The sequence below is a fragment of the Sphingomonas glacialis genome (assembly GCF_006439055.1).
GTDB lineage: Bacteria > Pseudomonadota > Alphaproteobacteria > Sphingomonadales > Sphingomonadaceae > Sphingomonas > Sphingomonas glacialis_A.
Window position 1 is genome coordinate 1 of the sequence record NZ_RCZC01000008.1, and the last position, 56,701, is coordinate 56,701.

Consider the following 56,701-nt stretch of genomic DNA (forward strand, 5'->3'; position numbering starts at 1 on the left):
AAAGATGGTGTATCGCGGCGGCTGCATTTCGACAGCGATGAGATTGCAGCCCCTTCACATACGATGCCTGGATCGGGGTCGAGCCTGACCTCGTGCATCGAGGGAAGGAGTGAGAGCGATGACGCATTTTGTAGGTCTGGACGTCTCGGTGAAGGAGACGTCGGTGTGCGTGGTGGACGATGCCGGCAAGGTGGTGTGCGAGCGTAAGGTGCCGACCGAGCCGGATGACATTGCTGTGCTGCTGACATCGGTCGCTGGCGATTACGTAAGGGTCGGGATCGAGGCCGGACCGCTGTCGCAGTGGCTGGTGAACGGCCTGATCGAGGCGGGTCTGCCGGTGATCTGCGTCGAGACACGGCACATGAAGGCCCTGTTGCAGGCGCAGCAGATCAACAAGTCGGACCGCAACGACGCCCGCGGGATCGCCCAGATGATGCGGGTCGGCCTGTTCAAGCCGGTGCACGTGAAGACGCTGGCCGCGCAGGAACAGCGCATGCTGCTGACCAGCCGCAAGCTCGTCCAGCGCAAGCTGATCGACATCGAGTCCGACATGCGCGGCACGCTGCGCAACTTTGGCCTCAAGGTCGGTGTCGTCAGCACAATCGGTTACGAGGCCCGGATTCGTCATCTGGTCGAGGGCTTTCCGAGACTGGCGGCGATCGTCGAGCCGTTGCTGACGGTGCGGCGGGTGATGCGCCAGCAGCTCGCCACACTTCACAAGATGCTGCTCGACACGGTCCGGCATGATCCGGTCTGCAAACGGTTGATGACCGCGCCCGGCGTCGGCCCGGTGGTTGCGCTCACCTATCGGGCCTCGATCGACCAGCCCCAGCGCTTCGTCCACTCCAGAGCGGTCGGCGCGCATGTCGGGCTGACACCCCGCCGCCATCAGTCGGGTGAGATCGACTATGACGGCGGCATCTCCAAGTCCGGCGACACCATGCTGCGAACAATGCTGTACGAGGCGGCGCAGATCCTGATGACCCAGAGCCGCCACTGGTCTTGGCTCAAGGCCTGGGGGATGGAGGTCGCACAGCGCCGGGGCATGCGGCGCGCCATCGTCGCCGTCGCGCGTCGCCTGGCCGTCGTTCTCCACCGCATGTGGACGGACGGCACCGACTTCCGCTGGGGCAGCGAACCCGGCACCGCGGTCGCGGCCGCCTGATACAGGCTCAGACAGGAGTTTTCACGGTTCTGCCTCGGCAGGAAGAGGTCCTCACGGGGACGAAGGTGGTGTGAGATCGTAATGGCGGCAGCCCTGTTCTTACGAACAAAGGCGTCCAAAAGATTGATCCACGCCGCTTTCTCTTACCCCATCATGGGGCGGCTACGTGCCGACCCCGGAGAGAAGCACGAACCCCGTGTGACGATCTCAAGCTCGGCAGAAAACAGTATTTGAACTTCGTTGCCTACCAATTCGTCAGACCGGCGCACTCGCGGCGGCGGAAAGTGGCCTGCGCCTGTTGACTCAGGCCGCGATAGAGAAGCCGCCNCTGCCTCGGCAGGAAGAGGTCCTCACGGGGACGAAGGTGGTGTGAGATCGTAATGGCGGCAGCCCTGTTCTTACGAACAAAGGCGTCCAAAAGATTGATCCACGCCGCTTTCTCTTACCCCATCATGGGGCGGCTACGTGCCGACCCCGGAGAGAAGCACGAACCCCGTGTGACGATCTCAAGCTCGGCAGAAAACAGTATTTGAACTTCGTTGCCTACCAATTCGTCAGACCGGCGCACTCGCGGCGGCGGAAAGTGGCCTGCGCCTGTTGACTCAGGCCGCGATAGAGAAGCCGCCATTCCGCTTCCCACCGATTGTCGCCGTCCCGCCCTCGGTTGCGAACGCGGGTCGTCTGAAATCGGACTGGCGGCTTTCGCGCGCAAAAGCGGTCGGGCAACGGTCGGCCAAATTTAGCCATTGCCTCGGCAGTCGCCTCGGCGGAAGCCATGGCCTCTGGATGGCCTGGCGGGCGGCGCGACACCAGGGGGGAGGCCCCGGCCTTCGCCGGGGCGACGGTTATGCGTTAGTGCCGTTAACAACCAAATGTCGCCGTTCAGCCCTTGCGTTCGCAGACCCCGTTTTATGGGTTAACGGCCGAACACCGCAGCTCAGCGCAGGCGTTCGATCGCCTGCGCCAGCGCCACGTACAATTTGCCCATGTCCGACGAGAGCAGCGTCACGCCAAGCGGAGAGCCGTCACGTTGCGACAGGATCGTCCGCAGCATCGCCTCGAAGTCGTGGATGTAGCGATTGACCTGATCGCGGAACGCCGGGTCCTCGTCGTGCAGCCGCGCGATCTCGCGCGCTTCGCCGGCATCGATCAGCCGCACGGCACGGCGCGTGAAGACGCCGCGATCGCCCTTGAGATAGGCCGACCAGGCACTGTCCGACACATCCACAGAGAACGCCTTGGCGATGTCGATCGACGCCGAGTTGAGCGATTCGATCAGCAACGAGACGCGGCGCGTCAGCGTATCCTGATCGGCCTTGTCACGCTCCTGTCGTGCCTCGACCAGCCGGGTCTCGACGATTGCGGTCGAGTCGGCGATCGTCCGCATCTGCTGCGTCAGCCGCTCGGCGACGCGTTCGGCGGCGTCGGCGGCGGCTTCGGCGGCGGTGCCGATGCTGGCGATCTGGCGATCGAGCGCAATGGCGGTCGCGCGTTCCATCGCGGCGGTGCTTTGTTCTTCGAGCGCTTGCGCCGCGGCGGGGATGACGCTGGCGAGCGTATCGCGGGCACGGTCGGCAGCGCTGCTCGCAGTGTCGCGCACGCGCAGCAGGGCCTCGACCAACCGCGGCGCCGCCTCTTCGGCGAAGCGGTGGGTGCGATCGATCGTGTCATCGACCATCTGGCCGAGCGCATCGGCGCGCAGCTCGCCGTCGCTGAGCGTGTCGAGCAGCGTCCCGGCGAGTTTCTCGACGGTGTCGCGTTGATTGGCGATGACGTGCGCGATCGCCTCGATCGCGTCGTGCGTGCTTTCCGCAGCGGTGACCAGAGCGAGCAGCTCGGGCTTCGCCTGCGCGACGCCGCGCCGGCTCTCGGCGGTGCGTGCGTCGAGCCGCGTCAGCGCGTCGGGCAGCGTCTCGTCGATCTCGCGCGCTGCCGCGTCGAGTGCAAGCAGCAGGCGTTCGGTCGTCGCGATGGCGGCGGTCGCCATCGTATCGCCCGTCTGGAGCGCCTCGGTCATCGCATCGGCCGATCCGCCGAGCGCGCTGATCGACGCCGCCAGCGCCTGCGCGCGCTGCACGCCCTGCGTGTTGAGATGATCGAACTGCGCGCTCACATGCGTGATGCCCTGATCGATATCGCGGACGATCCCGTGGCTGAGATCGCGCTGCTCGCCAAGCCGCGCGGCGACCTGCTCGATCAGATGCTCGATATCGATGATGCGGGCGGCGAGCCCCTCGGCGCTGTCGTGCGCGGCGCGATCGAGCGCCGCCTGGTTCGTCCCCAGCATCGCGAGCATCGCATCGCCCTGCGCGGCGATGCCCTTGCGGGCTTCGTCGACCGCATCGGCGGTGCGGCCGAGCAGCGCATCGACCGCATGCGACATGTCGCCGGTGACCTGTTCGAGCCGCGCACCGGCTGTCTCGCTGGTCGCTTCCATCCGCGTGATGTGGGCGGCGAGCTTCTGCGCGGCGCCGTTGGCGACGGCGTCGGCTTCGCGTCCGCGCTCGGCGAGCGCGTGCAGCTGCGCGTCGAGCGCGGCCGCATGTTCGCTCGCGGTGACGCCGGTGGCTTTGAGCAACTGCGCAAGGGCATCGGTTTCACCCTGCGCGCGCGGCAGCAGCGCGAGCAGGACTTCGAGTCGCGTATGCGCCTGGTCGGCGGCGGTCGCGAGCGTCGCCGCATGGGCGTCGGCATGTTCGACCTGCGCGACGAGGCCCGACCCGACGCTCGCCAGCCGCGTGGCGGCGGCATCGCCGAGCGCCATCAGCGCGTTGGTCTGTTCGGCGAGATTGGCGCGGTGCCTCTCGATGTTGTGGCCGAGCAGCGCGACGCTGCGTTCGAGGCTGGCGGCTTCCGCGCGCATCGCGTGCGCGGTGATGCCGAAGCGCTTCGCCTCGGCGCGACTGGTCCGCAAGGCGAGCAGCAACACGATGCCGATCAGCGCGGGTGGCACGCACAGGCTGGCGATGAAGCTGGTGAGTGCAGGCGCGGAGAGATCGGCCAGGCTGGTCCACGACGCGGCGAGCATTCCCCCGATCCAGACGAGCGACACGGCACCGCCAAGCAGCGCGGGCCACGGCCGCGGGTACCGCATCGGCCCGAACGCGTCTTCGTCCTCGATCCCGTCTTCGAACATATGGGTCAGCGCGATCGGTTCCTCATAGGAGCGGGCCAGGGGTTCGGCCGCAGCGGCGCTGTCGCGCGCTTCGCCCGATGACGCGGCACCGTTCGGCCGCAAGTCTATGATCCGCGAACCCCCGTTCATGTCCATGTGTTTACCACGATTATGCCGCGCGCAAAGCGAATAGCGAAACCTTGGCTTAACCGCTCGTTCGCTATGTGGGGGGCATGGCCTATGATCCCGGTGCAATCGATGCGACGTTGGCGGCGGCAGTGGGCGACGAGCCCGCGCTGATCGCCGAACTGCGTGCAGCCTTTCTCGACAGCGTTCGGCACGGTCTCGACGCGCTCGAGGCGGCGCGTGGCGACGCGGCGTGGCGCGCCGCGGCGTTCCGGCTGCGTGGGCTCGCGGCGAGTTTCGGCGCGGTGCGGCTGATGGCGATCGCGACCGAGGCGGCCGAGGCGGAGGCGCACGACGCCGCGCTGCTGCGCCGGCTGCGCCGCGCGGTCGACCGGCTGTAACCCGTCACGGGCTTTGCCTTAAGCGCGCTAAGGCCGTAACAGCCCAGCGATGCTGGCTGGACTGATTTTTGCAACCGAAGATGCCGATGACCGGATGGGCGTGCTCGCGGCGACCTTGCCGTTCGGCGGGCTGACGCTGATCGAGTTTCAGGCGCGCCTGCTCGCCACCGCGGGCGCGACGCAGATCATCCTGATCGTCGCGCGAATGACCCCGGAATTGCTCGGTGCGATCAGCCGGATCGGGCGGCGCGGCGTCTCGGTCGATGCGGTGCGCACCGCGGCCGAGGCAATCGAGAAGCTCCACCCTCTCGCGCGTGTGCTCGTCGTGGCGGACGGGGTGGTGACGACGGGCGATGTCGTTCAGGCGATCGCGGTGATGCCGCACGACACCTTGCTCGTCACCGACGAGGGCAACCCGCATTACGAGCGCGTCGGCGCCGACACCGCCTGGGCCGGGCTTGCTTTGCTCGACGGCAAGCGCGTTGCCGAAGTCGCGGCCTTGCCGCGCGACTATGATTTTCAATCGACGCTGCTGCGCGTCGCGGCGCAGGGCGGCGCCGATCAGGTGCATCTCGATTCGCACATGGCGGTCTCGCACGGGATCGAACGCAGCGCGCAGGCGCTGGCGCGGCGTGGGAACGGGATGGTCGCCGCGCTGGTCGCCAAGCCGCTGCGCTGGGCCGATCGCTATCTGCTCGCGCCGCTGGTCCGATTTGCGCTGCCGCCGCTGATGGCGCGCAGCGTGCCGACGCTCGGGCTGATGGCGGCGGGCGGCGCGGTCGCGATCGGGGGATTCGCGACTTTGCTGTCGGGCCATGCCGCGATCGGCATGGGCGTCGTCTGCTTGGCGATCGTGATCGCGACGGTGTCGGCGGCGATCGCCTGGGTCCGCGACGAAGCCGATCTGGCGCAGGTCGCCGATCGCGCCAAGGCCGGGATCGCTGCGCTCGGGGCGCTGTTGGTCGGCTATCGCGCGGAAGCGCCGGCGGGAATGATCCTCGCGGTCGCGCTGGTGATTGCGGGCGCCTTGCTCGAGCGCGCTGCCGATCCGGCGCTGCAGCGGCGCTGGTGGGCGAGCCCTGCCGCCTATCCGGTCGTGCTGTTCGTCCTGCTCGTGCTCGGCCAGCCGCTGCTCGCGCTCGGCGCGGCGGGGCTCTATGCCGCCGGGACGCTCGCCGCCGCCATTGAGGGCTTTCGTCAAAAGCCTTAGCTTGGCTTTAACGACAACCCCCTAGATGCTGGACGCATGTCGATCGAACGTCGCGACATCGATGACGGCGCCCAAGGGGGCGCCATGGCGCTGCTCGCCCGGGCGGCGGCGGCGGACTGCCGTGTCGATGTGCGGCTGCGCGGTGCGATCGACGATTTCTATCTCGCCGATCAGGCGCGGCTCGACGACCGCACGCGCCTCGCGATGCGGCGCGTGCTCGGCGATCTCGCGGTTGGCGTTGAAACGGCGCTGCGACGCCATGCTGCGCGTTTGCTGTCGGCACGCGCGGTGCCGCACCTTGCTGACGCGTTAGCCACCGAATCGCCCGCGACGCTTGATCGGCTTTTCGGCTCGGGGCTGCTGCGCGATCCCGATCTGATGCGCGAACTGTTCGGCCGGGTGCGGCAGGATCTGCTTGCCGACGCGTTGCCGAGCGAATCGCCCGAGGATCCCGATCGCGCCAGCCTGTTGCCGCGGCTGGTCGCCGTGCCCGATAGTGTGGTTGCCGCGGGGGCGATGGCGCTGCTGTCGGCCGAAAGCCGGCGGCGAATCCCGCTGGCGCCTGGCCAGCTCGCCTCGACCGAATTGCCCGCCGAACTGCACCATCGCCTCGTCTGGTGGGTCGCGGCGGTCTTGCGCGAACGCTTCGGCACCGGCGCACCTGATGCGCTGGCGCAGCTCGATCGGGCGCTCGCCGAGGCCGCGCTGCGCAGCATCGCCGCGCATGACGAGGGCGACCGGCTCGAAGCGGTCGCGCTCCGACTTGCCGCCGCGCTCGATCCGCAGGCGGACGAGTTTGCCGGGTTGCTGGTCGAAGCGCTTGCCGATCGGCGCCTTGCCTTGTTCATTGCGCTGCTCGCCCATGCGATGGGGATCGATTATGCCGATGCGCGCGAGATCGTGCTCGATCCCGGCGCCGAGCGGCTGTGGCTGTTGCTGCGCGCGCTCGAGCTCGACCGCGAATCGATCGCGCGAATCGGGCTGGCGCTCAGCGAGGCCGACCCCGCGCGCGATCTCGACCGCTTCGCCGATGCGCTCGACGAGATCGCCGCGATCGATCCGGTGCTGGCGCGCCAGGCGCTCGCGCCGCTGCTGCTCCACCGCGATTATCGCGCTGCGCTGGTTGCGCTAGGACGCGGGCGATGAACGTGAACGATCCGATGTTGCCGCCGGTGCGGGGGCTGATCGACCGCGACGGTCGCCTGGTCGAGGCCGACCAGCGGCTCTACGATTTGAATGCGCGAGCCGGCGGTGCGATCGGACTGCCGCTGGCGATCCCGCAGATCGCCACGCTGGTGCATCTCGCACAGCGGCTCGGCATCCTCATCTCGCGCGGCGTCGTCGCGGCCGATGGCGACGACGATCTCGAACTGTGGGTGCGCGCGCAGCCCGAGACCGGGCCGAGCCGGGCGACGGGTGGCGTGCGCCTCACGATCACCGGCTGGCGCGCGCGTGCGCCCTGGTATCCCGGCGATATCGCCAATGACCGCGCGAGCGATTTCCTGCGCAGCCAGGCCGACTGGCTGTGGGAGACCGACAGTGCGCTGCGGCTGACCTTCCTGTCGATCAGCGCGGGCGTCGAGTACGGCTTCGACGCCGGGGCGCTGCTCGGGCATCCGCTGACGCGACTGTTCATCCTGGGCGAGAGCGATGGCGGGGCGTTTCCGATCCTGGGCGGGCTCGCCTTGCAGCAGCGCTTCGACGATCAGCCCGCGACGATCCGCGATACCGGGCGACCCGTCCGGCTCTCTGCCACGTCGCGCACCGATGCGAGCGGCGCCTTTGCGGGGTTCGTCGGCGCGACGCAGATGCTCGACGCGGCGCCCGCGCCCGAACCCACACCGAGCAGCGACGCCACGATCAGCGCCTTTGCCGAGCGGCTCGATCAGGCGTTGCGGCTGCCGCTCGACCGGATCATCGCCAATGCCGACAGCATTCACGACCAGTCCGAGGGGCCGCTGCGCCAGGATTATGCCGATTACGCCGCCGATATCGCGAGCGCGGGGCGGCATCTGAAGGGGCTGGTCGACGATCTGGTCGATCTCCAGGCGATCGAGCGTCCCGACTTTGCCGTCCTTCACGAGCCGGTCGATCTGGCCGACGTCGCGCGGCGTGCTGCGGGCTTGCTGCAGGTTCGCGCGAGCGAGGCGCGGGTGCGGATCGATCGCCCGGCGTTCGGCGAGACGCTGGCGGCGACGGGCGAATTCCGGCGCGCGCTGCAGATTCTCGTCAATCTGATCGGCAATGCGGTGCGCTATTCGCCAGCCGACGGGATGGTGTGGGTCCGCGCCGAGCGCGAGGGGGCGGTCGCCGCGGTGATCGTCGCCGATCAGGGCAAGGGCATCGCGCTCGACGACCAGGCGCGGATTTTCGAGAAATTCGAGCGTGTCGATCCGCGCGAAGCCGGTGGCAGCGGACTCGGGCTCTATATCGCGCGGCGGTTGGCGCGCGCGATGGGGGGCGATGTTACGGTCGATTCGGCGCCGGGGCAGGGGGCGCGCTTCGTGTTCACGCTTCCGGCGGCTTAGGGCCTAGACGTCACCCCGGCCTTGTGCCGGGGTCTACCGTGCCGCGCGTTCTACGCAGCCAGCGCGCGCATCCCAGTGGGCCCCGGCACAAGGCCGGGGTGACGGTATAGGGAGCGCCTCAGCGGCGCGCCCACCAGATCAGCCCGGCGCCCGCGAGCCCGACGATCGCGCCGTAGAGCACCCAGCTGCCCTGTTTGAGCATGAAGCTCGAGGCCGGCCACAGGATGAGCCCGGCCCCCTGGCCTGCGAACAGCAGGCCGAATGCGAGGATCAAGACGCCCGCCACCAGGGCGAGCGTCTTGACCGCGCTCACTTACGGTCGGCCAGCGGCACGAAGTCGCGCTGCGTCGGGCCGGTGTACAGCTGACGCGGACGGCCGATCTTCTGCTCGGGATCCGAGATCATCTCGTTCCACTGCGCGACCCAGCCGACGGTGCGGGCGAGCGCGAACAGTGCGGTGAACATCGTCGTCGGGAAGCCGATCGCCGAGAGGATCACGCCCGAATAGAAATCGACGTTCGGGAACAGTTTCTTCTCGATGAAGTACGGATCGCTCAGCGCCATTTCCTCGAGCGCGATCGCGACGTCGAACACCGGATCGGTCACGCCGAGCTCGCCAAGCACTTCGCGCACGGTCTGCTGCATCACGGTCGCGCGCGGATCGTAGTTCTTATAGACGCGGTGACCGAAGCCCATCAGGCGGAACGGATCGTTCTTGTCCTTGGCGCGCGCGATATATTCGGGGATGCGGTCGACGGTGCCGATCTCGCGCAGCATGTTGAGCGCCGCTTCATTGGCGCCGCCATGCGCCGGGCCCCACAGGCAGGCGATGCCCGCCGCGATGCACGCGAACGGATTGGCGCCCGACGAACCCGCGAGACGGACGGTCGAGGTCGACGCGTTCTGCTCGTGATCGGCGTGGAGGATGAAGATGCGGTCCATCGCCTTTTCGACGACGGGGTTCACGACGTACTCTTCCGCCGGAACGCCGAAGGTCATCTGCAGGAAGTTGCCAGTGTAGCTGAGGTTGTTCTTCGGCGACATGAACGGCTGGCCGATCGAGTATTTATACGCCATCGCGGCGATCGTCGGCATCTTCGCGATGAGGCGATGGCTCGCGATCATGCGCTGCTGCGGATCGGTGATGTCGGCCGAATCCTGGTAGAAGGCCGAGAGCGCGCCGACGACGCCGCACATGATCGCCATCGGATGCGCATCACGACGGAAGCCGCGATAGAAGGTCGCGAGCTGCTCGTGCAGCATCGTGTGGCGGCTGATCGTGTAGCTGAACTTGTCGAGCTCGTCCTTGGTCGGCAGTTCGCCGTTGAGGAGGAGGTGGCAGACCTCCATGAAGCTCGACTTCTCGGCGAGCTGGCCGATCGGGTAGCCGCGATGGAGCAGCACGCCCTCGTCGCCGTCGATATAGGTGATCGCCGAGTCGCACGACGCGGTCGAGGTGAAGCCCGGATCGTAGGTGAACATACCCGTTTGCGCGTAGAGCTTGCGGATATCGATCACATCGGGGCCGACGCTGCCCGACAAGACCTTGAGATCGAGGTCCTTGCCTGCGGCGTTCAGCTTGACGGAGTCAGTCATCGGTGGTCCTTTCGAAAACCTATGCGGCCATCTGGTCGGCGATACGCCCCAGGCTCTCGTCGCGCCCGAGCAGTTCGAGCACGTCGAAGATTCCGGGAGAGGTCTTGCGCCCGGTCAGTGCGGCGCGCAGCGGCTGCGCGACTTGACCCAACTTGACCCCTGCATCCTCGGCGACCAGCCGAACCGCAGCTTCGAGCGCCTCCGTATCCCAGCTTTCGGTCGCGTCAAGCGCGACGTGCAATCGAGCGAGTAACGCGCGTGCATCTGGGCCCAATAAGGCGGTCGCCTCGGCGTGCATTTCCACCGGTCGAACGTGGAAAAGGAACGCGGTTCCCGCGGCTAGCTCGTTGAGGTTGGCGGCGCGGGGCTTGAGCGATGCCATGCTGCGACAAAGTATGTCTGCCTGACGGTCCGTCGGTTCGAAGCCGAGCATCGGCGTGACCAGCGCAGCAAGCCTCGCATCGTCCGCCTGCCGCATATATTGACCGTTGAGGTTCTCGAGCTTCTTGAGATCGAACCGCGATGGTGATTTTCCGACTCCGTCGAGATCGAACCATTCGATCGCCTGATCGCGGCTGATCAGTTCGTCGTCGCCGTGGCCCCAGCCGAGCCGGAGCAGGTAATTGTCGAGCGCCTCGGGGAGCACGCCCAGTTCGTCACGGTAGAATTCGACGCCGACCGCGCCGTGGCGCTTCGACAGTTTCGCGCCGTCCGATCCGTGGATCAGCGGGATGTGCGCATAGATCGGATCGGGCCAGCCGCCCTCGATCGCGTGCATCGCGCGGATGATCGGGAGCTGGCGGAAGGCGTTGTTGAGATGGTCGTCGCCGCGAATCACGTGGGTGACGCCCATGTCGTGATCGTCGACGACGACCGCGAGCATATAGGTCGGCGTACCGTCCGAGCGCAGCAGGACGAGATCGTCGAGCTCGGCGTTCTGCACCGTGACCGATCCCTGGACCTTGTCCTCGATCGTCGTCGCGCCGTCGAGCGGGGCTTTCAGCCGGACGACGAACGGGCGCGTCTCAGCGCTCGTATCCATGTCGCGATACGGGCTACGCACGCGCAGCGGCTTCTTCGCGGCCTCGGCCTCGGCGCGCATCGCGGCGAGCTCTTCCTGCGTCAAATAGCAGCGATAGGCGTGGCCATGCTCGACCATCGTGTGCGCAACCTGGGCATGACGGTCGGCGCGCTGCGATTGATAGACTTCGGCGCCGTCCCAATCGAGCTCGAGCCAGCGCAGCGAGGTGAGGATCGCGTCGATCGCCGGCTGGGTCGAGCGCGCGCGATCGGTGTCCTCGATCCGCAGCAGGAACTCGCCGCCGTGATGGCGCGCATAGAGCCAGTTGAACAGGGCGGTACGCGCCCCGCCGATGTGCAGAAACCCGGTCGGCGACGGCGCGAACCGGGTGACGACCTTGGTGTCGGATGCGCCGGCGGCGGGGGCCGCGGCGGGGTCAGATATTGCGCTCAATCGCGCATGCTCCCAGACTAGAGATTGGATGGCCGGATCAGCCTTGAGCGCCTCTAGCACGCACCTTCCTGCGCTTCAAATCGGCGTGCCGCGGGGGTGGTTTGGCGTCGGCGCACGACTCGAGACGTGGCTCGAGGCCGAGCGCGATCAGCTGCCGTTATGGCTGCCGGTGGCGCTGGGGGCGGGGATCGCCTTGTGGTTCGTGTTGCCCGATGCGGCGGCATGGGAAGCGGCGGGGCTGCTTGCGATCGCGGTTGCGCTCCTGGGTGTGGCGTTGGCGCGGCATGGGCGCGCGGCGCGCATCGTCGCGGTTGGCGGGTTTGCGGTCGCGATCGGGCTCGGGTTGATCTGGTGGCGTGCCGAGCGGGTGACGCACGCTGTCCTTGCCGAACCGACGATCGCGACCTTCACCGCGCGAGTCGAGCGAATCGAGCCGCTGGCGGCGCGCGACCTGGTGCGACTGCGGCTGGCCCCGCTGCAGGTGCTGGCGGTGCCGGCGACGCGGGGGCCGGCGCGCCCGCTTCCGACGCTGCCGGCGCACATCCGGGTCAATCTCGTCGATGCGGATGTGCCGGCGCGTCTGGTCCCCGGGGCCATCCTCGAACTGTCGGCGCGCCTGATGCCGCCGCCACCGCCCGGCGTGCCCGGTGCGTACGATTATGAGCGCAGCGCGTGGTTCGACGGGATCGGCGCGACCGGCCGCGGTTTCGCGCCGATCCGGATCGTTTCGGGCGGCGGGGCGGGCGGCGTCGGGCTGCGGCAGGCGCTGTCGCAGCATATCCAGCAGCAGGCGGGCGGCGGCGGGGTCGGGGGAATCGCCGCTGCGCTCGCGACCGGCGATCAGGGCGGGATCCCGCTCGACGACAATGAGGCGATGCGCCGCTCGGGGCTCGCGCATCTGCTGTCGGTCAGCGGGCTGCATATCACCGCGGCGGTCGGCGCGGTGATGCTGCTGGTCGGGCGTTTGCTCGCTCTGAGCCCGTGGATCGCGCTGAGGACGCGCGTTCCCTTGATCGCGGCGGGCGCGGGGGCGCTGGCGGCGATCGGGTATACGCTGCTCACCGGCGCCGAGGTGCCGACGATCCGATCGTGCGTGGCGGCGTTACTCGTTTTGGTCGCGCTGGCATTGGGGCGGCAGGCGTTGACGCTGCGGCTGGTCGCGGCGGGGGCGGTGGTGGTGTTGCTCCTCTACCCGGAAGCGCTGGTCGGGCCGAGCTTCCAGCTCTCCTTCGCGGCGGTGGCAGCGATCGTCTCGCTCAACGAGCATCCGCAGTTGCGCGCGTGGTTCGGGCCGCGCGAGCAGTCGCGGCTGGCGAGACTCGGGCGCGAGTTGGCGTCGCTTTTGCTGACCGGGATCGTCGTCGAACTCGCGCTGCTGCCGATCGCGCTGTTTCACTTTCACAAAGCGGGGATCTACGGCGCGGTCGCCAATATCGTCGCGATCCCGCTGACAACCTTCGTAACGATGCCGTGCGAGGCGCTCGCGTTGCTGTTCGACACGGTCGGGGCGGGGCTGCCGTTCTGGTGGCTGACGGCGCGCTCGCTCGATCTGCTCTTGTGGATCGCGCACGTGACCGCGGCCATCCCGGGCGCGGTCGCGCCGCTGCCGGCGATGCCGGGCGCCGCCTATGGCCTGATGGTCGCCGGTGGGCTGTGGATCGCGTTGTGGCGCACGCGCTGGCGGCGGCTCGGGGCGGTCTCCTTGCTGATCGGGTTGGTGTGGGCGCTCGCGACGCCGGCGCCCGATCTGCTCGTGACCGGCGACGGGCGGCATGTCGCGATCCGGACGGCCGATGGCGCGCTGGCGCTGCTCCGCGATCGGACGGGCGACTATACCGCCGACACGCTTGCCGAAAATGGCGGGGTCTCGGACTTGCCCGTGCTGCTGTCCGAGCGCCGCGACGCCCGCTGTAGCCGGGATCTGTGCCTCACGCGCCGGATGGCTGGCGGGCGCGAGTGGCGGGTGTTGGCGACGCGGAGCGGCTATCGCGTTCCCACCGCCGATCTGGTCGCTGCCTGCGCCGGCGTCGATATCGTGATCAGCGAGCGTCGGCTGCCGCGGCGGTGCGTGCCGCGCTGGCTGCGGCTCGACCGGCCGACGCTGGAGCGAACGGGCGGGGTCGCGATCGCTTTGGCATCGCGTACGGTGCGGACGGTTCGCCACGCGGGCGACCGGCATCCATGGATCGCGGCGCCGGATGCCGGGACCGCGCGGCGTCGGTGGGCTGGCGAGATGCGTTCACGGTCGACGCCTACAGCGAGCGGTGCGGCGGGATTGCGATGACGACAGGGCAGCGATGGCGGTGCGTCGTTCTTGCCGCTCGGCGGGAAATGCCGGAAGATGTGCGGTATCGTCGCGCATTTCGGAGCCTGCACGCCATGGCCGACCAAAGGATCAAGGGACCCGCATCCTATTTCCCCTCAATCGAGAAGACCTATGGCCGTCCGATCGCGGAGTGGCAGGCGCTGGTGCGCGAACGCTTGCCGGCAAAGCATATGGACCTCGTCGCCATGCTGAAGAGCGACCATGGCATGGGGCATGGCCACGCGAACGCGATCGTCGCGTACACCCTTGCCGAGCAAAGCGACCCCGAGCGCAGGGACCCTTAGCTTGAAAAACGCCGAGTATAGGAACTCCGGTAATCGGGACCCCGAGGACGGGAACTCAGCGCATGGGAACTCCGGGCACGGGAACTCCGGGGAACGCGACTGAACCGACCCGACCGTCGCGATGCACCGATCGAGTGCGATGCCGCGTCACGCCGATCCTCTGTCAGTCGTAACGGCGCAGCAGCCCGGCGAGCTTGCCCTGCACGCGCACTTGAGCCGGAGCGTAACGCTGCGGATCGTACGCACGGTTGGCCGGATCGAGCCGCACCATCGCGCCCTCGCGGCGGAAGAATTTGAGCGTCGCCTCGCTCTCTTCGATCAGCGCCACGACGATCTCGCCGTCGCGCGCGACGTCCTGGCGCTTGATCAGCGCATAATCGCCGTCGAGGATCCCCGCCTCCACCATCGAGTCACCCGACACTTCGAGCGCATAATGCTCGCCGCTGCCGAGCAATGCCGCGGGGACCGAGAGCATCGACGCGCCCTCGAACGCCTCGATCGGCACACCGGCCGCGATCCGGCCGTGCAGCGGGATCTCGATCACGTCGTTGGCGGGCTGCGGCGCGGCGCGCGGTGCGCTGGCCGGAGCGGACTTGCTGGGCGTCTTGATCCCGCGCTCGGGCATCTTGAGCACTTCGAGCGCGCGGGCGCGGTTGGGCAGGCGGCGGATGAACTGGCGTTCCTCGAGCGCGCTGATCAGGCGATGGACGCCCGATTTCGATTTAAGATCGAGCGCTTCCTTCATTTCCTCGAAGGACGGCGATACGCCGGTCTCGTCGAGCCGGTCGTTGATGAAGCAGATCAGCTCATGCTGCTTGCGGGTAAGCATCGCGCGGCCCTTTCGTCGGAACAGACGACGAACCTATACGGAACGAAAAATCGCCCGTCAAGCAGAGCAATCACGTCGGCGCACGGTTTTCCGACGAGTCGCCGGTGGGGATGCGCGCGACGCTGTGGAGCTTTTCAAGACAGGCGTCGTGCTGCGCGTGCGCGGGCAGGGCAATTTCGGAAAAGGCGGTGGTGAGCGCGACGCCGGCATTGTGGAATGGCGCGCCGACCCGGCGATCGAGCGGTCGGCGCGGGCGGGCCGGATCGCCGGCGGCGTCGACCGGCGCCGGCGGTGGTGCGCCGAGCGCTTCGACCGGGAGTGCGAGCGCCGCGACATGGCCGGTCGCGATCAAGGTGCGGAAATGCATCCGGATCTGATCCGACGCATTGATCAACAGGCGCTGCATCTGGGCGTCGTAGCTGTCGGCGGCGTCGCAGGGGCGTCGGTGCGCCATCGTCCAGCCGCTGAACTCGGCGGCATGGATCCGGCGTTCCTGTAGCACGACGAGCGAATGATGACGTGTGTCGGCAAGGATCCGCGCGAAGGTGGTCATCACGCTGACGCGCGGTCCCTCAAGGACTTGCATGAAGCTCTTGCCATCGGACCAAAGCAGCCCCGTAATCCCGTCGATCGCGTTATTGTGACGCGATTGCTCGAGGATGCTGGCGAGATCGGCTGTGTCGCCGGGCACTGTGCTCAGGCTGACATACAGGATTTGACGCACGCCGTTAATCCTTACTCGTAAAGGTCAGCGTTACGGGCGGGGGGTGTGCGCTGTCGTTGCGGTGGATCGTGCCCGGTGACGATATCCTGCATCAGTCTTTGCGTTCACAGCGCCGGTGCAACCCGAAAGCCACACGCCGACGACAAAGCATCGTGCAGCATCACTATGTCATAATCGCGTCACAATCGCGACCTAGCGGCGCGGTCGAGCCACACCGCATCACGCATCACCGCTGCAGCATCGCCGCGCAGGACCAAAAGGTCCGCTGCGGCGAACGGTGTGGGCAGACCATTTAACCTATTGGGGGAACATCATGTCCAAGTCTCACGTCGCCAAGGCGGCCCTTCTGCTCGGCACCGCATTCGGCGCGATCGCCAGCATCGGTTCGGCCAGCGCACAGGACGCCGCGGCGCCCGTCGCCGCGGTCCAGGCCGCGCCCGAGAGCGACAGCCTCGGCGATATCGTCGTCACCGCGCAGCGTCGCAGCGAGAATCTGCAGAAGGTGCCCGTGTCGGTCGGCGTGCTGTCGGGTGCCGATCTGCGCACCTACACCTCGGGCGGCAGCGACACGCTGCTCGAACTCGCCAACCGCGTCCCCGGCCTCTACGCCGAGACGACCACCGGCAAGATCTTCCCGCGCTTCTACATCCGCGGCCTCGGCAACATCGATTTCTACCTCGGCGCATCGCAGCCGGTGTCGATCATCCAGGACGACGTCGTGCTCGAGCATGTCGTGCTCAAGTCGAACCCGGTCTATGACGTCAACCAGATCGAAGTGCTGCGCGGGCCGCAGGGCACGCTGTTCGGCCGCAACACCACCGCGGGCATCATCAAGTTCGACACCAACCGCCCGACCAACGAGTTCACCGGCCGCGCGACCGCGTCGTATGGCAGCTACAACACCGTCAGCGTCGATGCCGGCGTCGGCGGCCCGATCGTCAAGGACGTGCTGAGCTTCCGCGTGTCGGGCCTGTACCAGCGCCGCGACAACTGGATCGACAACACCTATACCGGCCCGAGCGACGACGGCACCGTCGGCGGCAAGGACAAGCTCGGCGGCTTCGAGGAGAAGGACATCCGCGTCCAGCTGATGCTGACCCCGCCCGAGACCGGCTTCACCGGCCTGCTCTCGGCGCATGCGCGCGACTATTCGGGCACCTCGACGATCTTCCATCGCGGCGCGATCCTGCGCGGCTCGAACGACATCAGCGCGGCACCGCGCGCCAGCGTCGCGCTCGACGAGGGCGGCGGCAATCGTCAGGCGTACAAGACCTATGGCGGCTCGTTCAACGCGAAGAACGATTTCGGCGCGGTCACGCTGACCTCGATCACCGCCTATGAGACGACCGCGGGCTACAGCCGTGGCGACACCGACGGTGGTGCTGCGAGCAACTTCGCCGGGGGCAAATTCTATGGCGAGAGCCAGGGCCGCGTGCGCGATCTCGATCAGCTGAGCGAGGAAGTTCGCCTCGCCAGCAACGGTACGGGTCGCTTCAAGTGGCAGATCGGCGGGATCTATTTCGAATCGCGCGACACGACCGAGTTCGACCAGCGCGGTTTCTTCCTGCTCAACAATTCGTTCGGCACTGTGCCCAATCCGAACAATTACGTCGTGCTGCGCAACACCAACACGTCGTATGCTGGCTTCGGTCAGGCGAGCTACCAGATCCTCCCCAAGCTGACGCTGACGGGTGGCGTGCGCGTGACCTATGACGAGAAGAAGACGCGCCTCGTCACCCCGCCGCGCACCGCAGCGGGTGTCTCGACCTTCCCGGCGACCGCGGCGACCAACGTCCGCCTCGCCGATACCCAGCCGAGCTGGGAAGCCAGCCTGAACTATGCGGTCGATCCCGACGTCAACGTGTTCGCGCGCGTCTCGCACGGCTTCCGCGGGCCGACGATCCAGGGCCGCAACGCGGTGTTCAGCTCGGCCTTCGTGACCGCCGGGTCGGAGACGATCACGTCGTACGAGGCGGGCTTCAAGTCGAACCTGTTCGGCAACACGCTGCGCTTCAACGCGACGGGCTTCTACTACAAGGTCCACAACATCCAGCTGAACGGCAACGACGCCAACAATAACGGCCTGCTGTTCAACGCCAACCAGGCGCAGGCGTGGGGCGGCGAAGCCGAGCTGACGTGGCGCCCGGTGCGCGACTTCACGCTGGGTCTGGGTGGCAGCGTGCTGCACACCGAGATCAACGACACGCGCGTCTATACCCCGGCCTGCTTCCTTAATGGCGCGCTGACCTGCACCGTGCTCAATCCGACGCTCAACGTCCGCAATGCGGCGGGGACGACGACCGCGGTACTGGCGCAGATCAACGGCAACGCGCTTCCCAACGCGCCCAAGTATCAGCTCGATGCGAACGCACGCTACGACTTCCCGCTCGGCAATGGCGGCAAGCTGTTCATCGGCGGCGACGTCACGCTGCAGGGCTACACCAGCTTCGTGCCGTACAAGACGGTCGAATATACGTCGGACGGCACGTTCGAGGCTGGTCTGAAGGCAGGCTATACCGCGCCCGACGGCAAGTATGAGCTCGCGGTGTTCTCGCGCAACGTCACCAATGAGAAGAACCTCAAGGGCGTGCTCGACAACTATAACGCTGCGGTCTTCAACGATCCGCGGATCATCGGCGTGTCGCTCAGCGGCAAGTTCTGATCGGGGAGGGCCGGTGTGCGGACGTTACGCACATCGGCCGCTTCGTCCGCTGGACTCTGTCCCGGCGGCTGTGGCGTGATCGATCACAGCTCATGCGGCCATGCCGGCGTCGTGCCGGGGGGCCGCTATAGGTAAGGCGGATCCTTATCTCGAACGCGGAAGAGCGGCCGATCTTACGCCATCGTCACCGCATCCGGAACACGCCGGTATACTCGTTGTCGGCGTCGCCCAAGGTCGTGCTGCTGAACTGATACGTCCCGCCCGGTCGGCTGAGCGGTGCCTGGAGCCGCACCGTCGCGCGTTCGCCCGGCGCGAGGACGATCTGGCCGTCGCCCGCCAAGCCACGATCCTCACGCGAGAGACGCGCCGCGCGGAAGAACGCCTTCTGCGTGAGGTTGTGGCCCTTGTCCGAGCGATTGGCGATGCGCAGCACATAGGAACCGCCGCGGCGCAACACGATGGTGCTTGGCACAAAGCCGTGGTCGGTCATGGTGATCGCCACGGATTGCGGCGCGCGTGCGACAGGCGTCTGCGCGACGGCGGGCGCGGCGATTGCCATCAGGGCGAGCAGGGCGGTCTTCATTGCATGTCTCCGTATCGAACTGGAGACGCAAACGGCGCAGCGCCGGGCTTCGTTCCGCGCGACTCCGACCGTCCGCCGCGGCGACTTGCGGCTCAGCCGACCAGCGTGCGCGTTGCCGTCTCGACATCGTCCTGCCGCATCAGCGCCTCGCCGATCAGGAAGCAGCGGATGCCGTGCTCGGCCATCGCGTCGAGGTCGGCGCGCGTCGTCAGCCCGCTTTCGGCGACGAAGGTGCAGTCCTTCGGCGCCTTCGACACCAGCTCATAGGTCCGCGCGAAATCGACCGTGAAATCGCGCAAGTTGCGGTTGTTGACGCCGATCAGCCGCGACTTGAGCTTCATCGCGCGCTCCATCTCGGACTGCGAATGGACCTCGACGAGCACGTCCATCCCGCATTCGATCGCGCTCGCCTCGATCTCGGCGAGCGTCACATCGTCGAGCGCGGCCATGATCAGCAGGATCGCATCGGCACCGATTCCGCGCGACTCAGGCACCTGCCACGGATCGACCATGAAATCCTTGCGCAGCACCGGCAGGTCGCACACGCCGCGCGCGGCGGTGAGGAAGCCGTCCGACCCCTGGAACCAGGCCTCGTCGGTCAGCACCGACAGGCAGGTCGCGCCGCCGGCCTGATAGGCGAGGGCGTGCGCCGGGGGATCGAAATCCTCGCGGATCAGGCCCTTGGACGGGCTGGCTTTCTTGATCTCGGCGACCAGCGCGTAGCCGCCCGCTGCCGCGCGCGCATCGAGCGCGGCGCGGAAGCCGCGCGGCGGCGACTGGCCGGCGATTCGCGCATCGAGTTCGCTCAGCGCGGTCGTCGCCTTGCGCGCGGCGACGTCGGCACGCTTGGTTTCGAGGATACGGTTCAGGATATCGGTCATGAATATGCGATCCAACGATCGAGCAAGGCGTTCGCCGAACCGCTGTCGAGCGCTTCGGCAGCGATGGCTACGCCTTCGGGAAGGGTGTGGCTGATACCCGCGACGATCAGCGCGGCGGCGGCGTTGAGCAGGACGGCGTCGCGATACGCGCCTTGCTCGCCGGTGAGCAAGCGGCGCAAAGCGGCGGCATTGTGCGCCGCGTCGCCGCCGCGGATCGCGCTGACCGGGTGGCGCGGCAGGCCGGCATCCTCGGGCGTGATGGTGCGCGGAAGGTCGATCGCGCCGACCGCGACCGCGATGCTCGGCCCGGCGCTCGACAGCTCGTCGAGCCCTTCCTCGCCCGAGACGACGAGCGCCGCCTCGGTGCCGAGCTGTTCGAGCGCGGCGGCATAGGTCGCGGCATAGTCGGGGCGCGCGATGCCGATCAGCTGGCGCGTGACGCCCGCCGGATTGGCGAGCGGGCCCATCAAATTGAAGATCGTGCGGCGACCGAGCTTCTGGCGGATCGGGGTGATGCGCTTCATCGCCGGGTGGTGGTTGGCGGCGAACAGGAAGGCGATGCCGATGTCGTTGAGGCTCGCCTCGGCGTTGAGCCCGGCGCGGTGCATGTCGAGCCCGAGTGCCTCGAGCGTATCGGCGGCGCCCGCCTTGGACGAGGCGGCGCGGTTGCCGTGCTTGGCGACGGGCACGCCGGTGCTGGCGACGACGATCGACACGGCGGTCGAGACGTTGAGCGTGTGGTGGCCGTCACCGCCGGTGCCGCAGACATCCAGCGCGCCGACGGGTGCCGCGATCGGCAGCATCCGGTCACGCATCGCGCGCGCGGCGGCGGCGATCTCGATGCTGGTCTCGCCGCGTTCGGTCAGGCCGATGAGGAAGCGCGCGATCGCGTCGTCGGGGACGTGGCCGTCGAGCAGGTCCGAGAATGCCTGCGCCGCTGTCTCGCGGCTCAGCGGGGAGGACGGGTCGGGGAGCAGGGCGAGGGTGGTCATAGAGCACTCCCCTCCCGCTTGCGGGAGGGGCTGGGGGTGGGCTCGCGCTCTATTGTGAACGCAGCGCTGATTGAACGCGCGCGCCCACCCCCGCCCCCTCCCGCAAGCGGGAGGGGGGAAGAAGGTGCGAGCCGGCTCATGCGGCGCCCCCGGCATCCGCCAGGAAATTCCCCAGCAGCGCATGACCATGCTCGGTCGCGATGCTCTCTGGGTGGAACTGCACGCCGTGGATCGGGAGCGTCGCATGGCGCACCCCCATCACCGATCCGTCATCGGCGCGGGCATTGACGATCAGCGTGTCGGGCAGATCCTCGACGATCAGCGAATGATAGCGCGTCGCGATGAAGGGCGACGGGAGCGCGGCGAACACGCCCGACCCATCATGCGTCACGGGCGAGGTCTTGCCGTGCATCAGCCCGCCGCGCACGACGTTCCCGCCGAAATGCTGGCCGATCGCCTGGTGCCCAAGGCACACGCCGAGCAGCGGCCGTCCCGCATCGGCACACGCCGCGACGAGATCGAGCGAAATACCCGCGTCGGTCGGCGTCTTAGGGCCGGGCGAAATGAGGAAACCGGTGGCGTTGGTCGCCAGCGCATCCGCCGCGGTCATCGCGTCGTTGCGCACGACCTTCACCTCGGCGCCGAGCTCCATCAGATAATGGACGAGGTTCCAGGTGAAGCTGTCGTAATTGTCGATGACAAGGATCTGTGCGCGGATCATAGCGCGCCGCTACCGCTTTTGTCGTGTAGCGACAATGATCGAATGTGCGATCGAATCTGCACGTTCAGCTTGGATCAAGCTGGCGTGGTGGACGTTGTTGATCCTCGAGGAGATTTTTCACCATGCTGCGCCCCCTTGCCATCGCCCTGACGCTGGCCGTCACCCCGGTCTCGAGCTTCGCGCAGACCGCCGAGCAAACCGATGCTGCCGCCAAGCAGGCCGAGTCCGGCAAGCCCCCGCTGCGGATCCGTTCGATCACGCTGACCGGCAACCAGGCCTGCCCCAAGTCGAGCAATCCCGATGCCGAGATCGTCGTCTGTGCGCGCCAAGGCGAGCCGTATCGCATCCCCAAGGAATTGCGCGACGACAAGCCAATCCCCGCGCAGAATCAGAGCTGGGTCAATCGCGCCGCAGTCGCGGACGAAGTAGGCCGTCGCGCAGGGGGCCTGCCCGACACCTGCTCGCCGACCGGATCGGGCGGCCAGACCGGCTGCGCGATGATGCGCGCGCAGCAATATGCCGCCGAAAAGGCCGAGGCCAAGCGTCAGGCCGCAGCGATCCCGTGATCGCCGCCGGCTGATTACTGCCCGAAACTGACCTCCGCCGCGCGTGCGATCGCCTCGCGCGCGGCGGCGAGCAGGGCGCCGGCCTTGGCCTCGCATTCGCGTTGCTCATATTCGGCGACGCTGTCGGCGACGATCCCGGCGCCGGCCTGGACGTGCATCGTGCCGTCCTTGACCACTGCCGTCCGCAACACGATGCACGAATCCATCGATCCGTCGGGCGAGAAATAGCCGACGCCGCCGGCATAGGCCCCGCGCACTGCATCCTCGAGCTCGGCGATGATCTCGCATGCGCGGACCTTGGGTGCGCCGCTGACGGTGCCCGCGGGGAAGCCGGCGAGCAGCGCGTCGATCGCGTCATGGTCTGGCGACAAGCGGCCGACGACGTTCGACACGATGTGCATCACATGGCTGTAGAATTCGGTGGTGTAGCTCGCGGTGACCGTGACGCTGCCGGCTTCGGCGACGCGGCCGACATCGTTGCGGCCGAGATCGAGCAGCATCAGATGCTCGGCGCGCTCCTTGGGATCGGCGAGCAGGCCGACGCGGTTGGCCTCGTCCTCGGCGGCGGTCTTGCCGCGCGGGCGCGTGCCTGCGATCGGGCGGATCGTCACCTCGCCGTCGCGTACGCGGACGAGGATCTCGGGGCTCGAGCCGGTCAGCGCGAAGCCCGGCAGGTCGAGATGATAGAGGAAGGGCGAGGGGTTGATCCGCCGCAGCGCGCGATAGAGTTCGAACGGGGGCAGCGTGAACGGCGCGGTGAAGCGCTGTGCCAGCACCACCTGAAAGATGTCGCCCGCGACGATATAGTCCTTCGCTGCCGCGACCATCTCGGCATAGCGGCCGGGCGCGAGCGTCGGCGTCAGCGCGATCTCCTGCGCGGCGGGGGCGCGCACGGGGGCGGGGAGCTGTGCCGTGGCGAGCCGGGCGGCGGTCGCCTCGATCCGGTCGGCGCCTTCCGCGACGATAGCCTGGGGCGTGCGGTTAGCATCGGGCCAGACCGGCGCGACGAGGAACAGCGCATCGGCGAGCCGGTCGAAGATCAGGATCACCGTCGGGCGCACGAACATCATGTCGGGCAGCCCGAGCGCGTCGTTGGCGGGGCGCGGCAAGCGTTCGACCAGGCCGATCGTCTCATAACCGAAATAGCCGACGAGACAGGCGAGCGCGCGCGGCAGCTCGGCGGGCACGTCCATCCGGCACGACTCGACCAGCGCGCGGAGCGCATCGAGCGTCGGCGCGTCGCACGGCGCGAAGGCCTCGCGGTCGGTCAGCCAATGCGGGTTGATCGCGGCCTCGGCGCCGTGTGCGCGGAACACCAGATCGGGGGCGAGCCCGATCAGGCTGTGCCGCCCGCGCGTCTCGCCGCCCTCGACCGATTCGAGCAGGAAATCGCCCCGCCCGGGTTCGATCAGCTTGAGCGCGGCGGCGACCGGCGTCTCGGTATCGGCGACCTGGCGCTGCCACAGCAGAGCGGGTTTCCCCGCGGCGAGGGCCGCGCGGGCGGCCATGCGGTCGGGGCGCTCGGCGCGATCAGGGCTGCTGGTCATCTGCGCTCACGCCGCCAAGCAGTTGGGCCTTGAGCTTGGCGATCGCCAGCGCATTGCGCTTGGTGCCGACGGCATTCTGCACCGCCTTGCCGAACTGCGCGACATATTCGCGGCCGATCACGCTGCCGATATCGCTCTCAGTCCCCGCGATCACCTTGGCGTTGCCCGACGCATCGCCCGAGGTGATCGTGTCGAGATGGACGATCAGATAGCCCGCATTGTTGGGCGCCTCGAGCAGCTTGGTCGTCTTTGCCGGCATCGCGAAGAGCATCTGCAGCGGCGCTGAGACGGCGCGCGGATCGGCGAGCAATTGCGCGCGCGGGCCGGCGATCGGGCGGAGCGGCGGCAGCTTGAGCTTGGTCGCGGCGAACGCCTGCGCCAGCGGCACTCCCTTGTTCGCCGCGGCGACGACACCTGCGGCGATCTGGCGGACCGCTTTCTGCGCACGCGCCAGCTCGAAATCGCGGATCACGAGATCGCGGATCTGCGCGAGCGGACGCGGGGCGGCCGGCACGATCTTGTTGAGCGTGATCAGCGCGAAGCTGCCGTCCTGGCCGAGCGGCACGGTCTGCGGCGAATCGCCGGCATGCGCTGCGAACGCCGCGGTGAGGATCGGCGCGATCGCGGGATCGGGCTTGGCGGTCGGGTTGGCCACGTCTTGCCCGGTGGCGAGCAGCGCCGGCGTGGTCTGCGCGGTCAGCTTCTGCTGTGCGACGATCCCGTCGAAGCTCGCCTTGGACAGCGTGTCCTCGAAGCTGTTGCGCTTATCGGTGAGCAGCGCCGCGGTCTTCTGCGTCGTCAGCGTCTTGGTCAGCTCGGGCGTTGCGGCCGCCAGCGTCGTGGCGGGACGGATGCGCTGCTTCTCGACCTTGAGGACGATGAAGCCGAGCGGCGCGCGCAGCGGGCCGGCGACATCGCCAGCCTTGCCGCCAAATGCCGCGCTCGCGATCGCAGGCGACGTCTGCGCGGCGTAGTCGGTCTTGGTCGTATCCGTGAGCGTCACCGGCTCGAGCCCAGCGGCCTTCGCGGCTTCGGCGATCGGCGTGCCCGCGCGCACCTTGGCGGCAAGCGCGTTGGCGGCAGTCTGGTCGGCGACGACGACCTGGACGATCGTGCGGAGGTCTGCGGCGGCATATTTGCCCGACTGCGCCTTGTAGGCAGCTTCGATCTCGGCCGCGCTTGGCGTTGCGGCGGCACCAACGGTGGCGGCGTTGACGATCGCATAGCGCACGACGCGGCGCTCAGGCACGCGGTAGCGCGAGGCGTTGCGGGTGTAATAGGTGGTGAGCTCGGCGTCGGTCGGCACGGCGCCGGCAGGCACCGCCTGCGACGGAATGAAGCCGATCGTCCCGGCGCGCTTTTCGAGCAGCAGGCTGGCGTACGGGAGCGCGAGCTGCAGCGGGACCTGGCTGGCTTTCAGCGGCGACTGCCACAATTGCTTGACGAGGATCTGGTCGGTCGTCTGCAGGCGGACATCGGCGTCGGTCATGCCGATCTGGCGCAGCACGCCCTCATACTTCTCCTGGCTGAACTTGCCGTCGAGCCCGGTCAGCCCCGGCTGTGCGGCGATCACCGCATCGACCGCGGGCTTGCCGACAACCATGCCCTGCGCCTGTGCGTACTGGCGATAGGCGGTCGAATCGATCAGCCGCTCGAGCGTCGCGTCGAACCCGCCGCCTGCCACGAACTGCGCCATGTCGAGCGTCGGCTGCTGCTGGCGATAACCGTCCATGTCGCGCTGCACCGCGGTCTGCAGGTCGCTAACCGAAATCGTCTTCTTGCCGACGGTCGCGACGATGTCGCCCTTGGCGACCGGGTCGGCGCTACCCGACAGGCCGGCGCGGTCGCCGAGCACGAACCCCAGCCCGAGCAATGCGACGAAACCGAGCGCGATCGCGCCTCCGAACCGGTGGGCAATCATTCGGCGGAAAAAGCTGAGCATGGTCGGAAACGGCCAATCTGTCTGGAGCGTGTTGCCGCTGCTTTAGGGGGCAGGCGGGGCCGCATCAACCCAGGCGGTTGGACTTGTACCGCGCGCGCGCTTCGGTATCGCTGTTCCGCGAGGATCAAAACGGGAGAGACGCACAATGGCGCGACGCAAGCTGGTGGCAGGCAATTGGAAGATGAACGGCAGCCATGCCGCGCTCGCCGAACTGGTCACTATCGCGGAGGCCGCGCGCGCTGCGCCCTTGGTGGACGTGTCGATCGCGCTGCCGGCGACGCTGATCGCGCCGGCGGTGGCGCTGGTGCCGGGCTTCGCGTTCGGCGGCGAGGATGTCCATGCCGCCGAGAGCGGGGCGCATACCGGTTGCCTGTCGGCCGCGATGCTGGTCGAGGCGGGCGCGCGCTTCACGATCGTCGGGCATAGCGAACGCCGCGCCGACCAGGGCGAGACCAGCCAGGACGCCTGGGCCAAGGCGAGCGCGGCGCATCGCCACGGGCTCGGCGTGATCCTGTGCGTCGGCGAGACCGATGCCGAGCGTGACGCCGGCCGCGCGGCGCGCGTGGTGCAGGCGCAGATCGAGAAATCGGTCCCCGATCTCGCGACGGGCGACTGGCTGACGCTGGCGTACGAGCCGCGCTGGGCGATCGGCACCGGCCGCACCCCGACGCTCGACGAGATTGGCGAGGTCCATGCGATCGCGCGCGCCAAGCTGCGCACGCTGGTCGGCGATGCGGCGGACGGGATCCGCATCCTCTATGGCGGATCGGTGACGGGGGCGAACGCGGCGGCGATCCTCGAAACCGAGGATGTCGACGGCGCTCTGGTCGGCGGCGCGAGCCTGACCGCGGCAAAGTTCGTGCCGATCATCGAAGCGGCTTGAAGGCGGCGGGGTGGCGCGGCGGCTGAAGGTCTTCGTCGTGCCGGCCGGCTTCAGCGACGCCTATGTCGCGGCGCCGAGCCGCAAGGCGGCGCTCGCGGCGTGGGGGAGCGAGCACGATCTGTTCGCGCGGGGGGTTGCGCAGGAGGTGACCGATGCGGCGCTGATGGCCGAGCCGCTGGCGAAGCCCGGGGAGGTGATCAAGCGCTCGCGCGGGACGACCGCCGAGCAGATCGCGGCGCTCCCGGCGCAACCGGCGCGGCCGGCGAAGGCCCCGGAGGATGCGCCGGCCGCTCGGGCTAAGGTCGGCAGGGGCGGCGCCAAGCACGCGGCTTCGACTCCGCGGAAAGCCGAGGCCAAACCCGAACCACCGCCCAAGCCCTCGAGCGACGCCCTTGCCGCTGCCGAACAAGCGCTCGCCGATCTCGAAGACAGATACCGCTACGCCGACGCAAAGCTGACCGCCCGCCAACGCGCGCTCGACCGCGAGCGCCGCGATCTCGACGCGAAGCACGACCGCGAGAGCAAGGCGCTCAGCAAGGCGCTCGCTGCCGAGCGCGACCGCTATGACACGGCGATGGCGCGCTGGCGGGAGGGGCGGGGCGCTGGATGATGCTTGGGTGCGCGGTGCCGGGCGATTGAAGCGTGAAAATGATGTGTTGCGACCACCCGTTGAACCCACCCCTAGAAGCGGATGTTCATAAGCCTCACTTAGCTAGGGCAAGATCAGAAACCGCAAGGGTTTGCATAGCAGATTTATTCGACGAAGACGGGCGCGCCCACGGATAATAGGTTCGCAGAACGCCAGTTTTTCGATCCTGCCAAATCTTTCGACAGGACTGCCCTGAATTCCACCGCTCGAAGGAAGTCCCCACGTCGGCGGTAACACATATCTGGTTGTCGGTGATCAACCACCGTCCCGAAAATGACCAGGGACCACGTCCACTTTGGATCCCACTCCACACGCCATCAGAATGAAACTCCTCGTACATTCCCATGTCTGCCCAACCAGGTGGGCTATAGCGTATACTTCTACCTGCCAGAGATTTTCGTATTTCCTCCGAGTTCAGCGACACACCTTCGGGCGATTTTGCCTGGGCTGAAAATTCAGTCGCGCCGAATGCCATGAGCGCCGCGATCAACGATATACTCTGTGGCTTCATGACCTTCTCCGATCGAGAACGGACGCGTGCTTTCAGACGATCTTACACGAAAGGGGACGGTCGCAAACCCACCGGAGCCGGCCATAGCCACTACCGTCGCCCCGGCGGAGGCCGGGGCCTCTGGAGGGCTTGGCGGGCGGCCTGACACACATGGAGAGGCACCGGCCTTCGCCGGGGCGACGGTTATGCGCTAGGGCCGCTCCCGACTAATTCTCGCTGTTCCGGAATGATCCGTAGCGCAGACCTTCCTGAAATCGCACGCTCCACTAGCGAGCGCGAGACCCGGACAGCCAAAAATCGACCAATATCGCACGTTGACTGCTTCTCGGATCGAGACCTAAAACGGGTCACTCGGTGAGGGATAGACGCGATGTCGGAGCGGGTAAGGGGAAGTCGGCCCTTCGAAGACTGGGCGATCGGAATGCTTATAGGATTTGCCATTGTCGGTGCGACGCTTCTTCTGGCGTTCGCAATTCTCGTCGGTTATTCTGTAGGAATGATCTGCAGGCGCGAGAAAGGGCTGCCGAAGGGGAAATCGCGAATAATGCAGGGTTTGAGGTTCAACCGATAAGCCCCAGATCGAAGACATTCGGCTCTTCACCAATCTCGGTCGTTTAACCGCCGCCCCGCGCCTCAGACCCCAGGCGGCACCAACCCGATCAGCTTCATCGCCACCGCCTGCGCAACCATCGTCACCAGCCAGAACAGGCTGTCCCCGACGATCCGCCGGGCCACCACGCCGTGATAGCGCTGCGTGACCGCGACCACCGGCAGCACGAACCCCGCCCAGATCACCACAGCGCTGCCCACAGCCATGATCCACGGCGCCGCCTTGGGCGGCGCGAGGATCAGCGCGCCGGCCAGGATCGAGGCGAACCAGAACAGCCCGAGCGCGGCGACCGCGATCGCGCTGGCCGACACGCGGCCGCGCCCGAACGCCACGTGATAGGCCGCGCCCAGCATCAGCCCGATCAGCGTCGCGACGAGGATCGGCACGAGGTTGATCAGGATGTAGATCATGCCGCGAAGCGCCCCTTGAGCATCGCCCAGGCCGCGCGCAGGCCGAGGGCCTCACCGCCCTTGGGGCGGCCGGGCTTCGAACTCGGGCGCCACGCGAAGGTGTCGAAATGCGCCCAGGGCGTACCCTCGGGCACGAAGCGGCGCAGGAACAGCGCCGCGGTCACCGATCCCGCGAAACCGCCATCGGGGGCGTTGACCAGGTCGGCGATGTCCGACGAGAGCATGTCGTCATAGCCGTCCCACAAGGGCAGCCGCCACAACGGATCGCCGACCGCCGTTCCGGCCGCGAGCAACGCCGCCGCCAGCGCCTCGTCATTGGCGAAGGTCGCGGGCAGATCGGGCCCGAGCGCGACGCGCGCCGCGCCGGTGAGCGTCGCGAAATCGAGGATCAGCGTCGGGTTCTCCTCGACCGCACGCGTCAGCGCGTCGCCGAGCACGAGCCGGCCTTCGGCATCGGTATTGGTGTTCTCGACCGTCAGGCCCTTGCGGGTCTTCAGCACGTCGCCGGGGCGAAAGGCGTTGCCCGAAATGCTGTTCTCGACCGCCGGGATCAGCAGATGTAGCCGCACGGGAAGCCGCGCCGCCATCACCAGCCCGGCGAGCGCCAGCGCATGCGCCGCGCCGCCCATGTCCTTCTTCATCAGCCGCATGCCCGACGACGGCTTGATGTCGAGCCCACCCGAATCGAAGCATACGCCCTTGCCGACGATCGCGATGCGCGGATGCGCAGGATTGCCCCATTCGAGCTCGATCAGCCGCGGCTCGCGCCCGCGCGCGGCGGCCTGGCCGACCGCGTGGATCATCGGATAGCCCTTTTCGAGCGCGTCGCCCTTGGTGACCGACACGGTCGCGCCATGCGCCTGTGCGAGCTGCTGCGCCTCGGCTTCGAGCTCGGCCGGGCCGAGATCGGCGGCGGCGGTGTTGACGAGGTCGCGCACCTTGGCGGTGGCCTTGGCAAGCCGCACGGTTTCCTCGATCCGCGCGGGCTCGCCGGTGAGCAGCACGCGTGGGCCGACGCTCGGCTCGTCGCGCTTGTAGCGATCGAACTTATGCTGTGCGAGGCACCAGCCGAGCATCGCCGCACCCGGCTCGCCATCGGCGAGGCGATACGTCCCCTCGGGCAATTGCTCGCCGAGCGAGGCGATCCGCCACGGCGAGTCGAGGCTTTCGTTACAGACGAGCAGCATCGCCCAATCCTCGGGCTTCTCCCCCGGCAGGACGGCGCGATTGCCCGCCTTGCCGCTCAGCCGGTGCGCGGCGACCACGGTGCGGATCCGCGGCGGCTGCGCGCCGAGCCACGCCTCCCACGCCTCGGGGCGAACGACGTGGATGAGGCGGGCGGGCTGGCCGCGGTCGGGTTGGAGCAGCGTGGTGAAATCGGTCATGGCTGGGTGGGGGTCACGAGCAATTGCTCGAGCTTTCCGTTGGCGCCGGGTTCGGCATAGGTGCTGATCGACAGCGTCGTGGTCGGATAGGTTGCGCGATAGTTGCGGTTGACGAAGCCGCCGCGCAGCCGCGCCTTGCCGGTCTGGACGAACGCGGTCGGCGCGCCGAGCGGCGCTAGGCTGGTGCGGTAATCGGCGAGCGTCGTCGGGGTGAAGTAGAAATTGGCGTCGTCGGTCAGCTGGCTGCGGTCGAGCGTGCCGCCGCGCAACTGATCGAACGCCGTGCGGACGCGCGCCAGGACCGCGGTATCGGCGGCATCGGCGACCGGGGTGCCGAGCACGATGCCGGCGAGCTTCTGCGCGATCGTCTGATAGGCGTCGCTCGACCAGCTGTTGATGAGGACGACGACCGCCGCCTTCTGCTCGGGATAGACGATGTTTTCGGACAGGAAGCCGACCGCCTCGCCGCTATGCTCGACGAAGCGGCGGCCGTTGGCGGTGCCGGTCGAGACGCCGAGGCCGTAGCCGTTGGTCGTGCCGTCGGCGAGCTTGACCGGGGTTTCCTGCGTCGCCCAGTCCGCGGGGGCGAGGACCGCGCGATCGAGCCGCGCGATGTCCCAGGTCGCGAGTGCGCGCGCGCTCATCGCCAGTTCGCCCGCGGCGTAGAGCCAGCCGTGCGCGGCGGGCGTGACGGGGCGGACGGGGCCGAGCGCGGCGCGGCCATAGCCTTGCGGGAAGCCGGGGCCGACCGCGAGATCCTGATCGTAGACGGTCATGCCGAGCGGCTTGAAGATCCGCGCTTTCAGGAAATCGAGCAGCTTCTGGCCCGAGACCTTCTCGACGATCAGCCCCGCGACGACATAGCCGGTGTTCGAATATTGCCACTGCGTGCCGGGCTTGAAATCGAGCGGCTTCTTCGCCCAACGGTCGACGATCTGCTGCGGCGTGACCGGGGTGGCCATCGCCTTGAAGCTGTAATCCTGCGGCCAGTAATCCTGCAGGCCGGCGGTGTGGCTCAAAAGCTGGCGGATCGTGATCGTGTCGCCGCCGGTGATGCCGGGGACGTATTTGGAAACGTGATCGTCGAGGCTGAGCTTGCCCTCGCGCTGGAGCAGCAGGATCGCCGCGGCGGTGAATTGCTTCGAGACCGAGGCGATCTGGTATGGCGCATCGTCGCGCGTCGTGCCGGTCTCGGCCTGCTTGCCGTACGCGTTGGTATAGACGATCCGCCCGCCGCGCACGATCGCGACCGAGGCCGAGGGGACGCCCGATTTGGCGAGCGCGTCGGTAACGGTCTTATCGACCTGTTGCGTCTCCGTCGGGGTCAGCGATTGCGCCAGTGCTGGAGCGGAGACGGATAGCAAGCCTGCCGCCAGGCAGTATCGGGAGAGCTTCACGCGGGCGCAGTCCTTAAGCGGAATGAACGACGATATGTCACCGTCCTGCCGCGAAAGGGAAGGGGGCGCTGGCGTCAAACGGTCGGGACACCGTAAAGATCATGCTCGTCGGCATCTTCGATCGCGACCGCGACGATATCGCCGACGCTCAGATGCCCCGCGTCGCGCAGGAACACCTCGCCGTCGATCTCGGGCGCATCGGCCTGCGAGCGGCCGGTGGCGCCGCCGTCCTCATCGACCGCGTCGATGATCACGTCGAGTGTGCGGCCGACCTTGGCCTGGAGCTTGTCCGCCGAGATGCGCGCGGTGAGTTCCATCAGGCGGGCGTAGCGCTCTTCCTTGATTTCCTCGGGCACGTGGTTGGGGAGGTCGTTGGCGGCGGCGCCCTCGACCGGCTCGAAGCGGAACGCGCCGACGCGGTCGAGCTGCGCTTCCTCGAGCCAGTCCATCAGATAGGCGAAATCGTCCTCGGTCTCGCCGGGGAAACCGACGACGAAGGTCGAGCGGATCGCCATGTCGGGTGCGATCGTGCGCCAATTTTTGATGCGCTCGAGCACCTTGGTTTCGTTCGCCGGGCGCTTCATGAGTTTCAGGACGTTGCGGCTGGCGTGCTGGAACGGGATGTCGAGATAGGGGAGGATCAGCCCCTCGGCCATCAGCGGGATGACCTGGTCGACATGCGGATAGGGGTAGACATAGTGCAGCCGCACCCAGGCGCCGAGCTTGCCGAGTTCACGCGACAGGTCGGTCATGTGGGCGCGGACTTCTTCGCCGTGCCACATGCGCGGCTGGTGGCGGATGTCGACGCCGTAGGCCGAGGTGTCCTGGCTGATGACCAGCAGTTCGCGCGTGCCCGCTTCGATCAATTTCTCGGCCTCGCGCAGGATCGCGTCCGGGCGGCGGCTGACGAGGTCGCCGCGCAAGCTGGGGATGATGCAGAAGCTGCAGCGGTGGTTGCAGCCTTCTGAGATCTTCAGATAGCTGTAGTGGCGCGGGGTCAGCTTCAGCCCGCTGTCGGGGACGAGATTAAGGAACGCGCTCGGCGGCATCGGGGCGGCGTCGTGGACTGCGCCGACGACTTCCTCATACTGATGCGCGCCGGTGACCGCGAGGATGCCGGGGAATTTGGCGCGGATCATCTCCGCTTCCTTGCCCATGCAGCCCGTCACGATGACGCGGCCATTCTCGGCGATCGCCTCGCCGATCGCTTCGAGGCTCTCCTCCTTGGCCGAATCGAGGAAGCCGCAGGTGTTGACGAGCACGACGTCGGCGCCGGCATAATCGGGCGACATGGCATAGCCATCGGAGCGCAGCTTGGTCAGGATCCGTTCGCTATCGACCAGATTCTTGGGACAGCCGAGCGAGACCATGCCGATCTTCGGCGGGGAGGGGAGTGTTGTTGCCATGGGAACGGCGGCACATAGGCGTGTTCGGTGGAATTTTCCAGCGGTAGCGGCGCAAGTCCCGACCTCGCTTTGTGAAGTGCCGCCGTTTCCTGGCTATGCCGGGCCCGCGATCGCACTTATCGTTGTGTCTTGATGGCATATCCTAGACCTTGGCTTGCGCTGCTGCTGCTCGCGGGATGCAGCCCCGATCGGCCGCCGCCGCCGTATGTCGCGTTCGCCGGCCTGCCGGTCAGCGGCAGCGTCGGCGATGCGCGTCGCGCTGGCTTTACCGACTGCGTCCAGCCGGATTGGGGGAGCATGCGCTGCCGCCGCCATGGCGCGATGATCTACGGCGCGGGTCCTTTCGAAGCGGCGGTCGATCTGGTCGGCCATGATGGCGGCGGCGGGTTCGACCAACTGACGCTGTGGCACGCGGACGACCAATATGCCGTCTACAAGATCACCGACGTGCTCGACAGAACGGGCTGGAAAAACTGCAGCACCGGCGATGGCGAGCGCGGCGACCAGATCATCTACACGCACGCTGGAATGCCGGTCCGCGTCTCGATGGATCTGAGCTATTGGGGCAAGCGGCGGCTGCGGCTGATCCCCGACTGGAACAAGAAGGAACCGCGCTGTTGACCGATTTTGCCGCTGAGGCGCCGCATTCGGGCGCGAAGCGTTATGCCTTGGTGCCGCATCCGGACAGGCCGGCAAACGCCGTCGAGGCGGTCGGCGTCGATGTCGTGCGCGATGGCGACACGGTCGTGCTGACGTTCACGGTCGAGGGCAACGAGCATGTCGCGTTGCCCGATTGGGTCACCTCGACCCGCGCCGACGATTTGTGGAAGACGACGTGCTGCGAACTGTTTCTCGCGGCGCCCGATGCCGCCGGCTATTTCGAGTTCAACTATTCGCCCTCGACGCGATGGGCGGCGTATCGCTTCGCGGGCTATAGGGCGGGAGGGCAGGACCTGCCGCTCGCGGCCGATCCGCATGTTGGACGCGGGGACGACAATTCGGCCTATTTGGTCGAGGTCGATCAGTCGCTCGCCGATCTTCCTGGCGGTGCGCTGCAGATGGGCCTGTCTGCGGTGATCGAGGAAACCGACGGCACCAAATCCTATTGGGCGCTCGCCCACGCGGAAGGGTCCCCGGATTTCCACAACCGGGATTGCTTTATCGCGACCCTCCCGGCACCTGACGCACCATGAAATTCGGTATCGATCGCCTCCTCGCCGACCCCGCGCTGCGCAAGCCGCTCGAGGGCAAACGAGTCGCCTTGCTTGCGCATCCCGCCTCGGTGACGGCCGACCTGACGCATTCGGTCGACGCCCTCATTGCTGCTGGGCTCAACGTCACCGCGATGTTCGGCCCGCAGCACGGCGTGCGCGGCGACCTCCAGGACAATATGGTCGAGTCGCCCGACTTCACCGATCCGACCTACGGGATGCCGGTGTTCAGCCTGTACGGCGAAGTGCGCAAGCCGACCGGGCAATCGATGGGCACGTTCGACGTGATGCTGGTCGATCTGCAGGATCTCGGCACGCGGATCTACACCTTCATCACCACGCTGCGCTACGTGCTCGAGGCCGCCGCCGAGCACAAGAAGACGGTTTGGGTGCTCGATCGCCCCAACCCGATCGGTCGTCCGATCGAGGGGCTGACGCTGCTGCCCGGCTGGGAGAGCTTCGTCGGGGCGGGCCCGATGCCGATGCGGCATGGCCTGACGATGGGCGAGCTCGGCCATTGGTTCATCGATCTGCTCAAGCTCGACGTCGACTATCGCGTGATCGCAATGGAGGGCTGGCAGCCCGACTCGGCGCCGGGCTTCGGCTGGCCAACCGAGCGCGTGTGGATCAACCCCAGCCCCAACGCCCCCAATGTGATGATGGCGCGCGCTTATCCCGGCACGGTGATGCTCGAGGGCACGACGCTGTCCGAGGGCCGCGGCACGACGCGCCCGCTCGAACTGTTCGGCGCGCCCGATATCGACGCGCGGGCGGTGGCGGCTGAGATGCGCCGGTTGGCGCCCGAGTGGCTCGATGGCTGCCTTCTGCGCGACATCTGGTTCGAGCCGACTTTCCACAAGCATGTGAAGGCCTTGTGCAACGGGGTTCACATCCATGCGGAGGGGCCGGGCTACGATCATGCCGCGTTCCGCCCGTGGCGCGTCCAGGCGCTGGCGTTCAAGGCGATCCGTGCACTGTATCCCGATTACGATCTGTGGCGCGATTTCCCGTACGAATATGCCTTCGGGAAATTGCCGATCGACGTCATCAACGGCGGGCCGGGCTTGCGTGAATGGACCGACGACTCGGCCGCGACGCCGCGCGACCTCGATGCGATGACGCAGCCCGACGAGGCGCAATGGGCCGAGTCGCGCGCCCGTTTCCTGCTCTATTGAACGATAGGACGGAAGCGCCACTCGTTTCGTCGCGCCTGCGCAACGACTCGGGGCTGCCGCGGGATTCGAAGGTGGCGCTTTATCCCTCGGTATTTCATGACAATTCCATCGATTGCCGGCCCGGGGGGGTCGTATCGTGTGCCGGAGAAACGTCGTGGAATCCGATCGTCACTTCTACATGCGCCGTGTTGTCGCAGAACGCCTTGCCGCCGCTCGCGCCGTTACCGAGGAAGGCCGCCAGCGCCGCCTCGTCCTCGTCGAGACCTATTTGCAGAAATTACAGGCGATGCCGGCCTGACCTGGCTTACCGCTTTCGCGTAAGCTCGCGCATCGCATCGTCGAGTCCGGCGAGCGTCAGGGGGTACATCCGCTCGGTCATCAACTCGCGGATGATCCGCAGGCTCTGCGAATAGCCCCATTGCTGCTCGGGGATCGGGTTGAGCCACACCGCCGCGGGATAGGTGGTGGTCAGCCGGTGCATCCACACCGCCCCTGATTCCTCGTTGAAATGCTCGACCGAGCCGCCGGGATGCGTGATCTCGTACGGGCTCATCGAGGCGTCCCCAACGAACACCAGCTTATAGTCGTGGCCGAACTTGTGGAGGACGTCCCACATCGGCGTGCGCTCGGAAAAGCGGCGGGTGTTGTCCTTCCACACGCCCTCGTACGGGCAATTGTGGAAATAGAAGAATTCGAGGTTCTTGAACTCTGTGGTCGCTGCCGAGAACAGCTCTTCGCAGAGCTTGACCCACGGGTCCATCGATCCGCCGACATCGAGAAACAGCAGCAGCTTGACGGCATTGCGCCGCTCGGCGCGCATCACGACGTCGAGCCAGCCCTGCCGCGCGGTGCCGGCGATCGTCGCGTCGATATCGAGCTCGTCCGCCGCACCCTCGCGCGCGAACTTGCGCAGGCGGCGGAGCGCGATCTTGATGTTGCGGGTGCCGAGCTCCTTGGTGTTGTCGAGATTCTTGAAGTCGCGCTGGTCCCACACCTTCAGCGCGCGCTTGTGGACGCTTTCGCCGCCGATGCGGACGCCTTCGGGATTGTAGCCGCTGTTGCCGTACGGGCTGGTGCCGCCGGTGCCGATCCACTTGCTGCCGCCCTGGTGGCGCTCGTGCTGCTCGTCGAGCCGCTTCTTGAGCGTCTCCATGATCTCGTCCCACGAGCCGAGCGACTCGATCTTCGCCATTTCCTCAGGGCTGAGATATTTCTCGACGACCGCCTTCAGCCAGTCCGCCGGAATATCGGCGCTGGTCTGGCCAAAGGTGGTGGCGATCCCCTTGAACACCTTGGCGAAGACCTGATCGAACTTGTCGAGCAGCCCTTCGTCCTTCACGTACACCGCGCGGGACAGATAATAGAAATCCTCCGGCGTGCGGTCGATCACCTCGGCGTCGAGCGCCTCGAGCAGGAGCAGATGCTCCTTGAGGCTGGCCTGGATGCCGGCGGCGCGGAGCTCGTCGAGGAAGTTAAGGAACATGCCGCATGCTAGGGCTGGCGCTCATAGAGTGTCCAGTGCGTTCCTGACAGGCCGCGCGCCTGTGCCGCGGCGATCGCGTGATAGCGCACGCCGCACCGGACGGGGTCGATCGGGAAGGTCTCCCCGCGGAAGCGATCGACGAACAAGAAACGCGCGGGCTGGCATCCCGATTCGACGATCGTGATCGGGTAGTGCAGGTGCGCCGCGGCGACCCGCAGAATCGCAAGGCCGCTTTCGCGGTCGAGCAGCACCGCCGCGCCCGACGGCGCGCGCAGGCGAAGGGCGACAATCGCCCGCCCGGGGTCGCCGCGCTGATTGCGGATCAGATCGACATCCTGCCATAGGCTGCCCAGGACGAGGAGGCCCATCCCGATCAGTGCGACGCTGCGGCGCGCGCCGCCCCGGGCGATCAGCGCGCCGGTCGCTTCGGCGAGCAGCAGCAGCAACGCCACGGCGGCGACCAGATAATAGCGCGGATAGCCGGGATTGCCCGCGTGCAGCACCGCGAGCGTGATCGGGAATGCCGCGATAGCGAGCGCATAGAGGATCGCGTGCCGCACCCCGATACGCCGCGCGAGCACGACCAGGATCAGCGTTGCGGGAATCAGCCACAGCGATACGACCGGCCAGCCGATCGTGTAGCCTAGCATCTCGACGATCGCGCGGAGGAACAGCCATATCTCGAAGGGCCTATAGCTCCCGAATTGAAACCCGGTCGGGCTCGCCCACGCCGCACCGGCGATGAGCGCGAAGACGGCACCGAGCGTTATCAGCGCGGGCAGGAACAGGACCAGCGTGCGCCGCGCCGCGCGGACCACGCCGTGGCGCGACGTCAGCGTGAAGAAGACCCAGCCGACGAGCGCGACGCAGCCGAACAGCATCGTCAGCTGCGACAGTGCGCCGAGCGCGAAGCACAAGGCCAGCCGCACCCGTGTGCGCTCGCCCTGTTCGTCGATCAGCCAGCGGTCGGCGAGCAAGACCGCGACGAGCACAGCCAGCGCCATGCCGGCATAGCCGCGCGCTTCCGATCCCATCGTCACCACCATCGGCGAGATGGCGAAGAGCAGCGCCGCGATCAGCGCAATGCGGTGGCTGCGTGGCCGGAAAATCTCGGCGGCGACGGCAATCGCGATCGTTCCGGCGAAGATCGACAGAGCGCGCTGGAGCAGCGGCGGCGCATCGATGCCGACGAACTGCAGCCACAGCGAATTGAGATGATGATTATTGTCGTGGTTGATCTTGAGGAACACCCCGAGCGGGGTTCCCGCCTGATGCGCGAGTTCGGCGGACCAGGCCTCGTCGAGCCACAGGCCGCCCGTCGCGGCAGCAACCCGCAGCCCCAGACCGAGCAGCACGATCACCGCAAGAAAGAGAGAATATCGTCGCTGAACCAAAGCCTGTCCCCGATCAGCCGGGTCTAGCGTCGCGACGTTGCGCGATGGTTAACGAATTACGGCGGTTAACGGATCACCGCACGTACGAGTCGATCAGCGCGCCGACATAATCCGGATCGCGCCCGCTCAGTTCGGGCGCGGTCTGCGCGCTGCTCGCATGGTCGAGCGTGCGGCCATAGACGAAGCCATAGGTCGGATAGACCGTGCTGCCGAGCCCATCCATGTCGCGATACCAGACCTTGACCGCGCTCCAGTCGCCGCGCGGCGAGACGTCGGTGAGCGTGACGTCCTGCTCGGCATGACCGCGCTCGCCATTCTGGCGCGACCAATTGGCGTGCGTCACCATCACGACATGTGGATCGACCACGCGGCTAATCACCGCGACATGACCGAGCGGAAGGCGAGACGTGCGTTCGAACACGATCACCGCGCCGGGGCGTGGGGTGTCGCCACGCTGATAGCGTCCCGCGGCTTGTGTCCACCAAGTCCAGGCGTCGCCGTAAATAGCGATTCCCGATGCTGCGCGCGCGAACGGTACGCACTGGCCGACGTAATTGAGCAGTGAGCTTTTCGCATCGGCCGGGATGCTGATCGGCAGCAGCGCGGCCAAGAGGCACAAGGGAAAGGTGATACGCATACAGGCATCCGATACCGGCTGCCCCCCAAAGACCACGTAACGGGAAAGGGTTTAAGACGAGGTTACCATTACCGGCATCGGTCACATCGGATCAAGCACTTAGCCCTTATTCTGCTGCCGCTTGGCCATGAAGGCGAGGCGTTCGAACAGCATCACGTCCTGCTCGTTCTTGAGCAGAGCGCCGTGCAGCGGCGGGATCGCCTTGGTCGGATCGCGGTTCTGCAAGACGTCGAGCGGCATGTCCTCGTGAAGCAGCAGCTTGAGCCAGTCGAGCAGCTCGCTCGTGCTCGGCTTCTTCTTGAGGCCGGGCACGTCGCGGACGTCGTAGAAGATATCCATCGCGCGATTGACGAGGATCTTCTGGATGCCGGGGAAGTGGACGTCGACGATCGCCTGCATCGTCGCGCGGTCGGGAAATTTGATGTAATGGAAGAAGCAGCGGCGCAGGAACGCGTCGGGCAGTTCCTTCTCGTTGTTGCTGGTGATGATGACGATCGGGCGCTCAACTGCGCGGACCGTCTCCTTGGTCTCGTAGACATGGAATTCCATGCGATCGAGTTCCTGCAACAGATCGTTGGGGAATTCGATATCGGCCTTGTCGATCTCGTCGATCAGCAGGACCGGAGGCTTGTCGCGGGTGAAGGCTTCCCACAATTTGCCGCGGCGGATGTAGTTGCCGATGTCGTGGACGCGCTCGTCGCCGAGCTGGCCATCGCGCAGCCGCGCGACCGCGTCATATTCGTACAGCCCCTGCTGCGCCTTGGTGGTCGATTTGATGTTCCACTCGATCAGCTCGGCATCGAGCGCCTTGGCGATCTCATAGGCCAGCACGGTCTTGCCGGTGCCGGGCTCGCCCTTGACGAGCAGCGGGCGGCGCAGCGTGACGGCGGCGTTGACGGCGACCTTGAGGTCGTCGGTCGCGACATAGCCCTGTGTGCCCTCGAAACGCTTCATCGCTGCAATCCCGTTTCATTTGAATACCGGGTACGGCGATAGAGGGAAACGGGGGCGCAGCGCAAGCCGCGGCTAGAGCCGATCGCGGGCGTTCGCGCGGGCTTCGATCAGGTCGCACAGCCCGCGATGCTGCGCGAAGGTCTGCTGCGCGCCGAATGCCATCGCGCGGCGTACCGCGGCGTTGGCGCCGTGCGCGACCGCGATCGACTCGGTCTCGGCCAGCGCCGGGAGCTGCGATGGCGTGACAGGCGATCCCGCCCGGTGCGCGGCGGCGTCGAGGATCGTACGGAAGGCGTGCCAGTCGATCACCAGCGCAAGCGCGGCCCCGGTCGAACAGCCGGCGCGGTCCGAGCGCGCGAGCATGTCAAAGGTGTGGCGCAGCGCGGCAAAGGCGGCGTCGCTTTCGGCCTGCCCCGGGGTCGACGGCAGCGGCCCGACCGCGGCGGTGAGATGCGCGAGATAGGCGCGTTCGTCCTGGAACGCCGCGTTCGCAACCGCGATCCAGCGATTGTCGAGCGCGGCGACGCTGCGCTGCGCGGCTTCCTCGAACACGTCGGTGAGCCGGCCATGGACCGAGCACAATGCGTGAACGGCATCGGCAAGGTCGCGTCCGGCGGCACCGGGGGTCGCCAGCCGGCGGAGCAGCGAATGCCCGGCAATACCGTCCTCGATCACCAAGGCCGCGATCAAGCCTGCGTCCTCCGCCTTCGTGGATTGAGTCGATGCGCTCGCCATGTGTTCCGTACTGTCCCTCTTGTCCCGATCCGTGCGTGGTGCGGGTGCTGTCCGATTTGAGGAGTGGACCCAAGGGATATACCGAACGACGTAAAGAGCTGGTTTAGAGCCGGTTAAGGGTACTTAAACCAGATCAGTCACTTACCGCGTCGCGAGGATCACTGCCGCTACGCCCGCTATGCCTCCGCCGCGACTGATGGGCGCGAGCCCGATCCGGACCGGGACCGGGGCGCCGGACGCGCTGAGCAACACGCTGTCGAGCGCAGCGGCGGGCTGGCCGCGCAGGACTTGGGCGAGCGCCGCGTCGAGCGGCGCGCGTGCTTGATCTGCCACCAGTGTGACGAACGGGCGGAGCAACAGCGTTGCCGGATCCATGTCGATCATGGCGGCGAGTGCAGCGTCGGCGTGCTCGATCCGCCCGCTCGAATCGATCGTGGTCCGCGCCCCGCCGGCGACGACGAGTGCGGCGAGGCTGGCCGTGTCGAGCGCGCCGGCGGTGTGGCCGTCGCGATCGCCCGCCGCATCCTGTGCGATCACCACCACGCCGCGCCCGGCGGGCTCGATCGTGAGCATCAACCGTCGCGCCGCGCGTGCCGCCGACGCGATGTCGAGCCGTTCGCCGATGCCACGGTCGATGATGTGCCGGATAGCGCCCCTGAGATCCGCGCTGGCAGCGGACGGTGTGATCGCATCGACGGGCTCGCCCGTCCGCGCGAGTGCGCCGAAATACGCCCGAGCAGCCCGGCTCGAGGCGACGATCATGCCGTCGGCGTCGGCCAAGAGCACCAAATCGCCGATCGCATCGAGCACCGGGATCGCGTCGATCACTGCGCTGGCAAGGGGAGCGGGGAGCGGATGCGCTGCGCACAGCGCGTCCATCGTCTCGATCGAGGTCAGGACGAAGCGCGGACGGCCACGGTGGAGGATGTAGAGCGGCGCGCGCGCCGCGCGGTCCTGCCAGGCACCGAAATGCCGCACCAGATCCGAGGCGGTGACGAGCTGGTCAGCGGGAAGGGCAGGGTGGGACGCCATGGCCGCAGACGTACGCAAAGCGCGCCCGTCCGTCACAGTATCTCACCGGAATGGACCCATCTTGTGGCGGATTCCCGCCAGCGAACGCTACGTAATCCGCGTAGATCGCCGCGTCCCGCGGCTGTGGTACGCGCTCCGAACAAGGCAGCGGTGGCGCCGGGCCACCGCTGCCGTCTGGCTTACTGGTCGAGGAACGAGCGCATTTTCCGCGAACGGCTCGGATGCTTGAGCTTGCGCAGCGCTTTCGCTTCGATCTGGCGAATACGCTCGCGCGTGACCGAGAATTGCTGGCCGACTTCCTCGAGCGTGTGGTCGGTATTCATGCCGATCCCGAAGCGCATGCGCAGCACGCGTTCCTCGCGCGGGGTGAGCGACGCCAGAACCCGCGTAACGGTTTCCTTGAGGTTCGCCTGGATCGCGGCATCGACCGGGATGATCGCGTTCTTGTCCTCGATGAAATCGCCGAGATGCGAATCCTCCTCGTCGCCGATCGGCGTTTCGAGGGAGATCGGCTCCTTGGCGATCTTCATCACCTTGCGGACCTTCTCGAGCGGCATCGACAGACGCTCGGCCATTTCCTCGGGCGTGGGCTCGCGGCCCTGCTCGTGGAGGAACTGGCGGCTGGTGCGGACCAGCTTGTTGATCGTCTCGATCATGTGCACCGGGATACGGATCGTGCGCGCCTGATCGGCGATCGAGCGCGTGATCGCCTGACGGATCCACCACGTCGCATAGGTCGAGAACTTGTAGCCGCGGCGATATTCGAACTTATCGACCGCCTTCATCAGGCCGATATTGCCCTCCTGGATGAGATCCAGGAACTGCAGGCCGCGGTTGGTGTATTTCTTGGCGATCGAGATCACGAGCCGCAGGTTCGCCTCGACCATTTCCTTCTTGGCAATGCGCGCCTCGCGCTCGCCCTTCTGGACCATGTTGACGATGCGGCGGAACTCGGTGAGCGCCATGCCGGTGGCCTGGCTGATCTCCGAAATCTCGGTGCGGATACGGTCGGCGGCGTCGCTCTCGTTCGTGACGAAGGCGGTCCATTTCTTGTCGATCTTGGCGACCGACGACAGGAACTGCTCGTCGAGCTCATGCCCGATATAACGATCGAGGAAGTCCTTGCGCGGGACCTTGTGACGCTCGGCAAGGCGCAGCATCTGGCCGCCCAGCGCGGTCAGGCGCCGGTTGAAGGCATAGAGCTGATCGACCAGATATTCGATCTTGGCGTTGTGGAACTGGACGCTCTCGACCTCGGCCGTGAGCTCCTCACGCAGCTTGTGATACTTCTTCTCGTCGCCGCTCGACAGTTCGCCGCCGCCCGCCATCGCGTCGAGCCGCGCCTGCTGGATCTTGGAGAACTTCTTGTAGAGCGCGGTGATGTTGGCGAAGCGTTCGAGCGCGATCGGCTTGAGCTGCTCTTCCATCTGGGCGAGGCTGAGCGTGTTGTCCTCTTCCTCGTCGTCCGAGGCGCGCGGCGTGCGGCGCTCGCCATCCTCGTCCTCGTCGACCGACGGCTCTTCGGGCTCGGCCTCTTCCTTGAACGACGGGCCGGCGGTCTTTTCGCTGATCTCGCCGCTCGCATCGCTGTCGTCGTCGGTCAGCGACTCAGGCGCCGGGTCCTTCGACAGCATCGCGTCGAGATCCATGATCTCGCGCAGCTGCATCGTGCCCTCGTTGAGCGCGGTCGACCAGTCGATGATCGCATTGAAGGTGATCGGCGATTCGCAGAGACCCAGGATCATCGTGTCGCGGCCGGCTTCGATCCGCTTGGCGATGGCGATTTCGCCCTCGCGGCTGAGCAATTCGACCGCGCCCATCTCGCGCAGGTACATCCGCACCGGATCGTCGGTGCGATCGATGACTTCCTTCTTCTTGACGTCGAGCGCCGGGCCGGCGTCCTCGGACGCGTCGGTCGTCTCGGCATCATCCTCGTCGTCGGGCTTGGGCTGCTCGTCGCCTTCCTCGCCCTGCTCGTCATTTTCGACGATGTTGATGCCCATTTCGGACAACGCGGCACTGATGTCCTCGATCTGGTCGGACGACATCTCGCCCTGCGGCAGCGCTTCGTTGAGCTGTTCGTAGGTGATGTAGCCACGCTTCTTGGCGCGGGCGATCACCTTCTTGATCGACGCGTCGTTCAAATCGATCAGCGGCGCATCGCTACCCTCGGTGGTTTCACCGACATCCGCCATATCCGTCTTCGCCATCAACTGCCCTCAGCAAAAGCCCTGGCATCTTCGTTCGACTGCACCAGATTGGCGAGTCGCGCGTCCAGAGCCTGTTGTTCCTTCACGAGCGACACTTGCCGCTCGAACGCCTCATCCGAATAATCGGTCTGCATCATCGCCGTCGCTTCGGCCAGAGCCGCGTCCACTTCAGGCCGCGCCACCAGGATCGCGATCGCCTCATCGAGCTCCTCGCGTGCCCTGGCCGGCTCGGCATCCCTTTGGGTGAACGAACACATGAGTTGGTCGGCCCGCAACAGATCGTGCGCGATTATATCAAATCCAGATGTGGCCAATATGGTAAGAAGGCGCTCACTATCAAGCGTCTGTTCTTCGACAGCCACATCAATCATCGCATCGAGCAGATTTGCGAGGCGATGATCGGTGATGTTGAGGCGGCTGAGTTCGCCGATATGGCGCCCGATTTCGGTGGGATGGCGCAGCAATCCGATCAGTACCGGCTTGGTCAGCACGCCGTCCATGCCGCGCGCGTGGATGCCCTTGGCGCCGTCCCCGACCGGGCCGGGGGCGGGTTTCCACGGCTGGTTGCCCTTGCGCCCGCCGCCTTGCGGACGGGGCACGAACGGCGCGCGGGGCGGGCGGGCGTTGAGCGCGTCGGTGCGGCGGCGGAACTCGGCGATATATTCCGACTTCACGTTCGCGTCGGCAATCGTGTTGGCGATTTCGGTCAGGCGCTGCTTGAGGCCGGCGCGCTGCTCTGGCGTCGTGAGCGGTTCGGCGGCGAATTCGCTCGCCCACAGCCGGTCGACCAAAGGCTCGGGGTTGGCGAGCAAGGCCTCGAGCGCGCCTGCGCCCTTGGTGCGGACGAGGTCGTCGGGATCGACGCCCGGCGGGAGCGTGACGAAGGCGAGGCTGCGGCCGGGCTGGAGCAGCGGGGTCGCACGGTGCGCGGCGCGGATCGCGGCTTTCTGCCCCGCGCTGTCGCCGTCGAAGCACAGGATCGGGACCTCGGCGAGCCGCCACAGCCGCTCGAGCTGCGGCTCGGTGAGCGCGGTGCCGAGCGGGGCGACCGCCTCGCGGAAACCCGCCTGCGCGAGCGCGATGACGTCCATATAGCCCTCGACCACGAGCACGCGGCCGGTTTTGCGCGTGGCGGGCGCGGCCTTGTCGAGGTTGTAGAGCGTGCGGCCCTTGTCGAAGAGCGGGGTCTCGGGGGAGTTGAGATATTTCGGCTCGCCATCGCCGATGATCCGCCCACCGAACGCGATCGTGCGGCCGCGGGGGTCGCGGATCGGGATCATCAGGCGGCCGCGGAAGCGATCGTACGGGGTCTTCTCCTCGACCTTGATGAGCAGGCCCGCTTCGACCAGCAGCGGGTCGCCATAGTCTTTCAGCGCGCCTTTCAGGGCGCCGCGCGAATCGGGGGCGAAGCCGAGTCCGAACTCGCGCGCGGTCTCGGGCTTGATCCCGCGCTTGGCGAGAATGTCACGCGCGGTGGCGCCGGCGAGGCCGTTGAGCTGGTCGGTGAACCAGCCGGCGGCGTCGGCGCAGGCTTCGTGGAGGCCCTTGGCGGCCTCGGCCTTTTCGGCGGCGCGCGGGTCCATCGCCGGGAGCTCCATCCCGGCGGTCTGCGCGAGCTCTTTGACCGCATCCATGAAGGGCAGGCCGCGCTGGTCGGTCATCCAGCGGATCGCGTCGCCATGCGCCGAGCAGCCGAAGCAATGGTAGAAGCCCTTGTCGTCGTTGACGTAGAACGACGGGGTCTTCTCGTTGTGGAACGGGCAGCAGGCGCGCCATTCGCGGCCGGCTTTCTGGAGCTTGGTGGTCTTGCCGACGAGGCCGGACAGCAGGGTGCGCGCGCGGAGTTCGTCGAGGAATTGCGGGGAAAGGGTCATACTTCTTTTCTTGCCGCATCGGGCGCGGCCAGCCCAGCAGTCTCCCCTCCCGCTTGCGGGAGGGGGTAGGGGGTGGGCGCGCGCTCAGGTGCGAGCGCAGCGGCTGCGATCGTCTCCAACACACCGTCCATGTTCGACGTCAGGTCGTTGTTCCAGAAACGGATCACGCGGTAGCCGGCCTTTTCGAGCGCGCAGGTGCGTGCCGCATCATAGGCAATCGCTTCGGAATGCTGGCTGCCATCTAACTCTACGATCAGCTTCTGCGCGCGGCATACGAAATCCACCCGATACCCGGCAATCGGCATCTGCCGGCTGAATTTCAAGCCGGCCAACCGTTTCCCCTTTAACTGCCGCCACAGCATCTCCTCATGTAGCGTCGCGTTGTTGCGCAGGTCGCGCACCTCGGCTGTCGGCCTACCCAGACGATAGCGCGCGCCCACCCCTCGGTCCCCTCCCGCAAGCGGGAGGGGAGGAAGAAGGGGCTCGCCCTCTTTCATTACGAAAGCGCCGCCTTCACCGCCGCACTCGCCTTGCTCATGTCGAGCGTCGTCGCATGCCGCGCCTTCAGCTCCGCCATCACGCGTCCCATGTCCTTCATGCCGACAGCGCCCAGCTCTGCCTTGATCGCCTCGATCGCCGCCGCAGTCGCCGCTTCGTCCATCTGCGTCGGCAGGAAGCGCTCGATCACCGCGACCTCGGCCGCTTCGCCATCGGCCAGCTCCTGGCGCCCGCCCTTGACGAACATCTCGATCGACTCGCGGCGCTGCTTGACCATCTTCTGCAGCACTTCGACCACCAGCGCGTCGTCATCGTCGGGCGCCTTGCCGGTGCGCGCCTCGATGTCGCGATTCTTGATCGCGCTCTGGACGAGGCGGAGGGTGGCGGTGGTCGCCTTGTCGCCGCCCTTCATGGCAGTGATGAGGGCAGCCTTGATGTCGTCGCGAATCATTACGGGTCCTTTTCGTGTGGCGGAGACCCTAGCGGGTTTATCCGATTGACGCATCGCCCCCGCACTTCTAGTTCCCGCCCCTTAGCGACATCGACAATTTAAACGGAGTGCCCGCCGCAATGGCCGACGCCTATCCTACGACCGCGTCCAAGGCTCCTGAAGGCGCCACCGGCGTGCTGGTGCTCTCCAGCGGCGAGGTCGTGTGGGGCCGTGGCTTCGGCGCGGAAGGGGCGGCCGTCGGCGAGGTGTGCTTCCACACCGCGATGACGGGCTATCAGGAGATCATGACCGACCCGAGCTTTGCCGGGCAGATGGTCACCTTCACCTTCCCGCATATCGGCAATGTCGGCGCCAATGCGGATGATATCGAGGCGGACAACCCCCACGCGCTCGGCATGATCGTGCGCGAGGACGTGACGGGCCCGAGCAACTTCCGCAGCGTCGAGCGGCTCGATGCGTGGATGGCGAAGCACGGGCGGATCGGGCTGTCGGGTGTCGATACGCGGGCTCTCACGCGGCGGATCCGCGCGGGCGGCGCGCCGAACGCGGTGATCGCGCATGCGGCGGATGGTGTGTTCGATGTGCCGGCGTTGCTGGCGATGGCGCAGGCGTGGCCGGGGTTGGAGGGCATGGACCTGGCGATCGAAGTGTCCACCGCGATGGATTACGGCTGGGCCGGCGGCGTGTGGAATCTGGGCGCGGGGTATGAAGAATCCCCCTCCCGCTTGCGAGTTTCGGGCCGGTCAGCCCCCCGGGCTGACCTGAACGATCCGGGGGATCGTTCACCCGAAACTGGGCTAGGGGAGGGCCTGTCCGCAAACGCAGCGCCCGCCGTAGAAGACAGTCCCTCCCGCGAGCGGGAGGGGAGTGCCAAAAGACCCCACGTCGTCGCGATCGACTACGGCTCGAAGCGCAACATCTTCCGCAACCTCGTCGCCGCCGGCGCCGACGTCTCGGTCGTCCCCGCAGGCGCGACCTTCGACGAAGTGATGGCGCTGAACCCCGACGGCATCTTCCTGTCGAACGGCCCCGGCGACCCCGCCGCGACCGGCATCTATGCCGTCCCGGTGATCCGCCAGCTGCTCGAAACCGGCAAGCCGCTGTTCGGCATTTGTCTGGGCCATCAGCTGCTCGGCCTCGCGGTCGGGGCGACCACCACCAAGATGTTCCAGGGCCATCGCGGCGCCAACCATCCGGTGCAGCGTTTGAGCGACGGCGCGGTCGAGATTACCTCGATGAACCACGGCTTCGCGGTCGAGCGCGCGAGCCTGCCGGCGAGCGTGCGCGAAACGCACGTCTCGCTGTTCGACGGCTCGAACGCCGGCCTGGAGCTGACCGACCGCCCCGCCTTCAGCGTGCAATACCACCCCGAGGCGAGCCCCGGCCCGCAGGACAGCCTGTATCTGTTCGAGAAGTTTGTGGGGATGCTGAACGCTAAGGAGGCGAACTGATGGCCGTCGTTCGACAGTTTGAGCTTAAGGATCTGGACCGCGTCGCGCCGCACTCCGAGGTAAACGCTACTATCAGTTTGGTGGAGCTTGACGGTGAGAAGTTCGTGCAGATCGATACGTACGGTTCGAAGGACCGAGCGATCCCGGACAAAATCTCTCAAAGCGTTCGTCTGACCAAGGCCGCTTTCGATCAGCTAACTCAGTACGCAGCCAAGCACTTCTAATGTTCCCGCGCTGCCCATTGCCTCATTCTTCAAAGGCCTCCCTATGACCCTCCCAGACGTCGATCCCGCCCGGCTCGAAGAAGAATGGAGCGCCGACAAGGAGGTGCTCGCCAGCCTCGCCGAGAATGGCGACCGCTCGGATATCGTCCGCGCCGTGGACGTAAGCTTCCGCGGGTCCGAGCCGGCGCTCGACCGGCTCGAGGAGGATGCCGAGGAACTCGGCTTCGAAGTGATCGAGCGCGAAGAGGATGAGGAGGGCGAAATCTCCCTCTTCCTCGGCTGCGAGCAGACCTCGGACGAAGCCGCGATCCGCGCGCTGACCAAGCGCTGCCTGCAGATCGAACTGATCTACGACGTGGAATATGACGGCTGGGGTTGCACCGCCGAAACCGGACTGATTAGCTGACATGCCAAAACGCACCGACATCAACACCATCCTCGTCATCGGCGCGGGGCCGATCGTCATCGGCCAGGCGTGCGAGTTCGATTATTCGGGCACGCAGGCGATCAAGGCGCTGCGCGAGGAGGGCTATCGCATCGTCCTGGTCAATTCGAACCCGGCGACGATCATGACCGACCCCGAGCTGGTCGGCTGGAGCGAGGCCGAGGGCGCGACCTATATCGAGCCGATCACGCCCGAGATCGTGGCGAAGATCATCGCCAAGGAAGTCGCCGCGCGCCCCGACGATGTGATGGCGTTGCTGCCGACGATGGGCGGGCAGACCGCGCTCAACACCGCGCTCGCTTTGTTCAACGACGGCACGCTCGCGAAATACAATGTCGAGATGATCGGCGCCGACGCCGAGGCGATCGACAAGGCCGAGGATCGGCTGAAGTTCAAGGACGCGATGACCAAGATCGGTCTCGAATCCGCACGCTCGGCGATCGCGCACACCGTCGAGGAAGCGCTCGCCGGGTTGGAGCGCACCGGGCTCCCCGCGATCATCCGGCCGAGCTTCACGATGGGCGGATCGGGCGGCGGCATTGCGTACAACCGCGAGGAATTCCTTGCGATCGTGCGCAGCGGGCTCGACCTGTCGCCGACCACCGAAGTGCTGATCGAGGAATCGCTGATCGGCTGGAAGGAATATGAGATGGAAGTCGTGCGCGACCGCGCCGACAATGCCATCATCATTTGTTCCATTGAGAACATCGATCCGATGGGCGTCCACACCGGCGACTCGATCACCGTCGCGCCCGCGCTGACGCTGACCGATAAGGAATATCAGATCATGCGCAACGCGAGCATCGCGTGCCTGCGCGAGATCGGCGTCGAGACCGGGGGCTCGAACGTGCAGTTCGCGGTCAACCCCAAGGACGGCCGCCTGATCGTGATCGAGATGAACCCGCGCGTGTCGCGCTCCTCGGCACTGGCGTCGAAGGCGACGGGCTTCCCGATCGCCAAGGTCGCCGCCAAGCTCGCGGTCGGCTACACGCTCGACGAGATCACCAACGACATTACTGGCGCGACGCCGGCGTCGTTCGAGCCGACGATCGATTATGTCGTCACCAAGATCCCGCGCTTCGCCTTCGAGAAGTTCAAGGGCGCCGAAGCCGTCCTGTCGACCGCGATGAAGTCGGTCGGCGAAGTGATGGCGATCGGCCGCAACATCCATGAGAGCCTCCAGAAGGCCCTGCGCGGGCTCGAGACGGGCCTCAGCGGCTTCAACATCGTCGATCGCCTCGCCGGTGCGCCGCGCGAGGAGATCGAGGCGGCGCTGTCGATCGCGACGCCCGACCGCTTGCTCGTCGCGGCGCAGGCGCTGCGCGAGGGCTTCACCGTCGCCGAGGTGCATGCGCTCGCCAAATACGACCCGTGGTTCCTCGAGCGCATCGCCGAGATCGTCGCGGCCGAGACCGAAGTCTGCACCGATGGCCTGCCGCGCGATGCGGCTGGGATGCGGCGGCTCAAGGCGATGGGCTTCAGCGACAAGCGGCTCGCCTATCTCGCGCTCAAGTCGGCGAACCTGCGCGAGCGCGGCACCGCGCGCGGCGGGCTGATCCACGACGTCGTCCAGATGATGACCGGCGGCACGACCGAGGCCGAGGTGCGCGCGGCGCGCCACAAGCTTGGGGTCCGCCCGGTATTCAAGCGGATCGACACCTGCGCGGCCGAGTTCGACGCCAAGACGCCGTATATGTATTCGACCTACGAAGCCCCGAGCTTCGGCGAGCCCGAATGCGAGAGCCAGCCGACCTCCGCCAAGAAGGTCGTCATCCTCGGCGGCGGTCCGAACCGGATCGGGCAGGGGATCGAGTTCGATTATTGCTGCTGCCATGCGTGCTTCGCGCTGGGCGATGCGGGCTATGAGACGATCATGGTCAACTGCAACCCGGAGACGGTGTCGACCGATTACGACACCTCGGACCGTCTGTATTTCGAGCCGCTGACCGCCGAGGACGTGCTCGAAATCCTGCATGTCGAGATGTCGAACGGCACGCTGCACGGCGTGATCGTCCAGTTCGGCGGGCAGACCCCGCTCAACCTCGCCCAGGCGCTGCAGGATGCGGGGATTCCGATCCTCGGCACCAGCCCCGATGCGATCGATCTCGCCGAGGATCGCGAGCGCTTCGCCGCGCTCGTCAACAAGCTCGGCCTGCGCCAGCCCGCCAACGGCCTCGCGCGCAGCCGCGAAGAGGCGATCGTCGCTGCCGAGCGGATCGGCTATCCGGTGCTGATGCGCCCGAGCTACGTGCTCGGCGGCCGCGCGATGGAGATCGTCGACGGGCGGCCGCAGCTGGAAGAATATATCCAGACCGCGGTGCAGGTGTCGGGCGAGTCGCCGGTGCTGATCGACCAGTATCTGCGCGATGCGATCGAGGTCGATGTCGATGCGATCTCCGACGGCACCGACGTGACCGTCGCGGGCGTGCTCCAGCATATCGAGGAAGCCGGCGTCCATTCGGGCGACAGCGCCTGCTCGATCCCGCCTTACTCGCTCAGCGCCGAGATCATCGCCGAGATCGAGCGCCAGACCGTCGCGCTCGCCAGGGCGCTGTCGGTGGTGGGGCTGATGAACATCCAGTTCGCGGTCAAGGATGGGCTGGTCTATCTCATCGAGGTCAATCCGCGTGCTTCGCGGACGGTGCCGTTCGTTGCCAAGGCCATCGGCGCACCGATCGCCAAGATCGCCGCGCGCGTGATGGCGGGCGAGAAGCTGGCTGATCTCCCCAAGATCGACCGCCACATCGATTATTACGCGGTCAAGGAAGCGGTCTTCCCGTTCAACCGCTTCCCCGGTGTCGATCCGGTCCTCTCGCCCGAAATGAAGAGCACGGGCGAAGTGATGGGGATCGACCCCGATTTCACGCTCGCCTTTGCCAAGTCGCAGCTGGGGGCAGGGACCGTGCTGCCCAAGAGCGGCGCGCTGTTCGTCAGCGTCAAGGATGGTGACAAGCCGGTGATCCTGCCGGGCATCCGTGCGCTGTCCGCGCATGGCTTCACGATCGTCGCGACCGGCGGGACCGCGGATTACCTCACCGAGCATGGCGTTACGGTCGAGCGCGTCAACAAGGTGGCGCAGGGCCGGCCGCATATCGTCGACCGGATCAAGGATGGCGGAATCGACCTGATCTTCAACACGACCGAGGGTTGGCAGAGCCTCAAGGACAGCTCGCCGATCCGCGCGTCGGCGCTCGCGCAGAAGATTCCGTACTTCACCACGGCGCCTGCGAGCGTCGAGGCGGCACAGGCAATTGTCGCGCTTTCGACACGCAGCCTTGAAGTACGGCCGCTGCAATCCTATTATTCCCACTCGCACAGTTAATTCCCCACATCAAAAGATCGTGCGGGCGGGCCCAGAGCGGGCCGGCCAACCGGGGAATTTTGAAGACGAAGGACGAAGAGGGATGGCTACCGTCGAAAAGATGCCGATGCTGCAAGAGGGCCATGACCGGCTCAATGCGGACCTGAAACGGCTTAAGGCGGAGCGTCCGACCATCGTCGACGCGATCGAGGAAGCGCGTGCGCACGGCGATCTCTCGGAGAATGCCGAGTATCATGCCGCCAAGGAACGCCAGGGCCAGATCGAAGCCTCGATCAGCGATATCGAGGACAAGCTCGCGCGCGCGCAGGTCATCGATCCGAAGGATCTGTCGGGCGACAAGGTGGTGTTCGGCGCGACCGTCACGCTGCTCGACGAGGACGACAAGCCGATCACCTATCAGATCGTCGGCCAGACCGAGGCCGATGCCAAGGGCGGCCGGATCTCGTACAATTCGCCGCTGGGGCGCGCGCTGATCGGGCGCAAGCTCGAGGACGAAGTCGAAGTGACGGTGCCGTCGGGTGATCGGTACTACGTCGTCTCGAAGATCGAATTTATTTAACTAACTCCAACTCCCTCTCCCGCTTGCGGGAGAGGGGCAGACGCCGAAGGCGGCGCGGGGTGAGGGCAGTGCGGTTCGCATCCTGCCCTCGCCCGACCTCGCTGCGCTCGGCCACCAGCATCGGGTAAACAGCGCCCCGCGCTGTTTAGGTTATGCCGGGGGCATGACCGACCCGATGCTCCCGCAAGCGGGAGAGGGATTTTGGTTAGACGCCCGGTGCGAGCAGATCGGGCTGCAGCAGGCGGTGCAGATGCACCACGACATACTTCATCTCAGCATCATCGACCGTGCGCTGCGCAGACGCGCGCCAGGCTTTCTCGGCGCTGGCATAATCGGGAAACACCCCGACGATGTCGATCGATGACAGATCGTCGAAATCGAGCGTGCGCGGGTCGCTGACGCGGCCGCCGAAAACGAGGTGGAGCTTGCTCATGTGCGGTTTCCCGAAAAAAATGGCGTGGTTCGCGACGTCCTAGTCGCGAACCACGCCATCGGGAACCGTCAAGCGGGGTTTATTCGCCGGTAGGCGTCGTTTTGGGGCCGGCATTGGTGTCGGCGGGCTTGCTGGCGCTGCTCCGGTCGGCGCTCGCCTTGTCGTTGGCGGCGGTCAGCGCGGCGAGGCCGGCAGTCGAGACCGCCTTGATCACCCCTTCGAGCATCCGCGACATCTGGCTGCGCGCCGAGTCGCGCGACAGGCCGAGCACGCCGAGTTCTGACTTGGCGGTGTCCTTCGCCGCATCGACCGCGCCGCGCGCGGTATCGCTCAGCCGCTGTCCGACCGGGGCGAGCAAGCGCGCCTCTTGATCGGTGCGCGGCACCAATGCACCGGCGACCGCGCCGAGCGCAATGCCGCCGACCAGCGCAGAGATCGGATTGGCCTCGAGCCCGCTGGCTGCGCGCCCGGCAATGTCGCGGATCGACTCTCCGGTGTTTTCGATCGTCTTGCCGGCCGAGTCACGGAGCGACTGCACGGTGCTGGTTTTGGCGTGCGCACCGCTCTTTTTATTGTGGTCGGGGCGGGTGGGGGCGGTTGCGTCGTTCATCGCTCGGATCCTCTTCATCGGGTGCCAGGCTGCTAACTCTTGGATTTAGAACCAGTTGCGTAGCGAATCGCTTTCGCGATCGGGCCGCGGGCAAAAAATAGCCCTAGCAGGCTTAACCCGATGCCCACCGGCACCGGCTGGCGCTTCGCGGTGTCGACCGCGAAGCTGACGGCGTCCTTGCCCCGCTCCTTGAGCGTGTCGGCAACGTCCTGCGCCATCACCTGCGGGCTCGCTTTGTGCTGGAGAGCGCTGATCGTCGCGGAAAGCCTGGCGCGCGCCGCATCGGCGCGCGCCTGTGCCAGCGCGACTTTGGGGTCGAGGTATGGCGTGCTCATGCGACGGCTCCAGCGGTTCCGAAGATCCGCTTGAAGTGGCGCGATGCCAGGAAACCGAACAGCGCCGCCGCCACGAGCAATACGCCCGCGACGATTGCCGTCGCCGCCAATGGGCCGACCTGCGGGGTCAGCACCAGCAGCGCGCCTACCACCAGCGCAATCGACGCCAGCGAGCCGAACACGACCGCGCCAAGCGCCAGCACGATGCCTCCCTTGGCGTCGTTCACTTTCGAGCCGAGCTTGGCCTTTTGCAGGTCCATCTCGCTACGTGCGACCTGCTGCGCGTCACTGACGACGCGCGAGAGCAAGGTGGCGATACTCTCGTCCGCCACCAGGCTCGGGCTTGCTATATCTTCCATCGGTGCCCCCGAATGCCCGATCAGGCCTTGGGATCGGTCGTCGTGGCGTCGCTGCGATCGACCGCGAGGCCAGCCTGCAGCAGCCGTACCAGCACGAAACCGAGCGCCGCTGCGGTGCCGATCGCGACCGCCGGGCTCTTCTGCACAAAGCCGCGCGCATCCTCGATCAGATCGTCGAGCTGCTTGGCCTTGAGGCCTTCGGAGAATTCCGAAACCTTGTCGGCCGCGGTGCGCGCATATTGGCCATATTGCTCACCGAGCTTCTCATCGACCGTGCCGGCCGCGTCGTTGATCATCTTGACGACCTCGTCGAGCGCGCCGCCCGCGCGTGCCTTGCCATCCTCGGCATAGGTGCGTGCGCGATCCACGGCTTCCTTGCCGAGCTTGGATGCGCTGTCCTTGATCAGCTGCGACGCGGTTGCGGTTGCCTTGGCGGCCTCGTCGCCGGCGGTCTTTGTGGCGTCGGCCGCAGCGTCGATCGTGTCGTGTGCAGCGGAAGTGAAATCGGTGGTAGCCATGACAAGCGCCCTTCGTTGGAATATCGAAACAATATAACCGGCCAGCGCATCCGGCGGTTCCATCGCCTCCACGCGAATTGCCGCGGCGACGTTAAGCCGATAGAGGCACGCGCGAACCGCTCGTCCATATCGTTAGAAGGATCGTTCCGTGACCGCAATCATCGACATTCATGCCCGCACGATCCTCGACAGTCGCGGTAATCCGACCGTCGAAGTCGATGTCATGCTCGAGGATGGCAGCTTCGGCCGCGCCGCAGTTCCGTCTGGCGCCTCGACCGGTGCACACGAAGCCGTCGAGAAGCGCGACGGCGACAAGAGCCGCTGGGGCGGCAAGGGTGTCGAGGACGCGATCGACGGCGTCAACGGCGAGATCGCCGACGCGGTGATGGGCCTCGAGGCCGAAGACCAGCGCGAAATCGACCAGGTGATGATCGAGCTCGACGGCACCGAGAACAAGAGCCGGTTGGGCGCGAACGCGATCCTCGGCGTCAGCCTCGCGGTTGCCAAGGCCGCGGCAGATGCGCGCACGCTGCCGCTCTATCGTTATGTCGGCGGTGTTTCGGCGCACATCCTGCCGGTGCCGATGATGAACATCATCAACGGCGGCGAGCATGCCGACAACCCGATCGATTTCCAGGAATTCATGATCGTGCCGGTCGGCGCGACCTCGATGATCGAGGCGGTGCGCTGCGGGTCGGAGATTTTCCACACGCTCAAGAAGGCGCTGCATGACAAGGGCCTGGCGACCTCGGTCGGCGACGAAGGCGGCTTCGCGCCCAACATCGCCTCGACCGACGAAGCGATCGAATTCATCCTGCGCTCGATCGAGACCGCGGGCTACACGCCGGGCGACGACGTGATGCTCGCGCTCGATTGCGCCGCGACCGAGTTCTACAAGAACGGCAAGTATGAGATCTCGGGCGAGGGCAAGAGCCTCTCCAGCCACGAAATGGCCGAATATCTCGCCGACCTGACGCGCCGCTACCCGATTTTTTCGATCGAGGACGGCATGGGCGAGGACGATTGGGAGGGCTGGAAGGCCCTCACCGACATGGTCGGCGACAAGGTCCAGCTGGTCGGCGACGACCTGTTCGTGACCAATCCGAAGCGTTTGAAGCAGGGCATCGAGACCCGCACGGCGAACTCGCTGCTCGTCAAGGTGAACCAGATCGGTACGCTCACCGAAACGCTCGAAGCCGTATCGATGGCGCAACGAGCGGGCTATACCGCCGTCATGTCGCACCGCTCGGGCGAGACCGAGGACTCGACGATCGCCGATCTGGCTGTCGCGACCAATTGCGGGCAGATCAAGACGGGCAGCCTCGCGCGCTCCGACCGGCTCGCAAAGTACAACCAGCTGATCCGCATCGAGGAGGAGCTGGAAGGCGCCGGAATCTATGCCGGACGTTCGATCCTGCGTGTTTAACGCAAGGTAAATACGGGCTTGATCCACGAGTCGCGATGAGTCAGAGTCGCGACCGTGGTCAAGAAACGCTCAACCCTCCGTCCGATGCTGCGCCGCGCGATCGCGCCGGCGGCGCTGCTGATCGTCGGTATCTTCTTCGGGGGCTATGCGATCTTCGGGCCGAACGGCGCGCTGGCCTATGGCGATATCGAGCGGCAGCTCGCGGTGCGGCAGCGCCAGCTCGCGATGCTCGACCGCAACCGAACCGAATTGAAGAACCGGGTCGATCTGCTCGATCCGCGGCATGCCGATCCCGATCTGGTCGATGAGCTCGCGCGCAAGGATCTGGGTGTGGCGAATCAGGACGAAGTGATCGTGCCCCTCGACAGGTGAGCTGCCCTAAAGCCCCTCCCCTTCAGGGGAGGGGTTGGGGGTGGGGCTGTGCCTCGCAGAGAGCCAGCGC

The 56,701-nt window shown here is 66.7% G+C and carries 53 protein-coding genes; 22 read left to right on the forward strand and 31 right to left on the reverse strand.

Translation table 11 applies throughout. The annotated features are described in order from the left end of the window. Positions 1-118 precede the first annotated feature (118 nt). A complete protein-coding gene (locus EAH76_RS19340; RefSeq protein ID WP_140851924.1) occupies positions 119-1,165 on the forward strand; it encodes an IS110 family transposase in 1,047 nt (348 codons plus the stop codon). A 937-nt stretch (positions 1,166-2,102) separates the two neighbouring features. On the opposite strand, the gene EAH76_RS19345 is transcribed toward EAH76_RS19340, so the two are convergent. Beyond that, positions 2,103-4,430: a hypothetical protein gene (locus EAH76_RS19345; RefSeq protein WP_140851925.1), complete on the reverse strand. Its 2,328-nt coding sequence runs from the start codon at positions 4,428-4,430 to the stop codon at positions 2,103-2,105. An 83-nt stretch (positions 4,431-4,513) separates the two neighbouring features. Here EAH76_RS19345 and EAH76_RS19350 point away from each other — a divergent pair, with 83 nt between their 5' ends. Genes EAH76_RS19350 through EAH76_RS19365 form a run of 4 tightly spaced genes read left to right on the forward strand, consistent with a single transcriptional unit; the run spans position 4,514 to position 8,545 of the window. Next, positions 4,514-4,807 carry an Hpt domain-containing protein gene (locus EAH76_RS19350; RefSeq protein WP_140851926.1) on the forward strand — a complete coding sequence of 98 codons (294 nt, stop codon included), beginning with the start codon at positions 4,514-4,516 and terminating at the stop codon, positions 4,805-4,807. Positions 4,808-4,856: 49 nt separating this feature from the next. Next, positions 4,857-6,017, forward strand: a complete 1,161-nt coding sequence (locus EAH76_RS19355) for a hypothetical protein (protein WP_140851927.1) — start codon at positions 4,857-4,859, stop codon at positions 6,015-6,017. 36 nt (positions 6,018-6,053) lie between these two features. Next, on the forward strand, positions 6,054-7,163 hold the full coding sequence (locus tag EAH76_RS19360; RefSeq protein ID WP_140851928.1) for a DUF2336 domain-containing protein: 1,110 nt from the start codon (positions 6,054-6,056) through the stop codon (positions 7,161-7,163). After that, entirely contained in the window at positions 7,160-8,545 is a 1,386-nt protein-coding gene (locus EAH76_RS19365; RefSeq protein WP_140851929.1) for a sensor histidine kinase, read from the forward strand. Before EAH76_RS19360 ends, EAH76_RS19365 begins: the two co-directional genes overlap by 4 nt. A gap of 118 nt (positions 8,546-8,663) precedes the next feature. Here the strand turns inward: EAH76_RS19365 and EAH76_RS19370 are convergent, their stop codons facing one another. Genes EAH76_RS19370 through gltX form a run of 3 tightly spaced genes read right to left on the reverse strand, consistent with a single transcriptional unit; the run spans position 8,664 to position 11,615 of the window. Beyond that, the gene (locus EAH76_RS19370) at positions 8,664-8,858 is read right to left on the reverse strand and encodes a hypothetical protein (RefSeq protein WP_140851930.1); all 195 of its coding nucleotides are present in this window, start codon (positions 8,856-8,858) and stop codon (positions 8,664-8,666) included. Beyond that, the gene (locus EAH76_RS19375) at positions 8,855-10,141 is read right to left on the reverse strand and encodes a citrate synthase (RefSeq protein WP_140851931.1); all 1,287 of its coding nucleotides are present in this window, start codon (positions 10,139-10,141) and stop codon (positions 8,855-8,857) included. Before EAH76_RS19375 ends, EAH76_RS19370 begins: the two co-directional genes overlap by 4 nt. A 19-nt stretch (positions 10,142-10,160) precedes the next feature. Beyond that, complete coding sequence (gene gltX / locus EAH76_RS19380) at positions 10,161-11,615, reverse strand: glutamate--tRNA ligase (RefSeq protein ID WP_140851932.1); 1,455 nt, start codon at positions 11,613-11,615, stop codon at positions 10,161-10,163. 43 nt (positions 11,616-11,658) lie between these two features. Here gltX and EAH76_RS19385 point away from each other — a divergent pair, with 43 nt between their 5' ends. Both EAH76_RS19385 and EAH76_RS19390 read left to right on the forward strand, forming a co-directional pair. Next, the gene (locus EAH76_RS19385; RefSeq protein WP_431358002.1) at positions 11,659-13,899 is read left to right on the forward strand and encodes a ComEC/Rec2 family competence protein; all 2,241 of its coding nucleotides are present in this window, start codon (positions 11,659-11,661) and stop codon (positions 13,897-13,899) included. Then, positions 13,896-14,225 (forward strand): DUF4287 domain-containing protein, encoded by a 330-nt coding sequence (locus EAH76_RS19390; protein WP_241659801.1) that lies wholly within the window; start codon positions 13,896-13,898, stop codon positions 14,223-14,225. The genes EAH76_RS19385 and EAH76_RS19390 overlap by 4 nt, the downstream gene beginning before the upstream one ends. A gap of 163 nt (positions 14,226-14,388) precedes the next feature. Here the strand turns inward: EAH76_RS19390 and lexA are convergent, their stop codons facing one another. Both lexA and EAH76_RS19400 read right to left on the reverse strand, forming a co-directional pair. Then, on the reverse strand, positions 14,389-15,054 hold the full coding sequence (lexA, locus tag EAH76_RS19395) for a transcriptional repressor LexA (RefSeq protein ID WP_140851934.1): 666 nt from the start codon (positions 15,052-15,054) through the stop codon (positions 14,389-14,391). Between the two features lie 70 nt (positions 15,055-15,124). Beyond that, positions 15,125-15,778, reverse strand: a complete 654-nt coding sequence (locus tag EAH76_RS19400) for a BLUF domain-containing protein (protein ID WP_241659802.1) — start codon at positions 15,776-15,778, stop codon at positions 15,125-15,127. A 313-nt stretch (positions 15,779-16,091) separates the two neighbouring features. Between EAH76_RS19400 and EAH76_RS19405 the strand changes: the two genes are divergently transcribed. Next, positions 16,092-18,440 (forward strand): TonB-dependent receptor, encoded by a 2,349-nt coding sequence (locus EAH76_RS19405; RefSeq protein ID WP_140851935.1) that lies wholly within the window; start codon positions 16,092-16,094, stop codon positions 18,438-18,440. Positions 18,441-18,624: 184 nt separating this feature from the next. On the opposite strand, the gene EAH76_RS19410 is transcribed toward EAH76_RS19405, so the two are convergent. From EAH76_RS19410 to EAH76_RS19425, 4 genes are all read right to left on the reverse strand, one after another. Continuing rightward, entirely contained in the window at positions 18,625-19,023 is a 399-nt protein-coding gene (locus EAH76_RS19410) for a cupredoxin domain-containing protein (protein ID WP_140851936.1), read from the reverse strand. A gap of 92 nt (positions 19,024-19,115) precedes the next feature. Continuing rightward, the gene (gene trpC / locus EAH76_RS19415; protein WP_140851937.1) at positions 19,116-19,904 is read right to left on the reverse strand and encodes an indole-3-glycerol phosphate synthase TrpC; all 789 of its coding nucleotides are present in this window, start codon (positions 19,902-19,904) and stop codon (positions 19,116-19,118) included. Beyond that, the gene (gene trpD / locus EAH76_RS19420; protein ID WP_140851938.1) at positions 19,901-20,896 is read right to left on the reverse strand and encodes an anthranilate phosphoribosyltransferase; all 996 of its coding nucleotides are present in this window, start codon (positions 20,894-20,896) and stop codon (positions 19,901-19,903) included. The genes trpC and trpD overlap by 4 nt, the downstream gene beginning before the upstream one ends. Before the next feature lie 136 nt (positions 20,897-21,032). After that, positions 21,033-21,617, reverse strand: a complete 585-nt coding sequence (locus EAH76_RS19425; RefSeq protein ID WP_140851939.1) for an anthranilate synthase component II — start codon at positions 21,615-21,617, stop codon at positions 21,033-21,035. Between the two features lie 122 nt (positions 21,618-21,739). On the opposite strand from EAH76_RS19425, the gene EAH76_RS19430 reads away from it, so the two are divergent. After that, positions 21,740-22,183 (forward strand): hypothetical protein, encoded by a 444-nt coding sequence (locus EAH76_RS19430; RefSeq protein WP_140851940.1) that lies wholly within the window; start codon positions 21,740-21,742, stop codon positions 22,181-22,183. Between the two features lie 14 nt (positions 22,184-22,197). Here the strand turns inward: EAH76_RS19430 and trpE are convergent, their stop codons facing one another. Both trpE and EAH76_RS19440 read right to left on the reverse strand, forming a co-directional pair. Further along, the gene (gene trpE / locus EAH76_RS19435) at positions 22,198-23,730 is read right to left on the reverse strand and encodes an anthranilate synthase component I (RefSeq protein WP_206667912.1); all 1,533 of its coding nucleotides are present in this window, start codon (positions 23,728-23,730) and stop codon (positions 22,198-22,200) included. Continuing rightward, the gene (locus tag EAH76_RS19440) at positions 23,714-25,672 is read right to left on the reverse strand and encodes a peptidylprolyl isomerase (protein ID WP_140851941.1); all 1,959 of its coding nucleotides are present in this window, start codon (positions 25,670-25,672) and stop codon (positions 23,714-23,716) included. Before EAH76_RS19440 ends, trpE begins: the two co-directional genes overlap by 17 nt. A gap of 145 nt (positions 25,673-25,817) precedes the next feature. On the opposite strand from EAH76_RS19440, the gene tpiA reads away from it, so the two are divergent. Continuing rightward, positions 25,818-26,555 (forward strand): triose-phosphate isomerase, encoded by a 738-nt coding sequence (gene tpiA / locus EAH76_RS19445; protein ID WP_140851942.1) that lies wholly within the window; start codon positions 25,818-25,820, stop codon positions 26,553-26,555. A 10-nt stretch (positions 26,556-26,565) separates the two neighbouring features. Continuing rightward, the gene (locus EAH76_RS19450; protein ID WP_140851943.1) at positions 26,566-27,165 is read left to right on the forward strand and encodes a hypothetical protein; all 600 of its coding nucleotides are present in this window, start codon (positions 26,566-26,568) and stop codon (positions 27,163-27,165) included. A gap of 1,183 nt (positions 27,166-28,348) precedes the next feature. On the opposite strand, the gene EAH76_RS19455 is transcribed toward EAH76_RS19450, so the two are convergent. The 4 genes from EAH76_RS19455 to rimO all read right to left on the reverse strand — a co-directional run bounded on the left by EAH76_RS19455 (position 28,349) and on the right by rimO (position 32,923). Next, positions 28,349-28,735, reverse strand: a complete 387-nt coding sequence (locus EAH76_RS19455; protein WP_140851944.1) for a hypothetical protein — start codon at positions 28,733-28,735, stop codon at positions 28,349-28,351. Further along, positions 28,732-30,120, reverse strand: coding sequence for a leucyl aminopeptidase family protein (locus EAH76_RS19460; RefSeq protein WP_140851945.1), 1,389 nt, complete (start codon positions 30,118-30,120; stop codon positions 28,732-28,734). Before EAH76_RS19460 ends, EAH76_RS19455 begins: the two co-directional genes overlap by 4 nt. Beyond that, positions 30,117-31,517: a serine hydrolase domain-containing protein gene (locus EAH76_RS19465; protein ID WP_140851946.1), complete on the reverse strand. Its 1,401-nt coding sequence runs from the start codon at positions 31,515-31,517 to the stop codon at positions 30,117-30,119. The genes EAH76_RS19460 and EAH76_RS19465 overlap by 4 nt, the downstream gene beginning before the upstream one ends. Before the next feature lie 74 nt (positions 31,518-31,591). Then, positions 31,592-32,923: a 30S ribosomal protein S12 methylthiotransferase RimO gene (gene rimO, locus EAH76_RS19470; protein ID WP_140851947.1), complete on the reverse strand. Its 1,332-nt coding sequence runs from the start codon at positions 32,921-32,923 to the stop codon at positions 31,592-31,594. Between the two features lie 132 nt (positions 32,924-33,055). On the opposite strand from rimO, the gene EAH76_RS19475 reads away from it, so the two are divergent. From EAH76_RS19475 to EAH76_RS24015, 4 genes are all read left to right on the forward strand, one after another. Further along, positions 33,056-33,544 carry a hypothetical protein gene (locus EAH76_RS19475; RefSeq protein WP_170208048.1) on the forward strand — a complete coding sequence of 163 codons (489 nt, stop codon included), beginning with the start codon at positions 33,056-33,058 and terminating at the stop codon, positions 33,542-33,544. Then, positions 33,541-34,116, forward strand: coding sequence for a DOMON-like domain-containing protein (locus tag EAH76_RS19480; RefSeq protein WP_140851948.1), 576 nt, complete (start codon positions 33,541-33,543; stop codon positions 34,114-34,116). Before EAH76_RS19475 ends, EAH76_RS19480 begins: the two co-directional genes overlap by 4 nt. Further along, complete coding sequence (locus EAH76_RS19485) at positions 34,113-35,309, forward strand: exo-beta-N-acetylmuramidase NamZ family protein (protein ID WP_140851949.1); 1,197 nt, start codon at positions 34,113-34,115, stop codon at positions 35,307-35,309. Before EAH76_RS19480 ends, EAH76_RS19485 begins: the two co-directional genes overlap by 4 nt. 154 nt (positions 35,310-35,463) lie before the next feature. Further along, positions 35,464-35,607, forward strand: a complete 144-nt coding sequence (locus tag EAH76_RS24015; protein ID WP_157134576.1) for a hypothetical protein — start codon at positions 35,464-35,466, stop codon at positions 35,605-35,607. 6 nt (positions 35,608-35,613) lie between these two features. On the opposite strand, the gene EAH76_RS19490 is transcribed toward EAH76_RS24015, so the two are convergent. From EAH76_RS19490 to EAH76_RS19535, 10 genes are all read right to left on the reverse strand, one after another. Then, a complete protein-coding gene (locus tag EAH76_RS19490; protein WP_140851950.1) occupies positions 35,614-36,792 on the reverse strand; it encodes a vWA domain-containing protein in 1,179 nt (392 codons plus the stop codon). A gap of 8 nt (positions 36,793-36,800) precedes the next feature. Further along, the gene (locus EAH76_RS19495; protein WP_140851951.1) at positions 36,801-38,153 is read right to left on the reverse strand and encodes a hypothetical protein; all 1,353 of its coding nucleotides are present in this window, start codon (positions 38,151-38,153) and stop codon (positions 36,801-36,803) included. Positions 38,154-38,259: 106 nt separating this feature from the next. Beyond that, positions 38,260-38,823 carry a CHAP domain-containing protein gene (locus EAH76_RS19500; protein WP_170208049.1) on the reverse strand — a complete coding sequence of 188 codons (564 nt, stop codon included), beginning with the start codon at positions 38,821-38,823 and terminating at the stop codon, positions 38,260-38,262. 99 nt (positions 38,824-38,922) lie between these two features. Beyond that, the gene (locus tag EAH76_RS19505) at positions 38,923-39,777 is read right to left on the reverse strand and encodes an AAA family ATPase (protein WP_140851952.1); all 855 of its coding nucleotides are present in this window, start codon (positions 39,775-39,777) and stop codon (positions 38,923-38,925) included. A 72-nt stretch (positions 39,778-39,849) separates the two neighbouring features. Beyond that, positions 39,850-40,467, reverse strand: a complete 618-nt coding sequence (locus EAH76_RS19510) for a DUF6975 family protein (protein ID WP_241659804.1) — start codon at positions 40,465-40,467, stop codon at positions 39,850-39,852. A 186-nt stretch (positions 40,468-40,653) separates the two neighbouring features. Further along, entirely contained in the window at positions 40,654-41,544 is an 891-nt protein-coding gene (locus EAH76_RS19515; protein ID WP_140851954.1) for a PAS domain-containing protein, read from the reverse strand. A 179-nt stretch (positions 41,545-41,723) separates the two neighbouring features. After that, a complete protein-coding gene (gene rpoD, locus EAH76_RS19520; RefSeq protein ID WP_140851955.1) occupies positions 41,724-43,754 on the reverse strand; it encodes an RNA polymerase sigma factor RpoD in 2,031 nt (676 codons plus the stop codon). Continuing rightward, positions 43,754-45,628, reverse strand: coding sequence for a DNA primase (dnaG, locus tag EAH76_RS19525; protein WP_140851956.1), 1,875 nt, complete (start codon positions 45,626-45,628; stop codon positions 43,754-43,756). Before dnaG ends, rpoD begins: the two co-directional genes overlap by 1 nt. Next, complete coding sequence (locus tag EAH76_RS19530) at positions 45,625-46,029, reverse strand: endonuclease domain-containing protein (RefSeq protein ID WP_241659805.1); 405 nt, start codon at positions 46,027-46,029, stop codon at positions 45,625-45,627. Before EAH76_RS19530 ends, dnaG begins: the two co-directional genes overlap by 4 nt. Positions 46,030-46,124: 95 nt before the next feature. Further along, positions 46,125-46,577 carry a GatB/YqeY domain-containing protein gene (locus EAH76_RS19535; RefSeq protein WP_140851958.1) on the reverse strand — a complete coding sequence of 151 codons (453 nt, stop codon included), beginning with the start codon at positions 46,575-46,577 and terminating at the stop codon, positions 46,125-46,127. A gap of 119 nt (positions 46,578-46,696) precedes the next feature. Here EAH76_RS19535 and carA point away from each other — a divergent pair, with 119 nt between their 5' ends. From carA to greA, 5 genes are all read left to right on the forward strand, one after another. Next, positions 46,697-48,028 (forward strand): glutamine-hydrolyzing carbamoyl-phosphate synthase small subunit, encoded by a 1,332-nt coding sequence (gene carA, locus EAH76_RS19540; protein ID WP_140851959.1) that lies wholly within the window; start codon positions 46,697-46,699, stop codon positions 48,026-48,028. After that, entirely contained in the window at positions 48,028-48,252 is a 225-nt protein-coding gene (locus EAH76_RS24125) for a methionyl-tRNA formyltransferase (protein WP_140851960.1), read from the forward strand. Before carA ends, EAH76_RS24125 begins: the two co-directional genes overlap by 1 nt. Before the next feature lie 43 nt (positions 48,253-48,295). Then, the gene (locus tag EAH76_RS19550; RefSeq protein WP_140851961.1) at positions 48,296-48,658 is read left to right on the forward strand and encodes a ribonuclease E inhibitor RraB; all 363 of its coding nucleotides are present in this window, start codon (positions 48,296-48,298) and stop codon (positions 48,656-48,658) included. A gap of 1 nt (position 48,659) precedes the next feature. Beyond that, complete coding sequence (gene carB / locus EAH76_RS19555; RefSeq protein WP_140851962.1) at positions 48,660-52,019, forward strand: carbamoyl-phosphate synthase large subunit; 3,360 nt, start codon at positions 48,660-48,662, stop codon at positions 52,017-52,019. A gap of 82 nt (positions 52,020-52,101) precedes the next feature. Next, positions 52,102-52,578 (forward strand): transcription elongation factor GreA, encoded by a 477-nt coding sequence (gene greA, locus EAH76_RS19560; RefSeq protein WP_140851963.1) that lies wholly within the window; start codon positions 52,102-52,104, stop codon positions 52,576-52,578. 205 nt (positions 52,579-52,783) lie between these two features. Here greA and EAH76_RS19565 read toward each other — a convergent pair whose 3' ends face one another. The 5 genes from EAH76_RS19565 to EAH76_RS19585 all read right to left on the reverse strand — a co-directional run bounded on the left by EAH76_RS19565 (position 52,784) and on the right by EAH76_RS19585 (position 54,833). Continuing rightward, positions 52,784-53,011 carry a DUF4170 domain-containing protein gene (locus EAH76_RS19565; RefSeq protein ID WP_140851964.1) on the reverse strand — a complete coding sequence of 76 codons (228 nt, stop codon included), beginning with the start codon at positions 53,009-53,011 and terminating at the stop codon, positions 52,784-52,786. Between the two features lie 79 nt (positions 53,012-53,090). Then, a complete protein-coding gene (locus tag EAH76_RS19570) occupies positions 53,091-53,621 on the reverse strand; it encodes a hypothetical protein (protein WP_140851965.1) in 531 nt (176 codons plus the stop codon). Positions 53,622-53,653: 32 nt separating this feature from the next. Then, the gene (locus tag EAH76_RS19575; RefSeq protein WP_140851966.1) at positions 53,654-53,956 is read right to left on the reverse strand and encodes a DUF3618 domain-containing protein; all 303 of its coding nucleotides are present in this window, start codon (positions 53,954-53,956) and stop codon (positions 53,654-53,656) included. Continuing rightward, the gene (locus tag EAH76_RS19580; protein WP_140851967.1) at positions 53,953-54,315 is read right to left on the reverse strand and encodes a phage holin family protein; all 363 of its coding nucleotides are present in this window, start codon (positions 54,313-54,315) and stop codon (positions 53,953-53,955) included. Before EAH76_RS19580 ends, EAH76_RS19575 begins: the two co-directional genes overlap by 4 nt. Positions 54,316-54,335: 20 nt before the next feature. Then, positions 54,336-54,833, reverse strand: coding sequence for a hypothetical protein (locus EAH76_RS19585; RefSeq protein ID WP_140851968.1), 498 nt, complete (start codon positions 54,831-54,833; stop codon positions 54,336-54,338). A 148-nt stretch (positions 54,834-54,981) separates the two neighbouring features. Here EAH76_RS19585 and eno point away from each other — a divergent pair, with 148 nt between their 5' ends. Both eno and EAH76_RS19595 read left to right on the forward strand, forming a co-directional pair. After that, positions 54,982-56,259 (forward strand): phosphopyruvate hydratase, encoded by a 1,278-nt coding sequence (eno, locus tag EAH76_RS19590; protein WP_140851969.1) that lies wholly within the window; start codon positions 54,982-54,984, stop codon positions 56,257-56,259. An 84-nt stretch (positions 56,260-56,343) separates the two neighbouring features. Then, a complete protein-coding gene (locus tag EAH76_RS19595) occupies positions 56,344-56,631 on the forward strand; it encodes an FtsB family cell division protein (RefSeq protein ID WP_140851970.1) in 288 nt (95 codons plus the stop codon). Positions 56,632-56,701: the final 70 nt, after the last annotated feature.

Coding starts and splice junctions, on each gene's coding strand:
- EAH76_RS19350 (WP_140851926.1), top strand. CDS start 4,514: ATGGCCTATGATCCCGGTGCAATCGATGCGACGTTGGCGGCGGCAGTG.
- EAH76_RS19410 (WP_140851936.1), bottom strand. CDS start 19,023: ATGAAGACCGCCCTGCTCGCCCTGATGGCAATCGCCGCGCCCGCCGTC.
- EAH76_RS19515 (WP_140851954.1), bottom strand. CDS start 41,544: ATGGCGTCCCACCCTGCCCTTCCCGCTGACCAGCTCGTCACCGCCTCG.
- EAH76_RS19430 (WP_140851940.1), top strand. CDS start 21,740: ATGCTGCGCCCCCTTGCCATCGCCCTGACGCTGGCCGTCACCCCGGTC.
- EAH76_RS24125 (WP_140851960.1), top strand. CDS start 48,028: ATGGCCGTCGTTCGACAGTTTGAGCTTAAGGATCTGGACCGCGTCGCG.
- greA (WP_140851963.1), top strand. CDS start 52,102: ATGGCTACCGTCGAAAAGATGCCGATGCTGCAAGAGGGCCATGACCGG.
- EAH76_RS19345 (WP_140851925.1), bottom strand. CDS start 4,430: ATGAACGGGGGTTCGCGGATCATAGACTTGCGGCCGAACGGTGCCGCG.
- lexA (WP_140851934.1), bottom strand. CDS start 15,054: ATGCTTACCCGCAAGCAGCATGAGCTGATCTGCTTCATCAACGACCGG.
- trpE (WP_206667912.1), bottom strand. CDS start 23,730: ATGACCAGCAGCCCTGATCGCGCCGAGCGCCCCGACCGCATGGCCGCC.
- trpC (WP_140851937.1), bottom strand. CDS start 19,904: ATGACCGATATCCTGAACCGTATCCTCGAAACCAAGCGTGCCGACGTC.
- EAH76_RS19455 (WP_140851944.1), bottom strand. CDS start 28,735: ATGATCTACATCCTGATCAACCTCGTGCCGATCCTCGTCGCGACGCTG.
- carA (WP_140851959.1), top strand. CDS start 46,697: ATGGCCGACGCCTATCCTACGACCGCGTCCAAGGCTCCTGAAGGCGCC.
- EAH76_RS19460 (WP_140851945.1), bottom strand. CDS start 30,120: ATGACCGATTTCACCACGCTGCTCCAACCCGACCGCGGCCAGCCCGCC.
- rimO (WP_140851947.1), bottom strand. CDS start 32,923: ATGGCAACAACACTCCCCTCCCCGCCGAAGATCGGCATGGTCTCGCTC.
- rpoD (WP_140851955.1), bottom strand. CDS start 43,754: ATGGCGAAGACGGATATGGCGGATGTCGGTGAAACCACCGAGGGTAGC.
- EAH76_RS19565 (WP_140851964.1), bottom strand. CDS start 53,011: ATGAGCAAGCTCCACCTCGTTTTCGGCGGCCGCGTCAGCGACCCGCGC.
- carB (WP_140851962.1), top strand. CDS start 48,660: ATGCCAAAACGCACCGACATCAACACCATCCTCGTCATCGGCGCGGGG.
- trpD (WP_140851938.1), bottom strand. CDS start 20,896: ATGACCACCCTCGCCCTGCTCCCCGACCCGTCCTCCCCGCTGAGCCGC.
- EAH76_RS19550 (WP_140851961.1), top strand. CDS start 48,296: ATGACCCTCCCAGACGTCGATCCCGCCCGGCTCGAAGAAGAATGGAGC.
- dnaG (WP_140851956.1), bottom strand. CDS start 45,628: ATGACCCTTTCCCCGCAATTCCTCGACGAACTCCGCGCGCGCACCCTG.
- EAH76_RS19580 (WP_140851967.1), bottom strand. CDS start 54,315: ATGGAAGATATAGCAAGCCCGAGCCTGGTGGCGGACGAGAGTATCGCC.
- EAH76_RS19475 (WP_170208048.1), top strand. CDS start 33,056: ATGGCATATCCTAGACCTTGGCTTGCGCTGCTGCTGCTCGCGGGATGC.
- EAH76_RS19375 (WP_140851931.1), bottom strand. CDS start 10,141: ATGACTGACTCCGTCAAGCTGAACGCCGCAGGCAAGGACCTCGATCTC.
- EAH76_RS19490 (WP_140851950.1), bottom strand. CDS start 36,792: ATGTTCCTTAACTTCCTCGACGAGCTCCGCGCCGCCGGCATCCAGGCC.
- EAH76_RS19535 (WP_140851958.1), bottom strand. CDS start 46,577: ATGATTCGCGACGACATCAAGGCTGCCCTCATCACTGCCATGAAGGGC.
- EAH76_RS19425 (WP_140851939.1), bottom strand. CDS start 21,617: ATGATCCGCGCACAGATCCTTGTCATCGACAATTACGACAGCTTCACC.
- EAH76_RS19485 (WP_140851949.1), top strand. CDS start 34,113: ATGAAATTCGGTATCGATCGCCTCCTCGCCGACCCCGCGCTGCGCAAG.
- EAH76_RS19440 (WP_140851941.1), bottom strand. CDS start 25,672: ATGCTCAGCTTTTTCCGCCGAATGATTGCCCACCGGTTCGGAGGCGCG.
- EAH76_RS19355 (WP_140851927.1), top strand. CDS start 4,857: ATGCTGGCTGGACTGATTTTTGCAACCGAAGATGCCGATGACCGGATG.
- EAH76_RS19390 (WP_241659801.1), top strand. CDS start 13,896: ATGACGACAGGGCAGCGATGGCGGTGCGTCGTTCTTGCCGCTCGGCGG.
- EAH76_RS19365 (WP_140851929.1), top strand. CDS start 7,160: ATGAACGTGAACGATCCGATGTTGCCGCCGGTGCGGGGGCTGATCGAC.
- tpiA (WP_140851942.1), top strand. CDS start 25,818: ATGGCGCGACGCAAGCTGGTGGCAGGCAATTGGAAGATGAACGGCAGC.
- EAH76_RS19575 (WP_140851966.1), bottom strand. CDS start 53,956: ATGAGCACGCCATACCTCGACCCCAAAGTCGCGCTGGCACAGGCGCGC.
- EAH76_RS19570 (WP_140851965.1), bottom strand. CDS start 53,621: ATGAACGACGCAACCGCCCCCACCCGCCCCGACCACAATAAAAAGAGC.
- EAH76_RS19595 (WP_140851970.1), top strand. CDS start 56,344: ATGCTGCGCCGCGCGATCGCGCCGGCGGCGCTGCTGATCGTCGGTATC.
- EAH76_RS19500 (WP_170208049.1), bottom strand. CDS start 38,823: ATGCGTATCACCTTTCCCTTGTGCCTCTTGGCCGCGCTGCTGCCGATC.
- EAH76_RS19505 (WP_140851952.1), bottom strand. CDS start 39,777: ATGAAGCGTTTCGAGGGCACACAGGGCTATGTCGCGACCGACGACCTC.
- EAH76_RS19585 (WP_140851968.1), bottom strand. CDS start 54,833: ATGGCTACCACCGATTTCACTTCCGCTGCACACGACACGATCGACGCT.
- EAH76_RS19340 (WP_140851924.1), top strand. CDS start 119: ATGACGCATTTTGTAGGTCTGGACGTCTCGGTGAAGGAGACGTCGGTG.
- EAH76_RS19405 (WP_140851935.1), top strand. CDS start 16,092: ATGTCCAAGTCTCACGTCGCCAAGGCGGCCCTTCTGCTCGGCACCGCA.
- EAH76_RS19360 (WP_140851928.1), top strand. CDS start 6,054: ATGTCGATCGAACGTCGCGACATCGATGACGGCGCCCAAGGGGGCGCC.